Annotated in this window: 55 protein-coding genes and 1 tRNA gene (1 of these 56 running past the window's edge); 8 read left to right on the forward strand and 48 right to left on the reverse strand. The window is 45.6% G+C overall.

Going from position 1 to position 57671, the window contains the following annotated elements:
- Positions 1-954 (forward strand): IS1634 family transposase (locus ACTNBF_RS08615; protein ID WP_441089066.1); only part of this gene is annotated, 954 nt, incomplete at its 5' end.
- A 228-nt stretch (positions 955-1182) separates the two neighbouring features.
- Here the strand turns inward: ACTNBF_RS08615 and ACTNBF_RS08620 are convergent.
- The 4 genes from ACTNBF_RS08620 to ACTNBF_RS08635 all read right to left on the reverse strand — a co-directional run bounded on the left by ACTNBF_RS08620 (position 1183) and on the right by ACTNBF_RS08635 (position 5800).
- Positions 1183-2817 carry a PucR family transcriptional regulator gene (locus tag ACTNBF_RS08620; RefSeq protein WP_441089067.1) on the reverse strand — a complete coding sequence of 545 codons (1635 nt, stop codon included), beginning with the start codon at positions 2815-2817 and terminating at the stop codon, positions 1183-1185.
- A 130-nt stretch (positions 2818-2947) separates the two neighbouring features.
- Positions 2948-4318 (reverse strand): amidohydrolase, encoded by a 1371-nt coding sequence (locus tag ACTNBF_RS08625; RefSeq protein WP_441089068.1) that lies wholly within the window; start codon positions 4316-4318, stop codon positions 2948-2950.
- A 29-nt stretch (positions 4319-4347) separates the two neighbouring features.
- Positions 4348-5043, reverse strand: a complete 696-nt coding sequence (locus tag ACTNBF_RS08630) for a hypothetical protein (protein ID WP_427807463.1) — start codon at positions 5041-5043, stop codon at positions 4348-4350.
- Positions 5044-5056: 13 nt separating this feature from the next.
- Positions 5057-5800: a DUF5058 family protein gene (locus tag ACTNBF_RS08635; RefSeq protein WP_427819561.1), complete on the reverse strand. Its 744-nt coding sequence runs from the start codon at positions 5798-5800 to the stop codon at positions 5057-5059.
- Between the two features lie 305 nt (positions 5801-6105).
- Here ACTNBF_RS08635 and ACTNBF_RS08640 point away from each other — a divergent pair, with 305 nt between their 5' ends.
- Positions 6106-7269 (forward strand): M20 metallopeptidase family protein, encoded by a 1164-nt coding sequence (locus ACTNBF_RS08640; RefSeq protein WP_427819560.1) that lies wholly within the window; start codon positions 6106-6108, stop codon positions 7267-7269.
- Between the two features lie 81 nt (positions 7270-7350).
- Here the strand turns inward: ACTNBF_RS08640 and ACTNBF_RS08645 are convergent, their stop codons facing one another.
- The 15 genes from ACTNBF_RS08645 to ACTNBF_RS08715 all read right to left on the reverse strand — a co-directional run bounded on the left by ACTNBF_RS08645 (position 7351) and on the right by ACTNBF_RS08715 (position 23024).
- Positions 7351-9219 (reverse strand): bifunctional metallophosphatase/5'-nucleotidase, encoded by a 1869-nt coding sequence (locus ACTNBF_RS08645; RefSeq protein WP_441089091.1) that lies wholly within the window; start codon positions 9217-9219, stop codon positions 7351-7353.
- Positions 9220-9276: 57 nt separating this feature from the next.
- The gene (locus ACTNBF_RS08650) at positions 9277-10098 is read right to left on the reverse strand and encodes a purine-nucleoside phosphorylase (protein ID WP_441089070.1); all 822 of its coding nucleotides are present in this window, start codon (positions 10096-10098) and stop codon (positions 9277-9279) included.
- Complete coding sequence (locus ACTNBF_RS08655) at positions 10095-10838, reverse strand: Crp/Fnr family transcriptional regulator (RefSeq protein ID WP_441089071.1); 744 nt, start codon at positions 10836-10838, stop codon at positions 10095-10097. Before ACTNBF_RS08655 ends, ACTNBF_RS08650 begins: the two co-directional genes overlap by 4 nt.
- 33 nt (positions 10839-10871) lie before the next feature.
- Entirely contained in the window at positions 10872-12062 is a 1191-nt protein-coding gene (locus ACTNBF_RS08660) for a phosphopentomutase (RefSeq protein ID WP_427807475.1), read from the reverse strand.
- 27 nt (positions 12063-12089) lie between these two features.
- A complete protein-coding gene (gene add / locus ACTNBF_RS08665; RefSeq protein ID WP_441029849.1) occupies positions 12090-13067 on the reverse strand; it encodes an adenosine deaminase in 978 nt (325 codons plus the stop codon).
- A gap of 61 nt (positions 13068-13128) precedes the next feature.
- Positions 13129-13548, reverse strand: a complete 420-nt coding sequence (locus tag ACTNBF_RS08670) for a cytidine deaminase (protein WP_427807479.1) — start codon at positions 13546-13548, stop codon at positions 13129-13131.
- Between the two features lie 19 nt (positions 13549-13567).
- Positions 13568-14233, reverse strand: a complete 666-nt coding sequence (gene deoC, locus ACTNBF_RS08675) for a deoxyribose-phosphate aldolase (protein WP_427807481.1) — start codon at positions 14231-14233, stop codon at positions 13568-13570.
- A 15-nt stretch (positions 14234-14248) separates the two neighbouring features.
- Positions 14249-15034 (reverse strand): uridine phosphorylase, encoded by a 786-nt coding sequence (gene udp, locus ACTNBF_RS08680; RefSeq protein WP_441089072.1) that lies wholly within the window; start codon positions 15032-15034, stop codon positions 14249-14251.
- 19 nt (positions 15035-15053) lie between these two features.
- Entirely contained in the window at positions 15054-15995 is a 942-nt protein-coding gene (locus tag ACTNBF_RS08685; RefSeq protein ID WP_427807485.1) for an ABC transporter permease, read from the reverse strand.
- Entirely contained in the window at positions 15995-17134 is a 1140-nt protein-coding gene (locus ACTNBF_RS08690) for an ABC transporter permease (protein WP_427807487.1), read from the reverse strand. Before ACTNBF_RS08690 ends, ACTNBF_RS08685 begins: the two co-directional genes overlap by 1 nt.
- A 3-nt stretch (positions 17135-17137) precedes the next feature.
- A complete protein-coding gene (locus ACTNBF_RS08695) occupies positions 17138-18667 on the reverse strand; it encodes an ABC transporter ATP-binding protein (protein ID WP_427819546.1) in 1530 nt (509 codons plus the stop codon).
- Positions 18668-18756: 89 nt separating this feature from the next.
- A complete protein-coding gene (locus ACTNBF_RS08700) occupies positions 18757-19953 on the reverse strand; it encodes a BMP family lipoprotein (protein ID WP_427807490.1) in 1197 nt (398 codons plus the stop codon).
- A 357-nt stretch (positions 19954-20310) separates the two neighbouring features.
- Positions 20311-20586 (reverse strand): septation regulator SpoVG, encoded by a 276-nt coding sequence (gene spoVG / locus ACTNBF_RS08705; RefSeq protein ID WP_427807492.1) that lies wholly within the window; start codon positions 20584-20586, stop codon positions 20311-20313.
- A 48-nt stretch (positions 20587-20634) separates the two neighbouring features.
- The gene (gene glgD, locus ACTNBF_RS08710) at positions 20635-21753 is read right to left on the reverse strand and encodes a glucose-1-phosphate adenylyltransferase subunit GlgD (RefSeq protein ID WP_441089073.1); all 1119 of its coding nucleotides are present in this window, start codon (positions 21751-21753) and stop codon (positions 20635-20637) included.
- Positions 21750-23024 carry a glucose-1-phosphate adenylyltransferase gene (locus ACTNBF_RS08715; RefSeq protein ID WP_427807496.1) on the reverse strand — a complete coding sequence of 425 codons (1275 nt, stop codon included), beginning with the start codon at positions 23022-23024 and terminating at the stop codon, positions 21750-21752. Before ACTNBF_RS08715 ends, glgD begins: the two co-directional genes overlap by 4 nt.
- A 209-nt stretch (positions 23025-23233) precedes the next feature.
- Here ACTNBF_RS08715 and murC point away from each other — a divergent pair, with 209 nt between their 5' ends.
- The 4 genes from murC to ACTNBF_RS08735 all read left to right on the forward strand — a co-directional run bounded on the left by murC (position 23234) and on the right by ACTNBF_RS08735 (position 27980).
- Complete coding sequence (gene murC / locus ACTNBF_RS08720) at positions 23234-24613, forward strand: UDP-N-acetylmuramate--L-alanine ligase (RefSeq protein WP_427807498.1); 1380 nt, start codon at positions 23234-23236, stop codon at positions 24611-24613.
- A 130-nt stretch (positions 24614-24743) separates the two neighbouring features.
- A complete protein-coding gene (locus tag ACTNBF_RS08725) occupies positions 24744-25784 on the forward strand; it encodes a DnaD domain protein (RefSeq protein WP_427807500.1) in 1041 nt (346 codons plus the stop codon).
- A 15-nt stretch (positions 25785-25799) separates the two neighbouring features.
- Positions 25800-26795, forward strand: a complete 996-nt coding sequence (locus ACTNBF_RS08730) for an ATP-binding protein (protein WP_427807502.1) — start codon at positions 25800-25802, stop codon at positions 26793-26795.
- The gene (locus tag ACTNBF_RS08735) at positions 26796-27980 is read left to right on the forward strand and encodes a ribose-phosphate pyrophosphokinase (protein ID WP_427807504.1); all 1185 of its coding nucleotides are present in this window, start codon (positions 26796-26798) and stop codon (positions 27978-27980) included.
- Positions 27981-28074: 94 nt separating this feature from the next.
- On the opposite strand, the gene ACTNBF_RS08740 is transcribed toward ACTNBF_RS08735, so the two are convergent.
- The 22 genes from ACTNBF_RS08740 to ACTNBF_RS08845 all read right to left on the reverse strand — a co-directional run bounded on the left by ACTNBF_RS08740 (position 28075) and on the right by ACTNBF_RS08845 (position 50096).
- Positions 28075-29625, reverse strand: a complete 1551-nt coding sequence (locus ACTNBF_RS08740) for an ATP-binding protein (RefSeq protein WP_441025284.1) — start codon at positions 29623-29625, stop codon at positions 28075-28077.
- 3 nt (positions 29626-29628) lie between these two features.
- Complete coding sequence (locus ACTNBF_RS08745; RefSeq protein ID WP_427807508.1) at positions 29629-30684, reverse strand: metallophosphoesterase family protein; 1056 nt, start codon at positions 30682-30684, stop codon at positions 29629-29631.
- Complete coding sequence (locus ACTNBF_RS08750) at positions 30620-31819, reverse strand: sensor histidine kinase (RefSeq protein ID WP_427819537.1); 1200 nt, start codon at positions 31817-31819, stop codon at positions 30620-30622. The genes ACTNBF_RS08745 and ACTNBF_RS08750 overlap by 65 nt, the downstream gene beginning before the upstream one ends.
- Entirely contained in the window at positions 31809-32498 is a 690-nt protein-coding gene (vanR, locus tag ACTNBF_RS08755; RefSeq protein ID WP_441025286.1) for a VanR-ABDEGLN family response regulator transcription factor, read from the reverse strand. The genes ACTNBF_RS08750 and vanR overlap by 11 nt, the downstream gene beginning before the upstream one ends.
- 122 nt (positions 32499-32620) lie before the next feature.
- On the reverse strand, positions 32621-34012 hold the full coding sequence (gene asnS / locus ACTNBF_RS08760; protein WP_427807514.1) for an asparagine--tRNA ligase: 1392 nt from the start codon (positions 34010-34012) through the stop codon (positions 32621-32623).
- 79 nt (positions 34013-34091) lie between these two features.
- Positions 34092-34346 (reverse strand): barstar family protein, encoded by a 255-nt coding sequence (locus ACTNBF_RS08765; protein ID WP_427807516.1) that lies wholly within the window; start codon positions 34344-34346, stop codon positions 34092-34094.
- 96 nt (positions 34347-34442) lie between these two features.
- The gene (locus ACTNBF_RS08770) at positions 34443-35345 is read right to left on the reverse strand and encodes a DNA/RNA non-specific endonuclease (protein ID WP_441025290.1); all 903 of its coding nucleotides are present in this window, start codon (positions 35343-35345) and stop codon (positions 34443-34445) included.
- On the reverse strand, positions 35338-35790 hold the full coding sequence (locus ACTNBF_RS08775) for a ribonuclease Z (RefSeq protein WP_427819533.1): 453 nt from the start codon (positions 35788-35790) through the stop codon (positions 35338-35340). Before ACTNBF_RS08775 ends, ACTNBF_RS08770 begins: the two co-directional genes overlap by 8 nt.
- A 142-nt stretch (positions 35791-35932) precedes the next feature.
- Positions 35933-36538: a sortase gene (locus tag ACTNBF_RS08780; protein ID WP_441049709.1), complete on the reverse strand. Its 606-nt coding sequence runs from the start codon at positions 36536-36538 to the stop codon at positions 35933-35935.
- Positions 36528-37520 carry a Cna B-type domain-containing protein gene (locus ACTNBF_RS08785; RefSeq protein WP_441089074.1) on the reverse strand — a complete coding sequence of 331 codons (993 nt, stop codon included), beginning with the start codon at positions 37518-37520 and terminating at the stop codon, positions 36528-36530. The genes ACTNBF_RS08780 and ACTNBF_RS08785 overlap by 11 nt, the downstream gene beginning before the upstream one ends.
- The gene (locus ACTNBF_RS08790) at positions 37504-38364 is read right to left on the reverse strand and encodes a class C sortase (protein ID WP_441089075.1); all 861 of its coding nucleotides are present in this window, start codon (positions 38362-38364) and stop codon (positions 37504-37506) included. Before ACTNBF_RS08790 ends, ACTNBF_RS08785 begins: the two co-directional genes overlap by 17 nt.
- Positions 38365-38523: 159 nt before the next feature.
- Positions 38524-39927 (reverse strand): SpaH/EbpB family LPXTG-anchored major pilin, encoded by a 1404-nt coding sequence (locus ACTNBF_RS08795; RefSeq protein ID WP_441089076.1) that lies wholly within the window; start codon positions 39925-39927, stop codon positions 38524-38526.
- Positions 39928-40042: 115 nt separating this feature from the next.
- Entirely contained in the window at positions 40043-44164 is a 4122-nt protein-coding gene (locus ACTNBF_RS08800) for a DUF7601 domain-containing protein (protein WP_441089077.1), read from the reverse strand.
- Between the two features lie 40 nt (positions 44165-44204).
- Positions 44205-44417 (reverse strand): helix-turn-helix domain-containing protein, encoded by a 213-nt coding sequence (locus ACTNBF_RS08805; RefSeq protein ID WP_427819524.1) that lies wholly within the window; start codon positions 44415-44417, stop codon positions 44205-44207.
- A gap of 56 nt (positions 44418-44473) precedes the next feature.
- Positions 44474-45064 (reverse strand): signal peptidase I, encoded by a 591-nt coding sequence (gene lepB, locus ACTNBF_RS08810; RefSeq protein ID WP_441089078.1) that lies wholly within the window; start codon positions 45062-45064, stop codon positions 44474-44476.
- Positions 45061-45327, reverse strand: coding sequence for a DNA repair protein (locus tag ACTNBF_RS08815; RefSeq protein ID WP_427819520.1), 267 nt, complete (start codon positions 45325-45327; stop codon positions 45061-45063). Before ACTNBF_RS08815 ends, lepB begins: the two co-directional genes overlap by 4 nt.
- Before the next feature lie 493 nt (positions 45328-45820).
- A complete protein-coding gene (locus ACTNBF_RS08820; protein WP_441049714.1) occupies positions 45821-46393 on the reverse strand; it encodes a tyrosine-type recombinase/integrase in 573 nt (190 codons plus the stop codon).
- A 208-nt stretch (positions 46394-46601) separates the two neighbouring features.
- Complete coding sequence (locus ACTNBF_RS08825; protein WP_427819605.1) at positions 46602-47252, reverse strand: peptidylprolyl isomerase; 651 nt, start codon at positions 47250-47252, stop codon at positions 46602-46604.
- A gap of 5 nt (positions 47253-47257) precedes the next feature.
- Entirely contained in the window at positions 47258-48145 is an 888-nt protein-coding gene (locus tag ACTNBF_RS08830; RefSeq protein WP_427819517.1) for a hypothetical protein, read from the reverse strand.
- 79 nt (positions 48146-48224) lie between these two features.
- Positions 48225-48295 (reverse strand) — tRNA-Gly (locus tag ACTNBF_RS08835).
- 324 nt (positions 48296-48619) lie between these two features.
- Positions 48620-49915, reverse strand: coding sequence for an MATE family efflux transporter (locus ACTNBF_RS08840; RefSeq protein ID WP_441089079.1), 1296 nt, complete (start codon positions 49913-49915; stop codon positions 48620-48622).
- The gene (locus tag ACTNBF_RS08845) at positions 49860-50096 is read right to left on the reverse strand and encodes a hypothetical protein (RefSeq protein WP_427807546.1); all 237 of its coding nucleotides are present in this window, start codon (positions 50094-50096) and stop codon (positions 49860-49862) included. The genes ACTNBF_RS08840 and ACTNBF_RS08845 overlap by 56 nt, the downstream gene beginning before the upstream one ends.
- 105 nt (positions 50097-50201) lie before the next feature.
- Between ACTNBF_RS08845 and pepI the strand changes: the two genes are divergently transcribed.
- Together pepI and ACTNBF_RS08855 are read left to right on the forward strand one after the other, a co-directional pair.
- The gene (pepI, locus tag ACTNBF_RS08850; RefSeq protein ID WP_427807548.1) at positions 50202-51083 is read left to right on the forward strand and encodes a proline iminopeptidase; all 882 of its coding nucleotides are present in this window, start codon (positions 50202-50204) and stop codon (positions 51081-51083) included.
- A 21-nt stretch (positions 51084-51104) separates the two neighbouring features.
- Entirely contained in the window at positions 51105-51974 is an 870-nt protein-coding gene (locus tag ACTNBF_RS08855) for a DMT family transporter (RefSeq protein WP_441089080.1), read from the forward strand.
- Between the two features lie 3 nt (positions 51975-51977).
- Here the strand turns inward: ACTNBF_RS08855 and ACTNBF_RS08860 are convergent, their stop codons facing one another.
- From ACTNBF_RS08860 to ACTNBF_RS08890, 7 genes are all read right to left on the reverse strand, one after another.
- Positions 51978-52553, reverse strand: a complete 576-nt coding sequence (locus ACTNBF_RS08860; RefSeq protein ID WP_441025305.1) for an ATP-binding cassette domain-containing protein — start codon at positions 52551-52553, stop codon at positions 51978-51980.
- Between the two features lie 12 nt (positions 52554-52565).
- Positions 52566-53354: an ABC transporter permease gene (locus ACTNBF_RS08865; protein WP_441089081.1), complete on the reverse strand. Its 789-nt coding sequence runs from the start codon at positions 53352-53354 to the stop codon at positions 52566-52568.
- Positions 53329-54360, reverse strand: coding sequence for an ABC transporter substrate-binding protein (locus tag ACTNBF_RS08870; RefSeq protein ID WP_441089082.1), 1032 nt, complete (start codon positions 54358-54360; stop codon positions 53329-53331). The genes ACTNBF_RS08865 and ACTNBF_RS08870 overlap by 26 nt, the downstream gene beginning before the upstream one ends.
- Before the next feature lie 29 nt (positions 54361-54389).
- On the reverse strand, positions 54390-55265 hold the full coding sequence (locus ACTNBF_RS08875) for an aldose 1-epimerase family protein (protein ID WP_427819503.1): 876 nt from the start codon (positions 55263-55265) through the stop codon (positions 54390-54392).
- A 65-nt stretch (positions 55266-55330) separates the two neighbouring features.
- Positions 55331-55843 carry a transcription repressor NadR gene (locus ACTNBF_RS08880; protein WP_427819501.1) on the reverse strand — a complete coding sequence of 171 codons (513 nt, stop codon included), beginning with the start codon at positions 55841-55843 and terminating at the stop codon, positions 55331-55333.
- 27 nt (positions 55844-55870) lie between these two features.
- Positions 55871-56722 (reverse strand): carboxylating nicotinate-nucleotide diphosphorylase, encoded by an 852-nt coding sequence (gene nadC / locus ACTNBF_RS08885; RefSeq protein ID WP_441089083.1) that lies wholly within the window; start codon positions 56720-56722, stop codon positions 55871-55873.
- A gap of 35 nt (positions 56723-56757) precedes the next feature.
- Positions 56758-57671, reverse strand: the 3' portion of a protein-coding gene (locus tag ACTNBF_RS08890) for an L-aspartate oxidase (RefSeq protein ID WP_441089085.1). 280 nt of this gene lie beyond the right edge of the window; 914 of the gene's 1194 nt are visible here — the last part of the coding sequence; its start codon lies off the right edge, out of view — the gene reads right to left on this strand; its stop codon occupies positions 56758-56760.

A 57671-nucleotide genomic window follows, 5' to 3' on the forward strand; every position in this document is an offset into this window, starting at 1 on the left:
CTAAAACCATTGGAAAAGAAAGTTCTTGGAGAGTTTGGCTGTCAGAAATTTATCTATTGTAGTGATGCCGGACTGGGATCTGAAGATATCAGATCCTATAATCATATGGGAGAAAGAGCCTATATCGTAACCCAGTCTATCAAGAAACTGAAAAAAGAAGAAAAAGAATGGGCTTTGAATCCACAAGGGTTTAAAAGAGTTTCGGATGATACACCCGTTGATATCACAAAACTACCTGCAGATGATAAAGGCCTTTATTATAAAGATGAACCCTATACTACAAAGAAACTTCACCAGCGCCTGATCATTACATACTCACCTAAATATGCGATTTATCAGAAAACGCTTCGCGATAAACAAGTGGAACGTGCACAAAAAATGTTAGATTCAGGAAACACAAAAAAGAATCGTAAAAACCCAAACGATCCAGCCCGTTTTATCGGAACCACAGCTTCTACCAAAGAAGGTGAAGTCGCTGATATCCATCATTACCTGGACGAAAATAAGATTGCAGAAGAATCTCAATATGATGGACTTTATGCTGTATGCACAGATCTTCTGGATGATGAAGTTGGAGATGTTTTAAAAGTCAGTGAAGGCAGATGGCAAATAGAAGAATGTTTTCGAATTATGAAAACGGATTTTTCGGCAAGACCTGTTTATCTACAGGATGAAAACCGTATTAAGGCACATTTTCTGATTTGTTTTCTCGCACTGATAATCTATCGTTTTCTTACGAAAAAGCTCGAATCAAAATATACCTGTGAAGAACTGTTAGATACCTTGAAAACAATAAATTTTGTCGAGGTTCAAGAACAAGGATTTATTCCTACATATAAACGCGAGTCCATTACAGATGATCTTCATGAAGCTTGTGGATTTCGAACAGACTATCAATTCATAACCAAAAGTAAAATGAAAACAATTCAGAAACAGAGTAAAGGAAGGAAATAAATTACAATACTCTATAACAACGATGAAAATCGCTGTACCCAAGTAAGCGCAAGGGATACAGCGATTTTTTCTTTTGCTAACTGTCAAAGACAGGATTGTAAATTGTCAATTGTTAACAATTTAAAGGGTAGCTTATCATTGCTTTTTTCACAAACTGCACACAAAAACAGTGTGGATTTTGTGCATTTTATCTTATATACGCAAAATCCACACTGTTATGTTTTTGTTTTATAGCGATAAAAACTGCAAAAGCATCTCTATCTTGAGTCTGGAAATCCGATCTTCCAATTCCACATCCAACAGTTCCTTGATCTTGGCAATTCTCTTGCGGATCGTATTGATGTGTACATACATTTTCTCTGCTGTAATGCTAAAGTTCATGTTATTTTCCAGATAAATCTTCAAAGTCTTCAAAAGTTCTCTGTTCTTCTCATCTTCCATAAGGATCCGGTACTGGCTCAGCATTTCCTCCAGTTCCTCTTCTTCAATATCGATCCATGCATATGGCCCCAGCATCTCATAATCCCAGATCTGTTTTTCTGCGAACAGCTTCCTGCCCATCGTCATCACTTTCTGGCATTTCTGCACACTCTTCTTCAGCGACAGCAGATCCACAGAATCACGGCATATCGCAAATTCCAGCTCCATATTGCTGCATTTTTCTCTGACCTTAAGCCGGAACTCTTCCAAGACATTCTCCAAATATTTCAGACTACACATATCTTTTTCCTGTGTATCCCAGAGAATCATTCCATTGTTCTCATCCAAAAACGCAAATCTCCCAAATTTAGATACCGAGCTGTCCTGAAAAGCTCTCACAAAATTCTTACGTTCGTCTCTGGCATTAACAGCTGCATCTTTCGTCTGGGCAAACATCATACAGATATATTTCTTCGACATGGGAATTCCATGCTGGCTTGCCTGATAGATCAACCGGTCCTTGTCTTTCTCATCATAATTCAGAGCATACAAAATAAAGTTCTCAAATCCGATATTTCCGACACTTTGTGCAACCATGATCTGTTCGTACACCGATTGAAGTTCCAGGAACGCAATCCGAATCGAATACTCATCGCAATAATCTATAAATTCCTTTGACTCCATGACAACAAAGTAAGCCTGCACCACTTCATTCATGACAACGGGAATCAGAATCCAGCTGATCCTTGGACCATCCGGGCTTTGCGGATCGATCAAACGGTATCTCATCATATTAATATGTTCACAGAGAATATGTCTTGTGTGTTCCATGGAAGGATTCCAGTAATCCTCATCCTTCAAATGGGAATCATCCGATATTCTTCTGAAGTTTGCAGAACTGTAATACGCCTTTTCTTCGCTGATATCATAGAGAAAAGCCGGGAAATGCATCTCCAACTCTACAGCCTGAAGAATTTTTTTGATTTTCCTTTCTTTAAAATCCAGATTAGACAGCTGAAACACACTGTCATTCTGAATTCGGAATCTTCGAAATGCCTGGTTCATCACAGTCACATTAATCTGATTAATGACATCCATGAACGCAATTTCAAATGGCATGCTGATGAGCGGTACATCGTGTTTCTCAAACAATTCGATCACATGCTCCGGAATCTCATCCATGTATCGCGCCCTCTTAATCATAAGTCCGGCTGTACGCTGCATGATCCCGTTCTTAAATCCGTCATCCAAACAGTGAGGCTCCTTCGAAAGCGCATATCCCGACGTCATCGAAAGTTCTTTTCCCTTAGCCCATCGAAAGGCATCCGGAGAATCCATAACTGCGATTCCCTGCACTTCTTTAGACAATCCATTCTTTCCGGCCACCACATGAAAATCTTTAAAAAAATCCAAGGCCAACAGTTGATACAATGCTATTCCCATATTTCTTTCCACCTTTTGTAAAACAAGCCAATCCAATTGTATCCAAATTTAAAACAAGTGTAACATTCGCCTTGACTTGATGTCAAGAATACGATTGTTACACTTATTTATGATTCATGATTTCTCCGGACTAGCCTTCATACATCGGAGTATATTCATCCTTCTTTTCTTCAAACTCTTTCAAGATATCTTCCCGAACTTCCGGCTTATTATAGAGATCATATGCAATTCCGGCAATAACCTGCGCAGCACACAGCGCTCCTTTCTCTCCAAGGGAACTACCGGCTGCAGCTGCCGACTGCCAGGTATGCGGAGCCACACCCGCCGGCCAACAGGATGTCGATATCGCACACATCGGCATCATATGACTGACATCTCCGCTGTCAGAAGATGCAGTAAGCGGATTGATCTCATACAGATTGCGCGAATTCAATTTCCACACCATCGGCTTTCCTTCTGTCTCATACAACTTCTGCGCTTTCTCTTTGTCTGCGTCGGAAACGGATTCAAGGAGTCGATTGGCGAATGCCATTTCTTCTTCGTCAAATACAGGCAGTTCTGCCTCTTTCAGATTTTCATAAGCCAGATCTCCAAACGCATGATTTTCCTGCATTTCACAGCATCCATAATCCACTTTCATTTCCACCTGGGTTTCTGTCATAAGTGCTGCGCCTTCCGCCACTTTTCCAACTCTTGCAAGAATCTCTTTTACGTCGGAAATGTACGGTGCTCTCACGAAGTACCATGAACCCGCTCTCGGCGGAACGATATTCGGAGCAAATCCACCGCTGTCTGTGGTGTAATGAATTCGTGCTTTGGATGTCACATGCTCTCTTAAATAGTTCACACCTACATTCATAAGTTCCACTGCATCCAGCGCACTTCTTCCAAGCTCCGGTGCAAATGCCGCATGAGAACTTCTGCCTTTAAATTCAAAATGTGCAGATGCACTTGCCAGATATCCATTGTCATAGACCATGTTCGCACTCATCGGATGCCAGCTGATCGCAAAATCACATCCGTCAAACATATGATAATATGCCATTTTCACTTTTCCACAGAGAAGTTCTTCTTCCGGACATCCGTAAAAACGTACCGTTCCACTTATTCCTTCCGCTTCCAGATAACGTTTTACTGCGATCGCACCGACTGCTGCCGCGGAACCGAGCAGGTTATGCCCACATCCGTGTCCCGGTGCACCCGCTTTAACCGGTTCCTTTTTGTCCGTCACTTTCTGTGAAAGTCCGGGAAGCGCATCATATTCCCCTAAAATTGCAATCACCGGTTTTCCGGAGCCGTACTCTGCACAAAATGCATGCTCCAGATGCTCTTCATTTATAATATGAAATCCTTCTGCATCCAAAAGCCTGCGGAAATAATCTGCCGAAGCTTTTTCAGTCCCACCTACTTCCGGATTTTCCCAGATTGTTCTGCAGGAGGTCTGAAGAAGAGACTCCATTTTCTTCACCTCAAGATGAAGATCTTTCTTTTCCATTTTCATTTCACCCTCTCCAATACAATTCTAAAATCTTACGCTTTCTTCTTTGTATTATTTGACATGGTAGCAAATCCAACTGCAATACTGATAAATACACAGCCCAGAGTTCCAAGCCAGTTAGAAGCGCCCGGAAGCCAGTTGAAAAGACCGATACCAATTGCAAAGTAAAGTGCAAATGCGATGACAAGCATAATCAGGCTATGTTTCACCATCTTTATACCAAACTGAACCATAAGTGCACCAAAAAGTGCCGGAAGCAGATAATTAAGTGCCGTCTTAACAGTAGCAGGAAGCATAGACAATACGCTTGTTCCAAGAATGGCTCCGATTGTAAGAACAGATACATTAATAATAATAGAAACAGCCATACCTAAAGTTGCAATAATAGATCCCTGCTCGGTACCCGGTTCAACATCCGCTGCCACCTGTGCCATACTTGCACACGGTACACGCATGTTTGAAATATTACCGGAAAGGAATGCCATGTAGGTTCCTGCGGTTCCAAGTACCGGATAATAAGAAATCGGCTCTACAAACCACAGAACTCCAAATGCGCTGACACCGCTGATAAATGCGGTCAGGAGCGCTGCCGGTTTTGGAAGGATTCCGTAAACAACTGCAAGTGCGATTGCCGGTGAAAAAGCTAATATAACTCCCAGCACGCCGGTAAGCTTACCTATTTTATTTACCTTAGGCATATATTCGTCTTTATAGAAATTATTGCTCATCTTATCTTCCTCCTTAAACCAGTGCAGTGATGATCATTGCACCCAGAATCGTAATTGTCAGGGCCCATTCTTTCAGCCATCCGATATTTTTCTTATTGGCAACTGTATTCAGTACAAACATGATAACTGCTCCGAGAATACATGCCAGCATGTTATGCCATGCGGAAGACATTGCCACTTCATCGGCTTTTAATACCATTGAATAGAACGGTTTGGAAATATGGCTTGCAACCATGGCTGCAAACACACCGATAATCGCGCAGTTTGCGATGGTTGAAAGTGTACCTGAGTTACCTTTGGAAAGCTTGTGCTCAATCTTATCCATCTTGTTTGCTGAGAAAGTTGAGAAAATTACCCAGCCGACAGAGCAGAGAACCATGGTCCATACTGCCATGGCAAGAGCTTCCTCAGTCATTGGATCTGTACCAAGCGTTACACCTACTGCTGAAGTACCAAGGCCCGCTGCAATAGACTCAAACATAACCGAACCGATCATAGCAAGGCGCATCCAGCCTACCGGTCCTCCTACCGTTACTAATAATGAAAGCATTCCGCTGAGTACCACGATGGATGGACCAATTGATGTGATGGCACTGCTCTTCATTGCCTTCTTCATCTTGTCCTCACCAAGTCCCATCTTCTTTCCTGCACCGTACGCCCCTCTCGCAAAAAGAACAGCCTGAATCACTACGAGTACTACCGGAATACCACAGGCTATCCACATTGGGATTCCATTTGCAATCTGCATTACATCCATTTTTGTCTCCTCCTTCTAATAACTTTTATCTATAAGTTCTATTGATAATCATAATGTTTTTATTTCCCGATAAAAATAAAGAAAATTTCACTTTTCCTTCACTTTCCTCTAACGATGAAAATTTTTTCACTTTTTATTCCGAATACTGTGAAAGATTGTACATTAAAAAATATTTATACCATTTTAGAAAATATATTTCTTACACTTTGATAAATAAAAAGGTATTCTATTATAAAGAACACGATAGCTGTTCAGACCCAGGCAGTATCTTCGAGGCTGGCTCTGAGCAGAAAAAGGAGGTCTATATGAAAAATCAGATTATGCTGGAAGCTGAAAAGATCAAAGACGAGATGATTGCATGGAGACGCGAACTTCATCAAATTCCGGAACTTGGTCTTACTCTTCCGAAAACGGTAAATTTTGTCACAAAGAAACTGGATGAAATGGGAATTGAATATACGGTCTATGAAGAAAGTTCCAATATTGTTGCCACGATTGGGCACGGAGACACATGCTATATGATCCGCGGCGATATGGATGCCCTTCCCATAGAAGAAAAATCCTGCGAATCATTCGCTTCTACAAACGGATGCATGCACGCCTGCGGACATGATATGCACACGGCAATGATGCTTGGTGCCGCAAAACTGATCAAGGCACATGAATCTGAATTAAACGGTGTTGCAAAGCTTCTGTTCCAGTCAGCAGAAGAAATCTTTGCCGGAGCAAAGGCAGCCATTGCAGGCGGTGTCATGGAGAACCCACATGTTGATTCCGCGCTGGCTCTTCATGTATTTTCTCAGAAACCTCTGGGAACACTTGGCGGCCACAAGGTTCCTGCCGCCGGTGTTTACGGTTTCCGGATCAAACTGACCGGGCAGGGCGTACACGGCTCCTCACCGGAGCACGGTGTCGATCCGATCAACACGGCAATCCATATCCATCTGGGCCTGCAGGAACTGATGTCCAGAGAAGTTTCCGGATTTGATGAGGTCGCTCTTACCATTGGCAAATTCCACGCAGGAAGTGCTGCCAATATTATCCCGGAAACAGCAGAACTGGAAGGCACACTCCGCGTATTCGATCCGGTACTTCGTGAGAGAATGATCCAGAGGATTCATACCATCACGCAGAATATCGCCGAGGCATATCGCACCAAGGCTGAGATTGAAGTCCTCAGTGATGTACCGCCTCTTGTATGTGACGAACAGGAAAATGCATGGAGCCGGGACGTGATCCATGAAGTCGATGATTCTCTTATCGTAGATGAATTCCACGCAATGGGATCGGAAGATTTCGCTTGTATCTCCGAACTGGTACCGGCAACCTTCTATATGGTGGGAGCCGGTGTGGAAAATCCGGACGAAAGACTGCCTCAGCATAATCCGAAGATCCGCTTTAATGAAGATGTTCTTCCGATCGGAGCCGCTATCTATACAACAGCCGTATTAAAAAAATTAAGTAGATAAGTCATATTTGAATACACAACCAGAGTCCTGCAAAATGCCTCCCTTCTCAACGATCAGGCATTTCACAGGACTCCTCCTCTTTTATTTATTCTGTTTTTTTCTGGATACTTCTGCCGCACCTATAATTCCGGCACCACTTACAAACAACAGAATCATCCACGGCATAACTGCATTCGTGTCTCCTATCTTTACAGAGCCATTGCCCTTTCCGTTTATCTTATCAGACGGTTTTGCATCACCCTGGTTACCAGTATTATTATTACCAGCATTATCTTTATTGTCGGAATTGTTTTTTTCCTCAACAATTTTAGCCAGCATTTCTGATACATCTGATTTTACAGAGCGTAATGTATCCATTTCTTTTTCTGACAGACTTCCTGACGCAATTAATGCATCAATTTCAGTTGCCAGACGTACGATAGCTTCCTTATCTGCAGAGGTTACAGTCTTTCCTTTATATTCTTTAACTGTTTCTTCAATCTGCTGAATCTTGTTTTCTATGGTCATTGAATGAATCGTAGTATCCAGTTCCATCTTAAGACCTATTGTATCACGGCGTTCACGAAGTACATCAATTGTACTAAGGTTATCTACCGGAGCATCATCCATTGATACGATCGGAGTCAAATTCTCAAATACAGATCCTTCCAATGTTGCGCAGTATTCATTTACACAAACATTATATGTCTTCGTATTATCGTTAATATCAATGTATTGGCCATCATCTGCGATGATAGAAGTTACTTTAATACCTCCATCCACAACTTTGTAAGTTATGGTGATACCCGAAAACTGATCGCCATAGTTCGAATCATTGTAGCCGCCGTCAATACCGATTTCCGGATTTAATCCTGTTAAAGCATTTTCCAGCTGTTTCGCCATCTGCCGGCCTGTAATTGTATACGTCAGGATGCGGTTGCCGAACGGAGAAATTGTATAGATATCAGCAACTGTAATATCTCTAGTCGTCTTCCCATCTTCTATTTCAAGATCTGCGCGGATTCCCCCACGGTTTGTAAATGCAGCGATTGTCTTTTGATCTTTCATTACAGCCAGCATCAAATCTGCAATCCAGTTACCGGCAATTGATGTTGTAGCATTTTCAGGATCGATGCAACTTCCAGTGATGCTCTGGTCAACAGTACACAGAACCTCATACATCTCATCTTTTACTTCATCCCATGCGGCCTGACTGATTTTTACAACCCCAGGATCCAATGCCGTATTGGTTCCATCTTTATAATAGAGATTTTCACAAAGGCTCTTATCGTAAGCAGTATCTACATAAGTAGGTGTAACTACATCAACTTCGCCTTCCGGGCTAATCTTGATCTCAGTTGTAGAATATCCATATGCATAACGGTATCCCTGCATGTAGTCAATACCTGTTACTTCAGAAGTTCCGTTCGTTCTCTGATGAGTATGTCCTCCCGCTACCAGATCAACAACTTCAGGATCCATGGCATCTGCAATCGGAACCGGATCAGCATGTGCCAGAATGATTATGATGTCTGCATCTTCATTCTCTTTTACATCTGCAGCTAATTCTTTCAGCTCATCCATATCATCGTCGATTTCATATGGAGCGATTTTAGAAGCCTTGATATCAGCTCTGTAGTCATCAGCCCATCCGATAATTGCCACTTTATACCCCGCTTTGTCTACGATCGTGTAATCCTGTGTGAAGTTAACACGAGCATCCGTTCCTGCGTAGTACAGGTTACTCATTAATACAGGTATATCGGAATCACCTTTAAACTCACCGATTTCATAAGGTGCCATAGTACCTTCAGCATCGGCTGCGTATGTTGTTACATCCCAATCAAATTCGTGATTTCCAAGCCCTACTGCATCATATCCCATCTCGTCATATGCTGCACGTAGTGCTGCACCATAGGTTAGATTGGAGTGCGGTGTACCCTGATAAATATCACCGCTGTCCAAAAGCAGGACATCGTCATAAGCTTCGTCCTGTTTCTTCCGAAAAAACTATTTGCACATCTTAAGTCAGATGTTGCTCACAATCGCAGTAATCAATGCTTTAAACTGCGCAGCCACGCGGTCCGCCGTCTCCTGAACCTCTTTGTGATCAAGCTGTTTCGTTGACATACCTGCTGCTAAATTCGTGATACAAGAGATACCGCACACTTCCATTCCCATATGACGGGCAGCCATTGCCTCGCATGCCGTACTCATTCCCACGGCATCTGCTCCCCAGCTCCTGCACATCCGAATCTCTGCCGGTGTCTCATAGGCCGGCCCGGTGAGCTGTGCATAAACGCCTTCCCGAAGCGAAATTCCAAGTTTCTTCGCCTCTTCCCTGATGATTTCACGGATTCGCAGGCTGTATACCTCACTCATATCCGGGAATCGCGCTCCAAGTTCATCAATATTCGGTCCGATCAGCGGACTCGGAACCGCTGTCGTAATATGATCGGTGATCATCATGAAATCTCCCGGCTTATAGTCAAAGTTCACTCCACCTGCCGCATTGGTAAGAATCAACTTCTTCGCTCCCATCATCCCCATCAATCGGGTCGGAAGCACCACATCAGACATCGGATATCCTTCATAATAATGGACGCGTCCCTGCATGACAACGACCGGAACCTCACCCACATATCCGAACACAAATCTTCCTTTATGCCCCGCCACCGTTGATACCGGAAACCCTTCAATCTCTGTATAATCTACGGTTTGTTCTATCTGAATTCCATCTGCGTAATCGCCAAGCCCCGAGCCGAGGATCAGCGCCACCTCCGGCTGAAAATCCGTTTTTGTTCTTACACTTTTTAAGCACATTTCCAGTTTTTTGTAAATGTCATTCATCGCAAGCCTCCTTCTCCTAAATCAATTTTCTCTGAAACGATTTTCTTTAATCCTTCATACTGTTCTTTGCTGATCAGGATCTGATTGCCCTCCTTCGTGATCAGCCCTTCTTCCTGAAATTTCTTCACACCCCTACTCACACTCTTTACGCAAAGTCCCGTCTCATCCGCCAGATTCTGCCGATTTCCCTTGACATGAAGAATTCCATTCTTACTGTATCTCTCATAGCGCTCAACAAAAAGCAGCGCCAGCCTGTCAGATCCCTGCATGAAAAGGTACAGACGGCTGTTCCGCCCCTCTTTGAGAAGATATTCTCCGACCAGTTTTGCCTCATGCTTCAGTGACTGAATATCCGAATACATCCATTTTTCAAATTTATTTCTCGCGAGCTTTACCACCACACAGTCAGTCACAGTACGCAGCGTGGTCATGTATTTGTCCAGATCCATCAGAAATTCCATTCCTCCGAACGCGTAGACCCGGTTAAACTGCATAAAATCGTATGGCGTCCCGTATACCCGATAATCAATTGCTTCGATAATGCCGCTTCCTATAAAAAATATCGTATCTGCCGGTTCCCCTTCTCTTACAAAAATGGTTCCTTTTTTCAGTTCTTCTATCTGAAAGTTCTCCATAAGCCACAACGGAGCACTTTTAAAATATTCTTTAAATTGTTCCTGCCGCTCTTTTTCTACATCCTTCAGGAACGGAAGTGCATCATACAAATAATTATGTTTCACGCATCTTCCTCCTTTCTTTTGACACGGCCATTTTTAGACCAGTTTTTTCAAAATGGAATGTCCGATTGTTCCTTCCGGCATGTTTACGCCGAAATTTTCTGCCACCGAAGCCCCAATAACCGCAAAGGTATCCTCGTTCTCCAGCGCACCGCCGCCTTCCATCTTTCTGGAATAGGCGATAAGCGGCACATATTCCCTGGTGTGATCCGTACCGGTGTAAGTCGGATCATTTCCGTGATCTGCCGTCAGCATCAGCAGGTCATCCTCTCTTAGTTCATCCAGAAGGATACCCAGATTCTTGTCGAATTTCTCGATCTCTTTTGCATATCCTTCTACATCTCTTCGGTGTCCCCAAAGTGCGTCAAAATCAACCAGGTTGACAAAACACAAGCCTCGGAAATCCTTTTTACACAGTTCGATCGTCTGCTCCATGCCATGCACGGAGCTGTTGGAATGATGGGTTTCCGTGATGCCCTCACCGCAGAAAATGTCGTGGATCTTACCCACTCCGATGACATCCAGGCCCGCATCCTTCAGAGCATTCAACGCAGTCGCACCAGTGGGCTTCAGCGCATAATCATGCCGGTTGCTGGTCCGTTTAAACTCACCTTTCTTTTTACCTACATACGGTCTTGCAATGACACGGCCCACACGCCATTCATCCTTCATCGTAATTTCTCTTGCGATCTCACAGCAACGGTATAGATTTTCCAGATCAAAGGTTTCCTCATTTCCGCAGATCTGCAGCACAGAGTCCGCAGAAGTATAGACGATCATCGCTCCGGTGTTGATTTCTTCCTCACCAAGCTCTTCAATAATCTTTGTTCCGCTGGCGCTCTTATTGCCGATCACCCTCTTACCGCAGCGTTTTTCGAGTTCTTCGATCAGTTCCGGCGGAAATCCTGTATCCGTAAATGTCTTGAACGGTTTTTCTGTTTTAATCCCCATCATCTCCCAATGACCGGTCATGGTATCCTTTCCGTTACTTGCCTCCCCGAGACGCAGGTACCGCCCGGACGGGTCCGGAACAGGTTCCATCGCTCCGGCAGTATGGAGATTCAGCATGCCAAGCTTTCTCAGATTCGGAATGTCCAGTGTTTTCATTTTCTCCAGGATATGTCCGAATGTATCGACTCCCTCATCCCCAAACCTGGGAGAGTCCGGCATGGCACCAATTCCAAGCGAATCCAGAACGATCACAAAAATTCTCTTATATTCATTCATTTCACGCTCACCTCAATCTATGTTTCCTTACCTTCTGTCCAATTTTTCAAGCAGTCGTTTCTTCATTTCTTCATCCACAAACGCTGTCTTTGCCGCATTTTTCATCATATGTAAGATCTCTTCATCTGTAATTCCATAGGTTCTTTGAATAAAATCCAGTTCCTTCGTCAGAGACGTTCTGCTCACGGTCCGGTTATCCGTATTGATTGTGACCATTAATCCTGCATCCAGAAATTCTCTCAGCGGATACGCCTCGGTACCCGGAACCGCTTTTGTCTGCAAATTACTGATCGGGCACATTTCAATTCCCACACCGGCCTTACGTACCAGCTTCTGGATGTCCGGTTTTCCGCGCATGGCGATTCCGTGGCCGATTCTTCCGGCTCCCGCAAGCACAGAGTCTTCTATATTCTGCGCGTTTCCGCATTCACCGGCATGCAGCGTGAACGGCATTCCCAGCTCTTTAACCCGTTTAAACAGACTCATAAAGTCACTCATCGGGTAAACAGCTTCCGCGCCGGCCAGATCTGCAGCACAGACACCCTTGCCCAGAAATTCCCGGGCCGTCCGAATCATCTGATAATTTTCCTCTTCACTGTGATGCCTCATGGCACAGGTAATCACATTATACTCTACTCCAAAATCTTTTTTGCCTTTTTCCAGACCTTTCAGCAATGCAGAAATCACCTGACCGGTTCCCATTTCTTCTGTTACAGATAAAAGCGGGGCAAAACGTATCTCTGCATAGCAGACATTCTCCCGGCTCATCGTGCGAAGCACATCGTATCCCGCTCCTTCGAGACCATCTTCATCTTTCAGGCAGGAACAGGGCAGGTCGAACTTCTCCAGGTATTCTGCCAGGCTGCGGCAGTCTTCCTCCACACTGAGTTCCCGTACGGAAACCGCTCTGCCAAGCCGCGTTCCGATAAATTCCCGACTCAGCGATCCGTCCAGATGGCAATGAAGCTCTATTTTAGGCAGTTTCTTTAATTCATCGATTGTCATCTTTTACACTCCTAATCTTTCTCGATCCAATTGCTCTGCGGTACGTTTTATCCATCCTGTCTTACGCCAGATTCGTCGGGCCAAATCCCTGCGGGAGCAGTTCTTTCAGTGTAAATATTTCATACTGCTCTTTACCGGTCGCCAGAATGATCTGAAAGGTTTCCGGGTCACAGAATTCCATCATGACCTGACGGCAGACGCCGCAGGGAGCCGCGTATTCTGTCAGGACTCCATCTTTTCCTCCCACAATACAGATTGCCCGAAACTCCCGCTCGCCTTCACTTACCGCCTTAAAAAATGCTGTCCGCTCTGCACAGTTTGTCGGAGTGAAAGCTGCATTTTCGATATTGCATCCTGTATAAAACTTTCCATCCTTCGTAAGCAGCGCCGCTCCGACTTTGAAGCCGGAATACGGTGTATAAGAATATTGAAGCTGACCGATTGCCAGTTCAATCATCTCTTCTGCCAGTTTTTTGTCCATCTGCGAACACCTCCATCTCTTAATATCCGGATGCCTCCTCGTTCTTCACGATCTTAACGATCCGGCTTGTTCCAAGCCGGTCTGCTCCCAGCGCCAGAAACTTCTGTGCATCATCCAGAGAGGAAATTCCCCCTGCTGCCTTCATCTTCACATTCGGACCGATATGTTCTGAGAAAAGCTGAATATCTTCAAAGGTTGCTCCTGCCTTCGAAAATCCGGTGGATGTCTTAATATAGTCTGCCCCGGCTTTTGTCACGATCTCGCACATTTTTATTTTTTCTTCATCCGTCAGAAGGCAGGTCTCGATAATGACCTTCAGAATCTTCTCACCGCAGGCTGCTTTCAGCGTACGGATTTCTTCTTCGATAAGATCGTACTTCTGATCCTTCAGCCACCCGATGTTGATCACCATATCAATCTCCGATGCGCCGTTCGCAATCGCGTCCTTTGTCTCGAATTCCTTCGTCTTCGTCGTCATATATCCATTCGGGAATCCGATGACGGTGCAGACCGCCATCTTCCCTTTAACATATTCACTCGCCTGCTTAACATAGCTTGGTGGGATACATACCGATGCTGTTCCATATTTTACAGCATCGTCGCAGATCTGCCTGATCTCCTCCCATGTAGCCTGCTGAAGCAGCAGAGTATGATCTACATGTTTTAAAATTTCCTTTACATCCATATCCTGTTTCTCCTGTTATTCTGTTATTCTTCCATCTTCCCGGATCAGGCTGCGGATTGCCTCCACTGCCACCCGAATCGCCATATCGGTATCGTGCACGACCGGATTCTCCAATCCAAGCTTTTCCCGTTCCTGATTTGCCACTACAAGGAAGCAGGAGCCTGCCCGAACATGCAGGCTGCTCGCCACGACAAACATCGCAGCCGATTCCATCTCGGATGCCAGACATCCCAGACGTTTCCATGCTTCCCATTTGTTCAGGAGTTCATAGCTGACCGGCTTCACCTCCGGCTCATGCTGTCCGTAAAAAGCATCCTTGCACTGTACCACACCTACATGGAACGGAAAACCTTTTTTCTTTGCCGCCTCCACGAGCGCGATGGTCACATGCAGATCCGGTACTGCCGGAAATTCGATAGGCGCATATTCTTTGCTGGTGCCTTCCATGCGTATCGCCCCGGTTGCAACCACGATATCCCCGCTTTTCACGTCGGTCTGCATACCGCCGCAGGTTCCGATCCGGATAAAGGTATCTGCTCCGCAGCGGTACAGTTCCTCCATGGCAATGGATGCAGAAGGCCCGCCGATTCCAGTCGAAGTCACACTCACTTTCACGCCGTCCAGTGTACCGGTATAGGTCACAAATTCCCGGTTATCGGCGATCAAAACCGGATCCTCAAAATACTGTGCGATCTTCACGCACCGTTTCGGATCTCCCGGCATGATCACATATCGGCCGACTTCTCCCTGCGCCACCTGTATATGATATTGTCTGCTCGCATCTTCTGAATAATTCTTCATGTAAATCAAGCTCTCCTTTCTAACGTGCACCTTTGTCGTACGGGATTCCTTCCGCTTTCGGTGCCCTGGATTTCTTCGAAACAAATACCAGCACAACCAGAGATATAATATATGGAAGCATGTTATACACCGTGCTCGGCAGCTTCAGCGCTACCAGAAGATCAAATCCTGTATAAACATTGGAAAGCGCACGGAACAATCCGAACAAGAGCGCTGCAAGTCCGATATTGACCGGTTTCCACTGTCCGAAGATCATAACTGCCAGAGCCAGGAATCCGAAGCCCGCAACACCATTTTCAAATTTCCATTCACTGACACCTGCAGTGATGTACACCAGACCGCCAAGTCCGCCAAGAGCACCGGAGATCAGAACGCCCGCATACCGCATTTTATATACATTGATTCCCACCGAATCCGCTGCCTGTGGATGTTCGCCACATGCGCAGAGTCTAAGACCGAATTTTGTCTTATAGAGAACCACATATGCCGCGATCAGCACCAGCAGTGCGATCAGCATAAACCAGTTAAATTCAAATTTCCCGATATTTACAATAAACGCTTTCTTCGCATGTCCATAGGCAACCGTTGAAGATACATTATCTGCATTTTCCGCCGTATTGATTGCTCTTACAAGTACAACCGCAACCGCCGGTCCCAGAAGGTTCAGCGCAGTTCCAACCAGCGTCTGGTCTGCCTTAAACCGGATCGCCGCAACGCCAAGAAGCAGAGAGAAAATCATTCCGATCACCACACTGGCCAGGATTACAAGCAGAATCACAGCCGGAGCTGCTGTCCCTGACGGAAGGAATTTCATCATGAGCGCCCCGCCAAGTGCTCCCATAACCATGATGCCTTCCAGACCGATATTGATAACACCACTATGTTCGGAGAAACAACCTCCAAGTGCCACCAGCACCAGAACAGAAGCAAATATTAATGTATACTGAATCAATAACAACATTATGCTTCGCCTCCTTCCTGTTCTTTTGCGGCGCGCTTTTCATCCCGCTTGTCCAGATATCTGTTAAGCCAGATTTTGAAGAAAAGCACAAAGCCGCACATGTAAATGATGAATGCCGAAATCAGATCCGAAATCTGCGAACAGTACATCGTCTTATCCACATAGGTTCCACCGCTGGTAATATGCTGGATAAAATAAGATGAGAATATCGTTCCGATCGGATTCAGTCCGCCGAGGAACGCAGCCGCTATTCCGTTAAATCCCATAGCCGGAACACTGGTCTGCTGTACCATCCACTGCTCGATCCCACTCAGATAGAAGATCCCCGCTCCGAGCCCCGCAAGTCCTCCTGCGATCATCATCGTCAGGATCGTATTGCTCTTCTCATGCATACCGCAGTATTTCGCAGCCTGCTTGTTCAGACCGGTAGCTTTAAGCTCATATCCGAATTTCGTCTTCTCCATAACGATCCACACTACGATTGCGATGAGCACCGAAAACACGATTCCGATCGTCACGAACTGATTGTTGGAAAACAATTTATCCAGTCCCATCGTCGGAAGCAGCGCATCCTTATTCACACTGGAAAGCGGCCGCGTATACGGCGTGGACTGCTCTTTTACACCAGTCAAAAGCATATTCACACAGTAAAGCGAGATCCAGTTCAGCATGATACAGGAAATAACTTCATTTACATTAAAATATGCTTTCAACGCACCGGAAATCCCCCCGACAATTGCCGCCGCAAGCATGGCCGCAAGCAGGCATATATACCATGGCATATCGAATTTCAATCCGAAATAGAGACAGGCGCCGGCACCAACTACATACTGACCGGCCGCACCGATATTAAATAATCCCACTTTATATGCAAAAAGTACCGATAATGCACACATTAAAAGTGCTGAAGCCTTTACCAGTGTCGTTCCCAGATATTTTTTTGCCGCCACCGCACTCGGATAATATAAAAAGTTCTTCAAAATAGCAACAATTGCTTTTCCTGCCCCTTTCGGGTTGATGATCAGAAGTACAATATAGCCGATCAGGAGACCAATGATAATACAGAGCAATGACGCCAGAATTGTCTGAAAACCGTTGTTCCTTAAAATACTTTGCTTCTTTTTCGGTTTCTTATCCATTGATTATGCCTCCTTTCTCTTAGAACCGGCCATATAGAGTCCCAGTTCTTCCACCGTAACATGTTTCGGATCGAATTCCCCTACGATTTCCCCTTCGTACATAACCAGAATTCTGTCCGAAACATTCATAACCTCATCCAGTTCCAGGCTTATGAGCAGAACGCCTTTCCCGGCATCTCTTTGTGCCACCAGTTCTTTATGCACATTCTCAATCGCTCCTACATCCAGTCCGCGGGTTGGTTGTACCGCTACCAGAAGTTCCGGATTCTTATCGATCTCCCGGGCTATGATCGCCTTCTGCTGATTGCCGCCGGACATGGATCTGGCTTTCGTGACCGGTCCCTGACCGGAACGGATGTCGTACTGTTCGATCAGATGCTCTGCATACTCTCTTATTTCTTTCCGTTTCAAAAATCCAAATTTGCTCGTGAACTGTGGTTCGAAATATCTCTGAAGAATCAGGTTGTACTCCAGAGAATAATCCAGAACCAGCCCATGTTTATGACGGTCTTCCGGGATATGGCTCATACCGGAAGTCAGACGTTTCCGAATCGGCATATGAGTGATATCCACCCCGTTCAGGGTGATCGTACCGCCGGTCACCGGTTCGAGTCCGGTAAGCCCATAGACAAATTCAGTCTGACCGTTTCCATCGATTCCTGCAATGCAGACGATCTCACCTCTTCGAACCTGCAAAGATACCTGATTGACTGCATTATTCTTATGCCGCTTTGATGCCACCGTCATTCCCTGAATATCAAGTAATACTTCCTTCGGTTCAGCCGGCTTCTTTTCTACTACAAAATTAACATCCCGGCCTACCATCATCGCAGAAAGCTTCTCCGGTGTCGTGTCTTTGATATCTACCGTACCAATATATTTTCCTTTTCTCAGTACACTGCAGCGGTCTGCCACCTGCATAATCTCGGCAAGCTTATGAGTAATGAAAAGAATACTCTTTCCTTCTGCAGCCAGATTTTTCATGATCGTCATCAACTCCTGGATCTCCTGCGGTGTCAGCACAGCAGTCGGCTCGTCGAAGATCAGGATCTCATTGTCACGATACAGCATTTTCAGAATCTCTGTTCGCTGCTGCATACCAACGGTAATATCCTCGACCAGTGCATCCGGATCCACTGAAAGTCCATACCGCTCCGACAGTTCCATAACCTTCTTTCTTGCCTCGGCTTTCTGAAGGAAACCTCCCTTGGTGGTCTCCACCCCCAGAATGATATTATCCAGAACGCTGAAACACTCAACCAGTTTAAAATGCTGATGCACCATTCCGATTCCCAGATCATTAGCATCATTCGGATCGTTAATGGTAACTTTCTTCCCGTCTTTGTGAATCTCGCCCTCCTCCGGCTGATAAAGACCAAAGAGTACGCTCATTAATGTGGACTTTCCTGCACCATTTTCTCCCAACAAAGCATGAATCTCACCTTTTTTCAACTGTAAAGTAATATTATCGTTTGCAATGATTCCCGGAAAACGCTTCGTAATATTCAGCATCTCAATTGCATACTCTCCCATCCTTTACACACCTCCTGTCATCGATTATCCTTTCCCTATTTTAAAAGGGAGCGGACCACCGCCCACTCCCCTTGCAGTTTCAGTTACATTTATTTAATGCTGCCGTAGTCATTAACTTTGATTGTCGTTGCCGGCATTGCCGTAATATCATTGGATACGGTAATTTCTCCAGAGTACATTGACTTCACGAGTGTGCGATAATCATCCTCTGTAAATCCGTCGCCCCACTGTGTGCTTTCAAGCGGAAGCTGAACATAGTTTTCTTCCGGATTTTCGGAAACCAGACCAAGATTATCGATCTTGCCTGCGTAGTCACTCCATTTGCCACCCTTAATATCTGTAAGAACCGTATTAACCGTTGCAGCAAGTCCCTTCATAGCAGAAGTAACTGTGATTCCTTCGCCGTATGCATCAATCGTAGGAGCCTGATCAGAGTCAACACCAATCACTTTACCTCCGGTCTTCACTGCTGCTTCGACTGCGGATGTCCAGATACCGCCGCCGCAGGCAAATACGATTTCCACATTCTTTGATCCATACCAGGTATCCATGTAAGCTGTGATATCAGCATCGCCATAGAACTGTCCACCGCATACATACTCGATTTCAATCTGATCTGCGATTCCAAGTTCTTCTGCCGCAGCGTTAGCTCCCTGCACATATCCGTATCCGAAACGTGTAACCGCCGGCACTGCCATACCGCCGAGGAATCCAAGGTGCTTATAACCTAATTTAACAGCTGCGTATCCTGCCATATATCCGGAAAGTTCCTCCTGATAGGTACAGCAGTAAACATTATCTGTGTTATAGTAATCTGCTACGTTGTAGTCGTCCGGATTGTAAGTGTATCCTTCTCCAACGCCCTTCTCACAGATATCTCCTGCTCCAACATCCAATGCAACAAATTTTACATCCGGATAGTTTTCAGACTGAGCAACTACCGTTCCTGCGAACATATATCCCGGCATAACAACGACATTTGCGCCATCAGCCACTGCCTGATCTACACTTGCGTTTCGCGCTTCATCCGAATCGCTCTCCGGCTTGTAGTAATTGAATTCCACATCGTTCTTTTCGCTCCAGGCTTTACAGCTCTCATATGTTGTCTGATTAAAGCTCTGATCTGTAATATCTCCGGAGTCGGTGATCATGGCAATCTGCATGTTTTCACCGGAAGTATCCTCTTTCTTTCCTCCGTCTGTACTACTGTCTGATGAGCCGCCGCATGCTGCCAGTGAAAATGCCATCATACCTGCAAGTAACACTGCAATAAGTCTCTTTTTCATAAAAACAGTTCCTCCTTCTTATTCATTGTTATTTTTGCCCTTTTGTCTTTCTTTATTCCGGTATCAGAAACACCCGGAACTGACAATCTTGTAGTAATTATGACATATGTCTCGATAATATCATAGGACTTGAGTCTCTTTTTTTGAAAATATTTTGCATTTTGTCGCAAATAGACATTTTTCCGCTTTGTTATTTATGCATTTTTTACAGTTCGTTTTTTAACCAAAAAGGATTTTGTCCCTTTTTGGAACTATCAACGCTTCTAACTTAAAGGGGCCGCCGAATCTCTTTGGAATATGCATGGCAAAAAGCGGACAGCTTACGCTGTCCACTTTCCCCTTAATGACAAATTTGCTCTATTCTTCTGCATCGTCTGCCTGTAATACTTCTTCGTATTTTTCAAGAATCAGTTTCTGAATACGCTCTCTCGTCCCGGAATTAATCGGATGTGCGATATCACGATATTCTCCATCCATCGCTTTCTTACTTGGCATTGCGATGAAAAGTCCTTTTTCGCCTTCAATTACTTTGATGTCATGAACAACAAACTCTTCATCCATTGTAATTGACACAACTGCTTTTAACTTTCCTTCCTTCGCTACCTTCCTCACGCGTACATCTGTGATTTGCATTTTTCTAGCCCCTTTCTCCAGTAATGCATACGACTAACCCTCTGGTCCTTATAATGCATACCTCTCGTTCTTTTCTACTACTACCTTCACACCATTTTCTCCAACGTGGCGCGTATTTGCCCGAATTGTGTCGCGACTTTCTACGATACAGTTTTCTATGTATGTATTATCCCCCAGATAAACATCATTCAGAATGATCGAATTCTTAATCACACAATTATTTCCGACAAATGCTTTCTTAAACAGAATGGAATTTTCCACTGTACCGTTGATGATACATCCGCTGGAAATCAGACTGTTCTTCACAACGGATCCCGGGTTATACTTTGCCGGCGGCAAATCTGTAACTTTTGAATAAATATCTGGGTGTTGTTTAAAGAAATAATTTCTTACTTCCGGTTTCAGGAAATCCATATTCGTCTTATAATAAGCATCTACTGTTGAAATATTGCTCCAGTAGCTATTTATTTTATAACCGTATATCTTCTTCAGATTCTTGTATCTGATCAGGATATCCGTTACAAAATCATGTCTCTCTTCTTCGGCACTCCGTTCAATCAGTTCAATGAGCTGCCTTCTGCGGATCACATAAATTCCGGTCGAGATCGTCGTCGCATTCGTGATCATCGGCTTTTCTTCAAACTCCTGGATCCGCATAGCCTCGTCCATTTTGACCGTACCGAAACGTGTCGGATCCTCTCCCGGATCCAGATCCTTGCAAACCACTGTAATATCGGCCTTCTTAGCGATGTGATATTCCAGCACTTTATTATAATCCAGTTTATAAACGGCATCACCGGACGTAATGATCACATACGGCTCATGACACCTTTTCAGGAAATCGAGATTCTGGTAAATAGCATCCGCCGTTCCACGATACCAATATCCGTTATCCGCCGTTATGGTCGGCGTAAATACATAGAGTCCTCCCTGTTTTCTTCCGAAATCCCACCATTTGGAGGAATTCAGATGTTCGTTCAGTGAACGGGCATTATACTGTGTCAATACTGCTACCTTCTGTATATGAGAATTCGACATACTGCTGAGTGCAAAGTCAATACACCGGTAGCTGCCTGCGATCGGCATCGCTGCCACCGCACGTTTCTGGGTAAGTTCACGCATCTTGTTGCTGTTTCCGCCCGCTAAAATAAGTCCTACCGCTTTCATGATCTGTCACCCGCCTTTACTAATGCTCCGCCGCTTTCAAGAACGCCGTTTTCATAATCTTCCTTCATCGTAACTCCACTGATTGCAGTGTTTTTACCAATCTGGACACCGGACGGAATGACCGAGTTTTCTCCGATCGTCACAAGTCCGGAATTGTAAATATCGGGTCTGAGGCAGTTCGGTGCCTCACTTCCGATTCCCATTGTAACATTATCACCAACCGTGACATTCTCCGCAATAATGGCCTTGTCCACCACGCAGTGTTCACCGATCGTTACATCTTTCATAATGATCGAGTCACGCACCACCGTGCCCTTTCCGATCGTGACACCGGAACTAATCACACAATTGCGCACTTCTCCGTAAATCTCCGCACCGTCACCGATGATGCTCCGTTCAATGACAGACTGATCTGAAATGTATTGTGGCGGAATAATATCACTGTTTGTATAAATCTTCCAGAATTCTTCGTATAAATTAAATTCGGGAATGATATCGATCAGCTCCATATTGGCTTCCCAGTAGGAACTGAGTGTACCGACATCCTTCCAATATCCATTATACTCATATGCGAACAGTCTCTTATCATTCTGATGGCAATACGGAATGATATGCTTGCCGAAGTCGCATCCCGGTTGATCGGAGAGTTTCAAAAGCGCATCCTTCAATACCGGCCAACTGAAAATATAGATACCCATGGATGCAAGATTACTCCGTGGATGTTCCGGTTTCTCCTCAAATTCCGTGATTCTGTTATCATCATCTGTAATAACGATTCCGAAACGGCTTGCCTCCTCAAGCGGAACCGGCATTGCCGCGATCGTCACATCCGCATGGTTCTCTTTATGGAAATCCAGCATCACCTCATAGTCCATCTTATAAATGTGGTCACCGGATAAGATCAGCACATAATCAGGATTAAAGGTCTCCATATAATCCAGATTCTGGTATATCGCATTAGCCGTTCCCGTATACCATTCACTGTTGCTGCTCTTTTCATACGGTGGTAGAATCGATACCCCTCCAATATTACGATCCAAGTCCCAAGGAATTCCGATTCCTATATGTGTGTTGAGTCGTAAGGGCTGATATTGAGTCAATACTCCTACGGTGTCAATTCCCGAGTTGATGCAGTTGCTAAGCGGAAAATCGATAATACGGTATTTTCCTCCGAAAGCCACAGCCGGCTTGGCTACCTTGGCAGTCAGTACTCCGAGTCTGCTTCCCTGACCTCCCGCGAGTAACATCGCTATCATCTCTTTCTTAATCATGTCGTCACCCCTTCTCAGTAATTCTAGTTCTTACATTATAACATATCGCCTTCGTATAGTGAACAATTTTTACAAAAAAAAATCGTTCGTCCCGTTCTTTTTATGAAAATATCACAAAAAGAAATCTCCTGTTTTTTCATATGTAGATTATGATATAATAATTTTACAAAAACCTTTAATATTATTATATGAGAATAGGAAGTGTATTTATGTATAAAATTGATTTTAATCATCCATGCCATGTTCACTTTATCGGAATCGGAGGCATCAGCATGAGCGGACTTGCGGAAATCCTCATGAAAGAGGGATTTACGGTATCCGGCTCTGACAACAAAGAGTCCTCGCTCACGGATCACCTCACCGATAAAGGTGCCGTTATTTTTTACGGCCAGAAGGCTTCCAATATAATCGACGGCATTAATGTCGTTGTTTACACCGCAGCCATTCACGAGGATAATGAAGAATTCATGGAAGCAAAGCGGCAGGGACTTCCGATGCTTTCCCGCGCTGAACTGCTCGGACAGCTTATGACCAATTACGATACGCCCATCGCCGTTTCCGGAACACATGGGAAGACCACGACAACGTCCATGCTGTCACACATTTTTCTCGCCGGAGACATGGACCCCACGATTTCCGTGGGCGGAATCCTCAAGGCGATTCACGGCAACATCCGTGTGGGAAGCTCCGGACTTTTCGTCACAGAAGCCTGCGAGTATACGAACAGCTTCCTGCATTTCTTCCCAAAGATCAGCGTGATCCTGAATATCGATGCCGATCATCTGGATTTCTTCAAGGATCTGGATGACATCCGCCACTCGTTCCGCCTTTTCGCAGAACTCCTGCCGGAAGACGGAACCCTGGTGATCAACGGCGACATCGAAAACCTCTCTTATATTACAGACGGACTTGCCTGTCGCGTTGTGACATTCGGTCGGGAAGCTTCTCTTGATTACAGTGCTTCCGATATTCAATACGATGAACAGGGAAATGCATCCTTTGATCTCATCCGGCACGGGATACCGTCCGGGCATGTGACATTATCTGTAGGCGGAGAACACAATGTTTATAATGCGCTTTCCGCCATTGCTGTTGCGGATCTCCTGGGCGTATCAGCAGAAACGATACAGGAAGGCCTCCTTTCCTTCCACGGAACAGACCGCCGTTTTGAATACAAGGGAGAATTTAACGGTATTACCGTGATCGATGATTACGCACATCATCCCACGGAGATCGAAGCGACCCTGAAAAGTGCTGCCCACTACCCGCACAGAGAACTGTGGTGCATCTTCCAGCCCCACACCTACACCAGAACGAAAGCACTGTTCGATGAATTTGCACAGGCACTTTCACACACAGACCATCTGATCCTGGCAGATATTTATGCAGCGCGAGAGACTGATACCCTGGGCATCTCCTCAGAACAGCTTGCCCGTGCAGCCGCCTCTTACGGCTGTGACGCCATCTATCTGCCAAGCTTTGATGAGATAGAAAAATACGTCAGGGATCACTGTCAATCAGGGGACTTGTTGATAACTATGGGCGCGGGAGACGTTGTAAATATTGGGGAAGATCTCTTAAAAGCCTAGTTATCCCCATTATCCCCACAGTTTTATCAACAAAAAACATCAAATTCTCGTAAAATAATTCTTTTTCCTGCCGCAACTTCATGCTATGATTAAATGGCATCAAATTTACGAACATTAAAGGAGCAGGAACATGAGTGCATTGGTTTTGCGTAATCGTTTCCAGGGCAATACGACTCTGGTCGAGAATGAATTTATAGACAATTACATGGCGGCAGCGAACGGCGAATTTGTCAAGATCTATCTCCTCCTGCTTCGTCATATCAATAATCCGGACGTGTCCCTCAGCATTTCCAGGATTGCCGATTATCTTGAGAACACAGAGGGAGATGTTCTGCGCGCATTGAAGTACTGGGAGAAGCAGGGACTTCTGAGGTTGGAATATGATACGGATCAGAATATCATTGGTCTGGATCTGGTATCTCCTTCCGCACCAAATGCCGCACCCCCGGTCAGACCGGAACCGGTGCCCCGTGAAGCACAAAGTACACCCGCACAGGCGGCGCCCGTTTCCAATCCGAAGTCTGTTGTGAACCGCAAGGAATTAAAGCAGATTCTTTTTGTCGCCGAGCAGTATCTTGGCAAGACTTTAAGCCGAACCGATGTGGACACAATTACCTATTTTTATGACACACTCGGCTTTTCTGCTGATCTGATTGAATATTTAATCGAATATTGTGTCGAAAATGGTCATCGGAGTATGCACTATATCCAGAAAGTTGCTCTGTCCTGGGCGGACGAGCACATCACCAGCGTGGAACAGGCGAAGAATACATCCGCGCTTTATAACAAAACATGCTACTCCATTCTTAATGCATTTGGAATCAAGGGCCGCGGACCTGCCGCTTCCGAATTAGAATACATACGCAAATGGACCGCAACCGACGGGATCGATCTGGAACTGATCCTCGAGGCCTGCAACCGTACCATGGCAGCGATTCATCAGCCCAGTTTTGAATACACGGACAAGATCCTTCAGAACTGGCGCAGCAGAAATGTACATACTCTCACCGATGTCCGTGTTCTTGACTCTGCTTACGAACAGGAAAAAAACGCCCAGAAGAAGAATCCGCGCCGCACACCGGTGCAGTCTGCGCCATCCAAATTCCGCAGTTTCGAAGAACGCTCCTATGATATGGACGAATTGACGAAAGAATTACTGCGAAGCAACTAAGAAAGGGAGAATACCGTGCCGTTAACCAATTCGCAATATAATACGCTGATGCGTATCTATGAAGAGAAACAGGTACGCAGCCGAGACCGCCTGAATCTTCATTTTGAACGGGTATATGAGGCCGTTCCGGAAATAAAATCCCTGGATGATTCTATTTCCTATTACAGCGTACAACAGGCACGCAAGCTGCTTTCCGGAGATGAAAGTGCTTTGCCTGCGCTGAAGAAACAACTTCATGAGCTTTCCCAGAGAAGGACACAGCTTCTTGTGGAGAACGGTTTTCCGGCAGATTATCTGGAAGCCACTTACGAATGCCCCGACTGCAAAGATACCGGTTATATCGGTAACCAGAAATGCCATTGCTTTTTAAAATCAATCATTGATTTGTTTTATACTCAGTCGAATCTAAAGGGAATTCTTGAGCATGAGAATTTTGACACTTTTTCATTCGACTATTATTCCAAAAATTATATAGATCGTTTGTCCGGACAGACTTCGCGGGCTCTTGCCGAAAAAGCCTACTTTGAGTGTATGAATTTCATCCGCAATTTCGATACCGCCCATGAAAATCTGCTTCTGTTTGGCACTACCGGAATCGGAAAGACGTTTCTCTCCCACTGTATTGCCAGAGAAATCATGCAGTCCGTACATTCCGTTCTTTATCTGACTGCCAGCGAACTTTTCGATTCGCTGCTTGACAAAACCCTGAATAAAACTGACGACAGTCAGTTATTATATGAACAGATTCAAACTTGCGATCTGCTGATTATTGATGACCTGGGAACGGAACGCAATACCGATTTCGTCGTTTCCCAGCTGTTCGTGTGTCTGAATGACCGTATTCTGAATAACCGCTCCACGATCATTTCCACGAACCTCACCCTTGAAAAGATTAAGTCCAACTATACGGAACGGACTTTTTCCCGTATCAGCAATCATTACAAAATTCTTCGCCTTGCCGGCGATGACATTCGTATTCAAAAAAAACTAATGAACAGGGAGGAACTCTAAATGTTACACCGCAAAGAACGTATTCTTGACAATATTCCGGTAGGGTCACTCGGCATTATCGCCGTTGACGGCTGTCAGGAAATGGGCGCCCGCGTAAATGACTACCTGGTAAGATGGCGCAAAGAGGACGAAAGTGCCAACAAAGATCATATTGTTTTCAACGGATATGAGAAGGATACTTATCTCATTGATGCAAAGGTTCCACGTTTTGGTTCCGGAGAAGCAAAAGGAATCATTGAAGAGTCCGTAAGGGGAATGGATCTCTATCTGATGGTTGATGTCTGCAATTATAGTCTCACCTACTCCTTGACCGGTAATATCAATCATATGTCTCCGGACGATCATTTCCAGAATCTAAAGCGTATTATCGCTGCTGTAGGTGGAAAAGCCCGCAGATTGAATGTTATTATGCCTTTCCTCTATGAGAGCCGCCAGCATAAGAGAAGCGGACGCGAATCACTGGACTGTGCTCTTGCGCTGCAGGAACTGGTCCGCATGGGCGTTGACAATATCATCACATTTGATGCACACGATCCCCGTGTACAAAACGCAATTCCACTCAGTGGTTTCGAGACGATACGTCCGACTTATCAGTTTGTGAAGGGTCTATTAGATAACGTAAAGGATCTTCAGATCGACAGTGAACATATGATGGCGATCAGCCCGGATGAAGGCGCCACCGAACGTGCAATCTACCTTGCGAACGTACTTGGTCTTGATATGGGTATGTTCTACAAGCGACGTGATTATACCCGCGTTGTGGATGGCCGCAATCCGATTGTCGCACATGAATTCCTTGGCTCTTCTGTGGAGGGAAAAGACGTCATTATTCTGGATGATATGATTTCTTCCGGCGACAGCATCCTCGATGTAGCCGGACAGCTCAAGGCAAGAAAAGCAAAACGAATCTATGCGGCTGCTACCTTCGGTCTCTTTACAAACGGTATGGGTAAATTTGACAAAGCATACGAAGACGGTCTGCTCGATGGTGTTCTGACAACTAACCTGATCTACCAGTCACCGGAGCTTTTAAGCCGTCCATATTACATCAACTGTGATATGAGCAAATACATCGCTCTTGTAATTGACACCCTGAATCACGACGGATCTATCAGCAGTATTCTTGATCCAAGCGAACGTATTCAGAACATTGTTCAGAAATACAAGAATGGGGAAGATTTCTAAATTTTAATATAGGTATTCCTTATCACAAAAGGCTGTGTGAAAAACTATTGTCCTCGTTTTCACACAGCCTTTTTTCAATACCAATATACAGCCCTTATAAACATATCTTATGATACGAAATCCCGTTTCTTTTCAAAGCTTCTTCTTCTCTACTCTGGCATGTAAAGATCAGTACCTGCTTCCGATTCCTTTCCAGCCAACGCAGTACCGCGCTCAGGCGCCGGTCATCATAACAGACAAACGCATCATCAAAGACCACAGGGAATTCTTCTTCATGGAGAATCTCCGCTGCAGCCATACGAAGAGCAAAATAAATCTGTTCCAGCGTTCCCTTACTAACCTGATCCATTGTGATGATTCTGCCTTCCACCAGAAGCTGTACACGCATTGCATCGTCCACCCAGACCTTTTCATATACGCCTTCCGTCACCTCACACAGGATCTCGGAAACACGACAGTTCAGTCTCTGTCCAAACCTGCCCTGCATTTCTTTCGACAGCTGATTCATTCGTTCCGCCGCAATCTCATAGGCCCGGCGATGTTTTTCCAATTCTTTGATGTCGTCACCGACTTCATCCATCTCATCCAGTTGTTCTGACAGATTCTCATACTGTACCTTCTTCTCACGGTACTCCTCCCTAAGCCGCTCCACCTGCCACCTGAGCTTTTCGGTATCTGCTTCCATTTTCTTCTGCTCCTGCGTCTTTTCCTCATCTTCCGCTTTCTTTTTGCGTCCGTCTTTCATACGGTTCCACAAATGCATCCCCTCTGCAAGCGCAATCACAATTGTAATCAGGAAATTCCATGGACGTTTAAAGAGTATAAAGGATAAGATCACCGCCAAAAGCATTGCCAAAAGCACAGCCGGATGAACACGCCAGTTGGAAAAAACACCCTTCCCTGCTTCTTCCTCCGCCGCCTTCCGCAGCTCTTCTCTTCTTTTCCCACAGCTTTCCATTCTGTCGTTCCAGGCATCTTCTGCCTGCTGCAGATCCTTCTCCAGCCGGTGCAGATCCCGCCAAACATAAGAAATCTCCAGCTCAATCTTCTCCCGTTTTTCCTGTTTCTGCCGTCCGTGTTCACGAATTGCTTTTTCCGTCTCTTTTTTTCTCTCGCCTAAAAGTTCCAGTGCCGCCGATAGATTCATTTCACCATTGCCGGTCGCATAATAATTCGCGGCATAATCTTTAAGCCTTGCCGAAAGCGCCGCTGTTGTAGCGGCACGCATCTGCCCCACCGCCACGGTATTTTCAAAATCCGCCTCAGTCATTCCGTCAAGTAGTACATCCAGATCCCCATGCTCCAAAGAAAGCTGTTCCCCGTCATCCTCACAGAAGAGCAGTGCACTCTTCGCGTACTTGTCAAAATGTCGCTCCAGACGGAAATTTCGTCTGCCACAGGTAAACCGAATCACCCCCGCATAATAATTCGGGTTCTCCCATGGTTCATATCTGCTGAAGGTGTCGTTGGCCGCCGCTCTTCCCCGTCCGCGTTCCATCCCAAAAAGCATCCCTTTTAAAAATGTATGAACCGTCGTCTTTCCGGCACCATTTTCCCCATAGATCAGATTCATTCCATCCGAAAACCTGATATTTTTATTTGAGAACTTTCCAAAGTTCTCCAGCACCAGCTCTTTAATCTCCATTTTCTATCCCCTTTTCGTCTCCAGAAGCGCTTTCACGCCCTCAAAAAGCGCCAGAGCTTCCTCACTTCCTTCCGGACTTTGTTTCAGACTTTCGATGTATACTCCCAACAAATTATCTTTGTTCTGCTCCGCCAACATTTCAAAGTCATACGCAGGTTTTGTCTCGTCCACAAATTCAAGTACATTTCCATATGCATCCATTCCAGAGACATCATACACCTGATCCGGACTGCGATATCCGTCAAGTATAATCTTGTACAGATTCTGTGTTCCTCCGGAGACGATCATCTGTGCAATCTTCTCCCTTAATTCTCTTCCTGTCATCTGCTCTGTAGTTTCCACTTTCATATGAACATACTCCCGGGACGCAAACGGAACGAATTCTGTCTTGACGGATTTTCCTCGAATCTCTCCGATTATATATCCATGTTTTCCGACATCATTCTTGTCTGTCGGTTCCAAAGACCCCGAATAATAGATATGGTTTTTCTCAATCTCCATCGGCCGATGTATATGCCCGAGTGCTACATAATCATACCCCAAGTTCATAATATTGTTTCTTTGAATCGGGATATGCTTCTCATCCCCGCCATGGGCTATCAGGATCTCAACCGGCTGTTTCTTCTGTGGAAACGCATCGGTATACAGTGCTTCACGGATTTCTTTCTGCCCGTAACTGAAACCATAGACGCTGGTTCCCAACTCCTCAAATTCCACAAATCCCATAGTCTGCTCCAGCAACGGATAGACCTGGCTTTTCCACTGATATGTAAGATAATAAGAAGATGGTTTTAGATAATCGTGATTCCCGGCGATGAACACGATCTTTGTGTGCGTTAGCTGTGAAAAAAGATAATCCACTTCCTTCAGTTCCCTAAGAAGAGGCTGTCTGTGAAACAGATCTCCCGCAATCAGAAGAAGATCCACCTGTTCTTCCTCACACACCTTAACCAGACGTTCCAGACTGTTCCACAATTCTTCCGCCCGTCTCTGGCTATACGCGCTTCCTGCGTCTGGCGATGCTCCAAGATGGATGTCTGCTGTGTGTATAAACCTCATCAATCTCCCCCTCCTTTTCCATCGGCAAATCCACGATCATCCGGGTTCTTCCGTCTTCACTTTCGGCGCGCATCGAGCCACCATGCAGTTCTACGATTTCTTTCGCGATAGCAAGCCCCAGCCCGGCACCACCCGTTGTACTGGAGCGCGCCGCATCTGCCCTGTAAAATTTATTAAAAATCTTTTCCAGCTTATCTGCCGGAATGGTATCTCCTTCATTTTCAAAAACGATCTCAACAATCTGCTCCTTTTGCCGGGCCAGTATTCGAAGTTCTGTATCGCTTCGGCAGTAGGCAATCGCATTTCTCAGAATATTGTCAAATACTCTGGCCAGTTTATCCGGATCTCCCTTGATCAACAGATTCCCCTCCGTCTGAACTGTGCAGATGAGATTCTTTTCCTGCAGGACCGCATACAATTCATCCGCGATCTGCTCCAGCATCATATCCAGATCCAATTCCACCGGCTCCAGTGTAATATCCTGAAGATTCAGACGCGTGATCTCAAAGAATTCATTGATCAGATCGCCGAGACGGATCGCCTTCTCCAAAGAAATGTGCGTATACCTGGCCCGTTCTGCCTCCGACATTTCCGGATTCGTATCCAGCATCGTCAGATACGCCACCACCGAAGTCAGCGGTGTCTTCAGATCATGCGCCAGGAACAATACCAGATCATTTTTCTTCTCTTCGATCTCCTGCGCTTCTTTTTCCTGTTTTTTCAGTGTCTGCTTGATTTCATTCAGACGATCCTCCAGCGGTTTCAATTCCGTGATAAGCCGGATGGGCTGATCCGAATCAGAGAGAATGTTCTCGATTCCATCACCGATCTGATCCATGTATCTGGTCATTTTCGATAGCGCAATATAGAAGAATAGCGAAAAAAGGGCCAGAAATCCCAGAATCATAAAAAATACTTTGTTATCCCCGATCAGCAGCCAGTACAGATGAATGGCCGTTCCCTCTTCCACATGCAGGGTTTCCATCAGCTTCAGAAACAGATTTGCAAAGCTGTCGTTATACACGCCGTCGATCACATACTCCAGAATCACACCGCCTACCAATACCGTGAGTGCTGTCACAAAAACCGTCTGAAGCAAAATACTGAGTTTTAATTTACGGTAATTATTCTTCAACCTTATACCCAACTCCCCACACCGTCTTGATAAAGTCCGATTTTCCGGTAGGACCGCTCATTTTCTCGCGCAGATGCCGAATATGAACCATGACGGTATTATTGCTGTTTTTATAGTAGTTTTCATGCCAGACCGATTCAAATAACTCCTCCGAACTGATCACCTTCCCACGGTTCTCGCAGAGCAGCCACAAAATATCAAATTCAATCGGAGTCAGCGTCAACGACCGCTCATTGTATGTACATTCATGTGACTGCTTGTTCAGAACCAGCCCGCCGAAATCAATCACATCCCCCTCGCTCCTGCTCTTATCATTGTACTGCGTATAGCGGCGCATCTGCGCTTTCACTCTGGCGACAAGCTCCAACGGATTAAACGGTTTCGGGATGTAATCATCTGCTCCCATTGTAAGTCCGGTAATCTTGTCCAGATATTCCGTTTTTGCCGTCAGCATAATGACCGGAAATGTGTATTTCTCCCGGATTTTCTTCAGAATAGTGAAGCCGTCGATATCGGGAAGCATCACATCCAGAATGGCCAGATCAATTCTCGTGCTCTCAATACAGTCCAACGCATCCTGCCCCGTATAAAACTTCAGGACATGGTATTCATTCTGCAGATACAGATCCACGACATCTGCAATCTCTTTTTCATCATCCACAATTAATATTGTATTCATACTCCTTCCTCCTTCTCTTATGCCCCCTCAAGCCTTCTTCTCATCTTTCCACTGATGTACAGAGTAAAACATCGCCGCAGCTGGCGCCTCTTAAGCCTCCATCTGCGGCGTTTTCTCACTTTCTAAAGTTCACAGTTATTAACCGTTCTCGGGAACGGAATCACATCGCGAATATTGGACATACCGGTGAGATACATGATGCATCTCTCGAATCCCAGACCAAATCCTGCATGTCTTGTGGAACCATATTTTCTCAAATCCAGATAGAACTGATAATCTTCCGTTTTCAGGTTCAGTTCCTTCATACGGGCAAGAAGCTTGTCGTAGTCATCCTCCCTCTGACTTCCTCCGATGATCTCACCGATTCCCGGAACCAGACAGTCCACAGCTGCAACCGTCTTGTTATCATCGTTCATCTTCATATAGAATGCTTTGATCTCCTTCGGATAATCTGTCACAAATACCGGGCGCTTGAATACCTGTTCTGTCAGATACCGCTCATGCTCGGTCTGAAGATCTGTTCCCCAGGATACCTTATATTCAAAATTCTCATTATTCTTTTCCAGAATCTCAATTGCTTCGGTGTAAGTCACACGGGCAAACTCAGAATTAACCACATTATTCAGCCGCTCCAGAAGCCCCTTGTCCACAAATGAATTGAAGAAATTCATCTCTTCCGGTGCATTTTCCATCACGTAACGAATAATATATTTCAGCATGCTCTCTGCAAGTATCATGTCATCATCCAGATCCGCAAATGCGATCTCCGGTTCGATCATCCAGAACTCAGCCGCATGGCGGGTTGTATTGGAATTCTCTGCACGGAACGTAGGCCCGAAGGTATAAATATTCCGGAACGCCTGTGCAAATGTCTCTCCGTTCAGCTGTCCGCTTACCGTCAGATTGGTTTCCTTATTAAAGAAATCCTTTGTGTAATCTACAGTTCCGTCCGGATTCTTCGGCAGATTCTCCAGATCCAGTGTGGTAACGCGGAACATCTCTCCCGCTCCCTCACAATCACTTCCGGTGATCAGCGGTGTATGCACATACACAAATCCTCTTTCCTGGAAGAATTTGTGGATCGCATACGCGGTCAGGGAACGAACACGGAATACAGCCTGGAATGTATTCGTTCTCGGGCGCAAATGTGAAATTGTTCTCAAATATTCGAAACTATGGCGTTTCTTCTGAAGCGGATAATCCGGAGCAGATGCTCCTTCAATCTCAATCTCTTCCGCCTGAATCTCAAAAGGCTGCTTTGCTTCCGGAGTTGCCACCAGTGTTCCCCTTACAATAATGGCTGCCCCTACATTCAACTTGGAAATCTCTGCAAAGTTCGGCATTGCATCGTGATAAACCACCTGCAGCGTTTCAAAGAATGATCCATCATTTACAACGATAAATCCGAAAGATTTGGATCCGCGCACACTGCGAACCCAGCCACCGATCGTGACTTCCTTGTCCAAGTATTCTTCCCGGGATTTGTATAGTTCTTTAATCGTTATTAAATTCATTGGTAAAACCCTCCGTCCATATCATTACATTATTTTTAAGTATAACATTATTCTCGATATTTTGAAAGGGTTATTTCGTCTACTCCAAAGTTATGATGATATCATCATTCTCCCGTCCGGCATCCCGGAACACCTGCATGATCTCCTGAAAATATTCGCTGCGTCCCGTGCTGTGAAATACTTCTATATGCGTATTCTGCATATCATTCAGGCAGTCCTGCAGCGTATCCAGGTTATTCTCATACCGGTCCGGAAGATCCAGTTTCTCCTTGATGTACTGATGTGCTTTCTCCGGCTCCTCCATATATAACCCATTCAAAATGACTGACTTCATCTGCAAATCCTCCTTTTCCAGTTTTCTAGATTCTGGTTTCCCTATTCCGGAATCAATTCTAGGATTTGCAGTTTTATCGGAAATATACACGTTTCTCTACGGCTTGCATCTTCCACAAGGCTCATATCCCTGCGCAATCAGCTCCGTACGGGTTCCGGTATACTCCTCTTTATTTTCTTTCTTGATCTCTTCTGCTCCCCCGCAAGAAGAAAAGTGAAATTTTTTCGTGTTTGTGTTAAGAATATAATTATTTTTCCGATCAGAATTTACTGTTTCTTTCGTATCCTCAGCTTCCCGACTGTCGCCTGTGGCATAATCCACTTCAATTCCCGGCTGAACGTTGTACACATATACGTTATAACAGATCTCTTCTCCGTCATCTTCCACAGACTTGGCTTCCATCTGCACACCGGACGCAACCAGATTATCCCCCTCGAAAACCGGTGTCACACGATACATCACATGGTTCCCTGTCTCACGGATATAATCCGCCACCATATTCTCAAACGGAAGCATCCCTTCCACATTCATATAGCGTGTTCCTGTAATCAGATTTTCTTCATTTGCGTTCTCCGCCGTAAGCTGATATCCAATCAAATGACAGCGGTTGTACAAATATTTTCCATCCACATTATCGTATTTCACCGTCTGCCAGCCGGACGGTTTCACCTGACCGATATTTCCCCTTTTCTCCGTGGGCATCAGTTCTTCGCCGATCACAGCCTCTGCCACCCCGCATCTTCCCAATCCGTCCAGCTCACTGTAAGATTCATATGCCTCCGGCTGCAGCTCATCCTCTGTAAAATCCGGCTCATCATCGTTGATGACCACATAAGGTTCTCCGTCATATTCCTGAACCTGCGCGACCGAGCTTGCACCGGAATTCTCCCACATCTGCGCATTTTCTTCCGCAAAAATTCCCGCCTCCTCACATCCCGCCAGCGGAAATGCAAGAAGAATGCAAAGTGCAATAGCAATGATTCTATTTCTTTTAATCATTCTGTTTTTCTCCCCTTATGTAAATCTCTTTCGTGATCTTTTCATGTGAATTGCCCCTCATATCCACACTTTCTACTTTTTCCCACTCCTCAAGACATAAGTCCAGATACTGATCCGCCGGATATCTCCGATTCCAATGATATACGATCAGTTTTTCAATTCTGGAAACGTATGGCTTCAGTTCTGCATTTTCTACAAAACAGTATTCTCCCTCCTGTGCCATCTCCAGAAACTGTTCTGAGCTTATGATCTGCATATCACCGGCTTCCTCTCTGTCTCTCAGTTCTCCTGCCGATGCAAATAATTTTTCCGAAAATGGATGAATCCAAAGTTTTCCGTCTCCGCAGATCTTACGGATGTCTCCCGTTACCACTTTATCGCGACTCTGTCTGCGCTTGTTGAACATCATGCCTCCGGCATCGTCAATACATAGAATTACTATCATAAACCTTATATTCTCCCCTTTTCTGCTGGTTACCTATGATATACTGAAAAAGTGTCTTGTTGGAAGTCTAACATATCCTGTAACGGATTTCAACACCCGTATTATTGTCCTGCCCTAATCCTTCTTATAATTAGCAGGCATTCTATATATTCATCCTCAAGCACCGTATCGTCGTCCTGCTCTGCCCACTTAATGTACAGGTAAAGAGTGTCAGATCCCAGTCTCCACTCCTCATCTCTTCCACAGCCGCAGCCTGAAGTACTTCCAGCTCTGCCACTTCATATACAAATTCATTTCCATCTACATCTTTGAAAATAACAGGATCTCCAACCTGCAATTTACTCAGATTTCCAAAGAAAGAAACGTAATTGTGTGCGGCAATAATCAGATCATCCTTATACGCAGAGCCTTCATAACGGCAAGGTGCAATCTTCAGATTCAGGGGGCTTAGGCTGCTGACGACCGGAAGTTCCAGATTCAAAGACGGAATCTGAAGAACCCCGATATACTCCACGCCATCAATCCGCTGCATCGGCATCTCCATATCCGGATTCAAAATATAATCCGGTATTTCCGGTTCGTCTTCCTGTTCCTCCTCATCCTGCTCCTCTATCCGGATTTCATCCAATGCCTGACGGGCAGAACACTTTGCCCGATATTCATCATAAATATTATAGCCTGTAAGGAAAAAGGCTGCCGCAATCAGCAACAGCCCTGACAGGATCCAAATTCTCCCTTTATTTTTCATGTGTATTTCCTCTCCGACGCAGCACTCCGATTACTATAAGGAGCAAGCCTCCGGCCACAAGTATCGGAACCGGCCACCAGAGCTGTCCTGTCTGCGGGAGCGCAGGATTTCCCGGTTTACCTGGATTTTCTGGTTGTGCCGGATTTTCAGGGGTACCTTCATCATACGTATTCGTCACCACAAATGTGGTGCCTTCCCGGGTCACCAAAACCGTATAATCCTCCAGTTCCTTTTCCGCTACAGTCCACTTAAAGCTCTCATCCAGCTCATCCCATGTATACCGCCAGTCATTTGCAGCACTCAGCGTTACGGTATCAAATACTTCTCCATCCTTCAGAAGCTGCACTTCAATCTCCTTCGGACGCTCCTTCTCATGCCCTTCATCCTTCCATACCTTCAATACTTTACGGGTTATCGTCTTCGGCTCTTCCGGAACCGGCTCCGAATCATGTTTGGCGTTGGCCGTTACATCATAGATCCAGGTGTTATTTTCCTTATCCAGACTCGGCAGCATCACCATAAACGGGGACGCGTCATAATAGTATCCGTCCTGTGTATGGCGCCGGCTGATCACCAGATATAAGCCCGGTGTCAGTTTTTCCTGTGTGTTCGGAAATGTAACCAGTCCATTTTCATCCGTCTCCCCACTGTCAGTCGGCGGAATCTGATCCCGGAGAACATATCCTTCCAGCGTCGCTGCCAGTTCCCTCCAGGCCTCATCGTTCTTTCCGCGGATATCTACATTGAACTGTTGAAATGTCTCTGTAGTTGTCAGTTCTCCGTACTCATCTACCGTGGCCACCAGATAAATGTCAAACTCCGCACCGGCCAACGGCGTATCGCCATCCCGATAGGAAATGGTCAGGCTCACATCCTTATTCAGTTCAATACTTCCCGCCGCCAGTACGCTCATCGGCAGGATCATACACGCCGCCAGCAAACTAAGCAGAACGGCCGTCAGACGTTTAGAAATCTTCATCATCGTCACCTCCATGATTTTTCTTGCGCTGCCTCGGGAGCAGCAGGATCACTAAAAGCAAAAGCAACATCGGGGTTGCTATAGCAGGTGCCACGATCAGCGGCTCAATCTGTATTGCATCCGCCGCCACACGGGCTTTATTTGCTTCTTTTACATTTTCAATTCGATGCCCCCGCACCAACAGACGGTGGGTATTGATTCCATACGGAGTGCAGGTAACAAGTGTGCAGTAGTCCTGTCCTTCCACAATGCGGAGCGCTTCGACCTGCTGTGGTTCCACGATCAGGATCTGATCCACTTCATATGTCAGGACCTCATCCATCACCCGGAGCATGAAAATGTCTCCTTCATTCAGCTTATCCAGGTTGGTAAACAGCTTCGCGCTCGGCAGTCCTCTGTGTCCGGACAGCACGCAATGGGTACTTTCCCCTCCCACCGGAAGACTCGTCCATTCCAGATGGCCGATTGCGGTCTGTAGAACGGATGCAGTCGTGCCATGATAAATCGGAAGGGAGCAATTTATCTTCGGAATCTCTACGTAACCCATAATTCCATTCGAATCTACATTCAGCATACTCTCGTATTCTGCCTTTTCTTCCTCAGATAGCGTGTAGTCTTTGTTCTGCCCCTTCATACGCTGATTATAACTCTGGGCATCTTCCCACATCTTTTTACGCATTTCCTTGTCCAGATTCTTCACCTTCTCAGAATACTGTGAAATCGCCTGACTTTGGTGAAAGGAATTCCAGTAATCGCTTACCGAAGGATACAGCAGTAAGGACAAACCTGCAAGAAGCGTCAGAATCAGGATAACGGTTATAAAATAATTGCTTTTTTTCTTCTTCATGCAGGATTCTCCTTACCACTGTGAGCCGGGGAAATCACCCCCGGCCTTCACAATGTTATGTTTTTTTATTTTCCAGTACACCTCGGCGTACTTGCTGCGAGGTGAGAGTCTTGTCTTCTTTCTAGATAATTTCTGAATTTCTTTCTTAGGTCTTCTTCCCTATCTGTCACTCATGCGTTTTCTCACGATCAGGAGCACAACAGCTGCAAGAACAAGAACGGAACCGATAATGTAGAAAATTGTGGTACCCATTCCACCGGTGGACGGGAGTTCGGCTCCGGTTTTGTTGATGATATGTACACCGCCGTCGTTCTCTTGCCAGGTATCTTCATTCTCATCCATAGTTGTGATCAGATTGTCGTTCTTAATTTCAACTTTTACACGCCCTGAAAGCTTGTTGTATCCGGCCGGAGCTTCGATTTCTTCAAGCCAGTATGTCGTGTTGGCATCCAGACCCTTGACTGTTGCTCTGCCTGCTTCAATGACAGCAGATTTGAAATCTTTGTCGTTCTTCTCATCAGCAGTAGCAACGCGGTAAACACCATCAGATACTTTGACCAGATCAATCTTGTGGCCTCCGGTCTGAGCGTCATACAACTCGAACTTGGCACCGTCCAGAACCTTCTTGTTGCTGTCGGTTTTGATGATGTCAAACTTGAACGTCTTCGTAGTAGTTGTATCCCACTCAGAATAGCTGTCGTCGCCGTAGTCCAGTTTGGTATCGTTGTCATTGGTATCACCAGCGATCTCGGCATTCTCATTCAGAACCGCAGAGTAAGTAACAACGATGTCAGTGTCGGCAGTAATGGTAGACAGATAAGCATCGGTGAAGGTGATCTCGAAGTCACAAATTGCATCGTCACCGTTTTTATCCTTGCAACGAACATCGAACGCTACGGTGTAGTCTTTATCTTTTATCAGTTCAATATCGTTAGCATTGACAACAATGCTATTCTGGTCCAGTGTCAGACCTTCTTCCATCTGGTCGTGCAGTACATAGTTCTGTGCACCCTTCTTGGCGTGAATGACAATCTCGAACTCCACAGTGTCACCGATCTGGGCGGTATTGCTGTCACCATAGTTGCCAGTGGAATCTTCATTAACGGTCTTCTCAGGTACGGGGACTTCATTCTTCTCATGCATCTCAACAGAGGGATTAGTAGTGTCCAGAGAGCACAGAGTACCCAGGGTGGTGTCCACCAGGTAGTAACCCAGATCCAGGTTGGTGAAGGATACAGTGGTAGTAGTGGCTGTCACACTGCCCTGATTGGTAATGCTGTTGTCCTTGGCATACTTCTGGGCAGCCTTGGCAAAGGCGGCTGCGTCCGCATTTTCTTTCCAAGTCACATAGCCCTGGGCGTCAACCTCCACATAGGTGTTCTTGATGGCATCACTGTTGATAAAGGTGTTCCATGCGGTCGTTGCCTTATAGGCATAGGCATTTGCGGAAGCATTGTAGCTTTCCAGATCAAGAATCTGATAAATGGTATAGGTCTGATCCTTAACAGCATCTTTGATGGTAATGCTACCGGTTTCACCTTCGGCAAACGCCGTAGTGCCCATGGCGAAGAGCATGACCAGTGTTAGCAGGAGGCTGACAAGTTTTTTCGCATGTTTCATTGTTTTCATTCCTTTCATTAATAAATTTTATTTTGATAAATCAACATGTTACTACGCATTAGAAAAATTCAGAATCATCCTTTCTGCGCGAAATATGTATATACAACAAGAGGAATGCTGCGCCTATAAGCAGCAGGAAGCCTCCCGTGGTATACGGTACAGTACCTGCCCCACCGGTTTGAGGTAACTCATAGCCCATGGTGTTGGTACAAGTTACAGTGGCTATACTATCATTGCCACTTGTGATGGAACAGGTTACACTCTTATCATAGGAGTTTTGACCATTTACTACCCACCCTACGGAATAACCGTCGGCATTGGTTTCTTTGATCGACACTTGCGCGCCAACCGGAAGTCCTGTGATAGTAACCGTCTCATCGTGATAAAGCTTTACAGTAGCAACCGCATAATTATCTTGTTTTGCAAATGACAGCGTATTGCCCGTGTGGGTCTGGCCGGAATTTGTGGTTGTATAGGCTGCCGTGTAGTCCGTAGCTTTCCAGTTTTCTCCCACTTGGAACTTAAGCTCAAACGCAAACTCACCATCTGTACTTCCACCTGCGGTGTTGTTGACGATCTTGGTCAGTGCGAGACCTCCGGTGGAAAATGTGTTGGTGACGCTAATATTGACCGTGGTGCCAACATCCGTAACAGTTCCGCTGGCATTGGAGTAAACGGGGGTGTACCCTTCATTGCCGGTCAGCGGGGTTCCGTTCCCGTCGGCTACTTCTTCTACATTATAGTAGGTACCGGCCAGCAGCTTTACCTGGGCTGTCTCTCCGGCGGCAATCTTTATGATGCCCGCCTGTTCCACAGACCGGGTTTCCTCCCCAACAAAGTAGGTGGTTCCAACTGAGATCGGTACCAGGCTATCCGCGTCCGGCCCAAGCAGTACCTTCATATAATAGTATTCCGGTTCGCCGTTGAGAGAGCTACCCACCTGGGTTTTGGTGATTGCCAGAGTGCTGAGCTTTTCTGTGTCCACCTTGTTGGTATAGTTGACCAGATTGCCAGCATCCGCATCCAGTTGTGGACTATTGTAGCCGATGAAGTCTGTCTCCACTGTAGTGGTATCATTTGTGCAGGTGCCTGTATCGCTGCCGACGCTGTAGACCACCTCTTGATACTGGCCGGTCAGGCCGGTAGGCAGAACCTCCTGAACCACATACTTTTTGACGCTTTCGTTTTGGCCAAACCGGGCAAGCATATTGGTGAACTCTGCCATCTGTCCGGCTTTCAGGGTGAAATAGCCGTCTTCGCCCACCATTCGCGTCTCATTCGCCGTCAGGCCCGCACCGGAGAGGGTGTAGGAATCACCAGCTTTGATCAACAGCTGATCGGTGGGTTTTCCTTGTGCATCTGCCTTGACTACCCGGAACTTGTACTCCATAGTGTTTTCCAGATGCTTGACCACATCGGTGTCTGCATCCGCATTCGCTGTCAGCGTCTTGGCCACCTGCAGTGACTTTTCCGGCAGGATTGGAAGGTTGAAATCAATGGAACAGTTGGCAACCGCGCAGCCGCGCTCCATATAGAAGAAGCTCAGCTTGTGCTTGGTGTAGTCAGCGAAGATATTGCCGTTCCAACCGCCAGTTGGATTTTTCCCTGCTTCTTCATAGCAGTTTTTGATTGTTGTCGAGAAAGAGGTTACACCCTCCGTTCCAACAACACCGTTCCAATCCAGGTACTGCTTAATCTCTCCCGTAGCAAAGTTGATAGAGCCAGTAACCGTACCGTGGGTACCACCCAAATCGAGAACAAGAACATCGTCGACAAACACCCAGACATCATCATCACCGGAGAAGTGGAATACCATTTCTTCGCCATTCAGTTTTCCGTCTCTGCTCTGATAGAAATCCACGTCCATCCGCATACCGAACCAGTAGTTCACATCGGCGGATTCCAGATTGTAAGCGCGCGCATCGTCGAGGTATGTCCCAACCACCTGACCATCGGTGTAGTTGAATGGCAGGAAATCATAGTATTTCTGTGCACTTCCATAAGTGGATGTGGAGCCGTTGCGCTCCACATAATTACGGACACGGAACATACTGCTATGAATGTCATAGTCCACAGCATTGTAAGCGCTGTTGTAATAGTAATGGGTTCCGCTTTTTTGCAAGATGGTATTGGTAGGATTGTAAGCCGTGACCGCACCGTCGCCACTGCTGAACAGATATTTTAGGCTACGATCCGACCGACGGAGATTATCATTCGTAACTTCTGGTGATTTTGCTCTACCCAGCGCATTCCGATTCGGATCGAGGACAGGATAGTTGTCTGTCAACGTCCGCTCCACTGTCGCGTGATTTACAGTGAACCCATCCTCATCATAACGGTTGTCTCTGTCTCCGTTTTGAAGATTGCCGTTGCTTTCCTGTTGGCCGCGGAACTGAAAATATGGCGTGATCGACCGCCAACTATCACCATCGCCGCTACCATTGGGTCGGTTGATCTTTGTGCTGTAGTCAAAGAGCTGGAATTTGATCGCAGAATCTTCTACAGCAGCTACATCGTCCGCTCTTGCCGCCGCAGTGGCGGTGTTATTCTTGGGAGAGAAGGTAAAATAGGCCAATGGTTTTTCGGTACTAATTTGTTCTTGGTTGACGTCAGCCCCAGACACCCAATTTATTTGTACCGTATCGCCACCCCCATCTAATTGCGTATCAGTATGTGGCAACGGCCAATCTGCATTCGGATCATACAAACCAACCTGTTCAGCATAGGTTTTCTTGACCAGCAGGAGATAAGCTTCTTGATTTTGCACGCCCGTATTGGGAGAAGCCGCTCCCGCTTGGATTACCTGATACCTGCCATTCCGACGTTCGATTCGGTATGCGTTCCAATCATCATAATTGAACTTATCAGTTCCAAAGAATTTCCCGATGTTGACGATATTGGTAACCGTAATCTCCTGAGCAGGCGATTTCAGTCTCGGATTGAGCAGGATAACATTGGTGTTGCCATTATACGTGTTAAAGGCGTCTATCGGATAAATATTGTTTTCCGGCGGGACAATCGTGTTTCCATTCACGGCTGTATAGGAAAGATAAACCTCCGCTGTATGGTTTGCTCCGTCCATCCATATTGTCCAATAATCCTCATTCTCAGCGTATTCCCAATTATTTGTTGTCTTGTTATATCTGACCTTGGCAATTGTTGTCTTACTGCCATTGAGATGCACATAAGCAGATTCATAAGCATAGCCGGAATGATTGATGCGATTGGCATATTGGCTCAGAGTGACACTTTCCAACTCAGAATATGTAGCAAGCGCGGTTTCGCTATTCCCTTCCAATATGCTATTCTCGTTAGTGTCCACGTAGTGAAGGATTAGTTTATAGCTATCCTGCCATGTCACCGTAAAGGTTGAGAAGCTTTTCACTTCAAAGGCAGCGGCAACATCTGCTGTAGTCTCCGTACCGTTGTCCAATGCTTCCACCTGCCCGATCTCCTGGGCGGCGTCCGCTACCGTCTCTACCGTCACCGCACCGGCTACCGGGGCGGGCGACGCTTCCTCATCCGGCATCCGATGTGCTGTGTCTGTCTGCTCATGGTGCTGTACAGCCAGAGTATCCGCATTCGCATCTTCCGGCAGCAGCCCCATCGCGTTGATGCATACATAGACGCTGCTCTCAGGTTCGATTTCTGCACCATCCACTGTAAAATGGATATCCAGTGCTGCAAATCCATCATATACGGTATCGGTCAGAGCCTGCTGTGCTGCTTCATAAGCTTCACTTCCCTGTTCCAGCAGTTCTGCCGTAAGCACCGCATTGTCCGGCAGTGCACCTTCAGAAGCATATACCATAACTCCAAACCGGTTGTCAGGGTCGATATAACTATAATTTGCATCATATCCATCAGGGATCTGAGCGCCTTCAGGCAGAACCATATTCAGATTTCCCTGCTCCGGAGCTTTCTCCGTACTCTGACATTCTTCACTGTGAATGTGCTCCTCCATCCCACAGGTCAGTTCCTCCGTCTGAAAGCAGGCATCGGTGTGAGTATGTTCTGGAATGTCGCACTGCTTCTCCATCGTGACAGCGGGCAAAATCAGCGCATATGTAGTACAGAACACCACGATTGCCGCCAGACTTATTACAACCTTATGCCACCACTTCTTACGTCGTCTCTCCTTCATATACTGATCCGCATTTTGAAGGACATCTTGTTTCATTCGTCACCACCATCCTCTCTATTTCAACATTCGTACCTTATCACTTTCCAAACCTAAACTCTTTTTTTCCAACCAATTCATCCAGACTGACCTGATACAAATTGGACAGCGTAATTAAGATTTTCAATGATGGTTCTCTCACCCCTCTTTCATAATTTGACAACGCCTGACGGCTGATACCTACGGTCTTCGCAGTCTCTTCCATTGTCATACCTTTTTGCTTTCTCAACAATCTAAGCAAATCACCATTCATACTTTTTTCTCCTCTCTTGGCATTAATCATAATGATCTTTGTTTCAGAACTCTTAACTAATTAAGTACTCCGAATTCCGTTAACGGCCAGATGCGAAATACGATTCTTCCGACAATCTGTTCGTTTGCCACACAGCCCACACTAGTACTTCGTGAATCTACAGATGTAGATCTGTGATCCCCGATACAAAACCATCGGTTATCCGGTACCTGATACGGCAGATCAATATCGCAGTCTCCATAAGCTTTTTCTTTCAAATACGGTTCATCCAGAAGTTCGCCGTCTACATAAACGTTTCCTTCTTCATCAATATCCGCCCACTGACCGGGGCCTGCAATACAGCGTTTTACCAGAATCTTATTTCCCAGATAAAAGGCGATCAGATCCCCCGCTTCAAAATCTGAGCCTTTTACGGAAACAACGATATTTCCTTCTGTCAATGTCGGCGTCATGGATGACCCGTAAATCTGGAGGACCGGCATCCAGATCGTCGCAACCAGAACGGCCACTGCAGCCACAACAATCAGTGAATAAATGGTACTTCTAAGTACCTGTTTCAATCTCTTCTTATACCTTTCTCTTCCGAGTTCCGCTTTTAACTGTTCCACCGAAGGGAGTCCGGAAAATGAATCTATTCGTTCTTTCATTCTTTACGGCTTCCTTTCTCCGCCATACGCTGAACATTTCGCAAATACTGCTTCGCAGCTCTGTCAGCCGCTTCAAAAACTCCATTGATCTGTAATGCTGCCTCCGCGAGAGAACCGGCATTCTCTATCGTAATCGCCCGGTTTCTAAGCTCTGTTTTTACCTTTTTCAGTTCGGCTTCCAGCTCCTCATTTCGTTCAATCTGCTGAATCAGCATTTCCAGAAGCTCTGCACGACTCAGCTTTCGCAATTCTTTATCTGTCATCTGACTCCTCCAACCCTCACCCTAACGACATTCAGTCAATAAATATGGGAAGCAGTAATTACTATACAGCTCCCCAAAATACTCGTTATACAGCACAAAACAAATTACTGCTCTCTTTTCATGCTGAGTTTCAAATGCATCCATGCTGTATCCAACTACTACATAATTTCCATTATGTAGTAGAGTAAATTCTTGATGATTGATACATATTAACTTTGTAAACATTTTGTTTCTTAAAAGTATATCATAAGGATATAAAAAATCAAGTCAAATAGGAATAAAATTTTAAATTATTTTCAAATGGGCACAAAATATACATTTTATACGCAAATGTATAAAAATATCAAATAAAAATACGTGAATTTATAGAAGATAAATTCATTTCAAAATAATTGGCGACTTTTCAATAACCTGATTCAAGTTTTTTATCCAATAATTTATATCATATAATTTACTCTACTACATAATGGAAATTATGTAGTATTTTTTATCTCTACACTACAAGCCCAAGCCGTTCAATCTTCTTCCGATGCTCTCCACTGGTAGTCATAATATAAATCCGGGTAGTATCAATGCTGCTATGCCCCAAAATATCCGCCAATTTTGCAATATCTTTCTCAATATTATAAAAAGTCCGTGCAAACAGCTTCCGCAGATTATGTGGAAATACTTTGCTTGCCACTACACCAGCCGCTTCACAGAGCGATTTCATCTGTGCCCAGATATTACTTCGATTCAGCGGATTCCCATTTCGCGTGATAAAGATTGCCCCCGAGAAGATTCTCTTCTTCTTTGCGTAATCCATTAGCTTCCTGCGAAGTTTTCCGGGAAGCAAAATGGTTCTGTTCTTATTTTTACAGCTCACATTCACAACTCCATCGCGTGCCGCTTCTACAGTAAAAAACCGCAGTTCTGATATTCGTATTCCTGTACTGCATATGGTTTCCAATATAAGATGAAGCTGTGGGCGATTATTAGCCGCTTGCAAAAGACGCAGATACTCCCCCTTGGTCAACTCTTTTTCTTCCGTACAATACGTGACTCGCTGCTGTTTGATATGTTTCACCTTACATTCTGACCATCCATTTTTCTCTTCCTCCCAAAATCCATTTCAAATATCATACCTCTATTTTATCCATTTTCTCCGCCACGATGTATGATCTGAAATGGAATGCTGTCCTAAAACTATCTATTAACAAAGTAAATATAGACTTATATAGAAAAACAGAGCGTCCTGCTGCTGCAAAACCCTCTGTTCCTTCTTCAACAATATTCTAATCAATCACTTTTACGCTTTCAATCACCGGCTGATCCTCCGCCGCAACGGTACCGTTCGCATCCTGCACTGGTGTATCCTTGCAAATCTGATCCACGATCTCCATACCTTCTGTCACCGTTCCGAATCCAGCATACTCGCCATCCAGATACAGGCTGTCTGACTGCACAATAAAAAACTGGGAACTGGCGCTGTCATTCGCACTGGATCGCGCCATGGAAATGGTTCCCCTCACATGGGAAATATCGTTCTTCACTCCATTACCTTCGAATTCTCCTTTGATTTTCGTATCGGATCCTCCGGTCCCGTTTCCGTTTGGATCGCCACCCTGAATCATGAATCCATCAATAATCCTGTGGAATGTCAGTCCATCGTAAAATCCGTCTTCGGCGAGTGTCATGAAATTCTCCACTGTAATCGGAGCCGTATCTGCATCCAGTTCCACCTTGATTGTTCCATAATCTTTTACATTAATCTCTACATGATGTTTTCCGGAAATCGCAGTTTTGTCTTCCGTTTTTGAAGTTTCAGCTTCTTCAGTTCCTGTTTTTTCTTTGCTCGCGGCATCTTCTTTGGCACCGCATCCTACTGTCAGGATCCCCGCCACGAGAACCACACTCAATAAACCAATCCATTTTCTTGTCTTCATCAATTTCATTCTGACTTTTGCTCCTTTTTTGTTTCTTCTATCTCCACCGGTTCCTTATCTTCTTCGCTTTCTTCCACTATTTTGAGGAAATCGCGCTCTTGATTTTTCAAGGTCGGTATAAAACGTGCCGCCACTTTTCCCTTTCCTTTCTTCTTCATATAGAAATATCCGATTACAGCAAAAATGACTGCACCAATGAAATTTACGAACAGATCTTCCATTGTATCATGAAGTCCGATATCCAGATAACCGCCAAGCCCCAGACTCTGGCCATTCACTGCAACATCTGTGATTCCCTTTATGGTTGTCGGCACATTCCCGCCCTTTGGATCAAGCATCACAGAACTGATCGTATAAATGATTGTATCTTTCTGCATATCAAATCCGAAAAAAGAATCCATTGCATATTCAAAGAATTCCCACAAGACTCCGACCGTCATCGAAAAACTAAAAGCCACAACTGACATAAAGGCCGGAGAAAGCTCAAACTTTAATTTTTCTTCCCGGTTCAGGATATCCACCAGAGAGAATCCGATCGCTGCCATCAAAAAACCATTCAGCGTATGTAAGATCATATCCCAATTTGCAATTTTGATGTAATATTCCTGAATTTCTCCCAAAATCTCCGCCGCAAAGATAAACAGCAGGATGATGATCTCCAGCGTTGTGGGCAACTCGATCTTAAGCTGAAGCTGGATCAGGCTCGGCACCACCAGCAAAAAAAGTGTCAGTACACACAGAAACACATTTTCATAATTCCGATTCAAGAGCTGAAGAACCATACAGATGATTACCAGTGCACGTAATACCATATAAACAATAAAAGAACTTCTGTGTTCCCGAAGTTCCATTTGCAATGCCTTTTTAATCCGTTCTGATTTTTTCATTCGCATTTCCCTTCCGGCGATTCCCCGATTTTCTCCATCGACAAAGAAATTATCCCTGTTGTTTCCCAAAAAAGGGTAACAAAAAAGCGGGTGATGGGAATCGAACCCACGTATCCAGCTTGGAAGGCTGGTGTTCTACCATTGAACTACACCCGCATGACTTTTATTATTATAACGAATAGCTTTTATTTTGTCAAGTATTTTTTTACATTTTTTATTTTCTAACCAGTTGCTGTTCTTGATTGCTTATATATAGTACCAGACAGCAACTGGTTTTGTCAAGCTTTTATTTTATTAATTCATCAATTTCGGTAACAGTTCAGCCATATACAGATATTTAAAAGCAGACTGCGCAAGTTTACTTGCAGCAAACTGCTTTTAAATATCTGTATATGGCGCTCTGCCATGAGCAAGAGCCTTAGCTGCATATGCAGCGGAAAAGACTGCGAAGCAGTCGGCTCGAGCTTTATGGCTGAACTGTTACTCAATTTCTTCAGGTATCCATTTCGCCTTCCAGGCATAAAGAGCCATCAGCGAAGCCCCGATGATCCACGAAATCGGATATGCCATAAAGATCCATTTCATCTCACCAAATCTGGGTACTGTAACGTTCAGCCAGATGATCCGGTAAATGCAAAGCGAAAAAATGATAATAAACATCGGTGGCAGTGTTTTTCCTGTTCCGCGGATGGATCCTGCCAGAATCTGCATAATCGCAAGTATAAAATAGAATGGGCAGAAAAACCGCAGAATATATACACCCAGTTCCACCACATGCGGATCGTCCACAAAAATATGCAGGATGTTCCCTCCGAAGAGAAACAACAGAGTTCCCGAACACAGCGAGTAAATGACTCCCATGCTTACGGATACCAGAACGCCTTTCTTCACCCGGTCATACTGTTTCGCCCCTACATTCTGTCCGGCAAATGTTGTTGCCGCCATTCCGAAGCTCAGCACCGGAAGGATGTTGAATCCGTCAATCTTAATGTACGCCGCAAATGCCGCCATCAGATCCGCCCCAAAGCGGTTCACATTTGCCTGAATCACAACATTTGAAAAAGAAATTACCATATTCTGAATTCCAGCCGGGATGCCGATCCGAATGATTCTGGCGGCCATAATCTTATCCAACCGGATGCTCCTCAGTTTTAAACGATACAGATCCTTACTTTTCATCAAGTACTGCAGAATACATACACAGGAAATAAACTGCGCAATATCTGTAGCAAGTGCTACCCCTTCTACACCCATATGAAATACAACTACAAAAATCCAGTCCAGAACAATGTTGGATCCGGCAGCAATCATCAGATACTGCAATGCTTTTGCCGAATTTCCCACCGCATTCAGAATTCCTGCGGCATAATTATAAACGACGGAAAACAGCATTCCACCAAAAAAAATCCGCATATAAAGCACCGCCTGCGGCAGCACTTCCTTTGGTGTTCCCATCCAGTTCAGAAATATCGGAGCTGCCGATATGCCAATCGCCATCATGATAAGTCCGAAAATAATTGCGATTGCAACAGTTGTGTGAACAGCTTTCTCTACTCCTCTCTCATCTTTGGCACCATATTGCTGCGCGATCACAACTCCCGCACCCACAGATGCCCCAATACAAAATGCCAACAACAGATCGATCAATGCACCACAGGCCCCGACTGCCGCGAGTGCATGCTTTCCTATATAATTTCCTACGATAATAGAATCGACCGTGTTATAAAGCTGCTGAAATAGATTTCCCAGAATCAACGGTACTGCAAATCGGATCAATTGGCGCCAGATACTTCCTTCTGTCATTGATGTCGACTTTTCCACCTTTCTTCCCCCTCTCCATACAATTCTCCTCTAAGACTTCCTCTCCCAGTATAACGAATCCTTCCGCATCACGCAACCTTCTTCTCTCTTCTTCTGTCTTTCCCTGTAGCCATCTTCTGTATTCTTTTTGATTCATTCATTGTATTGCATTTTTCCAAATGCTATAATAACAATGCCGGAGCAAATTTGCTCCAAATGTCTGAAAAGAATGAAAATGAAAAACTTCAGGAGGTACAAAAGAATGAAAATTACAGAAGGCTATATGCCTTTCATGGGATATCAGACCTATTACCGCATAGCCGGCGAATGTACCGGAAACAAAAAGCCTCTGCTTTTACTCCACGGCGGCCCCGGCTCTACACACAATTATTTCGAATTATTGGATGAGCTTGCGGAAGACGGCCGCGCCATCATTTCCTACGATCAGCTCGGATGCGGAAATTCTTATCTGGACGGTCATCCGGAATTGTGGTGTTCCGAGACATGGGACAACGAATTAATGGCACTTAGAAAGCATCTGGGTCTGACCGAACTTCACCTGCTCGGTCAGTCATGGGGCGGTATGCTTGCCATCGAATATCTCTGCGATTACAAACCGGATGGGATCAAATCCGTCATCCTCTCCAGCACGCTTCCTTCTTCTCAATTATGGGCACATGAACAGCACCGATTGATCAGCTTCATGTCCAGGGAAGATCAGGATGCAATCGCACGTGCCGAAGAAAGCGGCAATTTCGATGATCCGGATTATCTTGCAGCCAACGACCGGTTCATGCTGCTGCACTGCGCCGGTGCGGTGACAGAAGATGCACCGGAATGTCTGCGACGTCCGAAAAAATCCGGAAAAGAGGCCTATCTGTACGGCTGGGGTCCGAATGAATTTACACCGTCAGGAAGCCTTGCAAATTGGGAATATCGTGAAAAGATCGGAAATATCCAGGAACCGGCACTAATCATCAATGGCACCAACGATCTCTGCACCCCGCTTGTTGCCAAGACCATGTATGATGCCATTCCGAATTCCCGTTGGGAACTCTTCGATGGATGCCGCCATATGTGCTTTGCAGAAGACACAAAAAAATACTGTGCGCTCCTTCGTGAGTGGATGGCGCAGCATGATTAACCTTTAGGAGTGACTTTGCATATGACTAAAAAGCAAAAAGGGATCCTGTTTATCATTACTTCTGCGTTTTGTTTTTCCCTAATGAATATGTTTGTAAAGTTATCAGGAGACTTACCTTCCGTACAGAAAAGTTTCTTTCGAAACCTTGTAGCAGTTGTTGTCGCCGCAATTCTTCTCAAACGGAGCGGAGCGGCTTTCCGTTGGAAGAAGGGTAATCTGGGCCTGCTCATTGCGCGTTCCGTCTTCGGCACTTTGGGAATCCTGTGCAATTATTATGCGATCAGCCATATGAATCTGGCAGATGCATCAATGCTGAACAAGCTGTCCCCGTTTTTTGTCATCCTGTTTTCTTATTTCTTTTTGAAAGAAAAGGTGACCCCGACACAGGCATTCTGTGTGATCGCGGCTTTCCTGGGCAGTCTGTTCATTATCAAACCAGGCTTTGCCTTCGGCGATACCCTTCCGGCTCTGCTCGGATTTTTTGGTGGGTTTGGTGCAGGCGCCGCCTATACAGCCGTTCGCGGACTGGGACTGAAAGGAGAAAACGGTTCCTTTATCGTGTTCTTCTTCTCTGTCTTCTCCTGCGTTGCTATCTTGCCGGCACTGATCTTCATTTATGAACCGATGAGCCCGCTTCAGCTTCTGTATCTGATCCTCGCGGGGGTCTGTGCTTCCGGCGGACAATTTGCCATTACCGCAGCTTATGCAAATGCACCGGCAAGTGAGATTTCGATTTACGACTATTCCATCGTGATCTTTGCCAGCATCTGGAGCTTTCTTTTCTGGCATGACATCCCGGATGCGCTTAGTGTGATCGGGTATCTCATCATTTTCGGTTCATCACTGCTTATGTTTTTGTACAACTCCAAACGTGCAAAACAGAGAAATTGAAATTTAGTTAAGATTCAAGATGTCGGCTCCCAGTAGGCCGGCATCTTTTGCATCATGCGTCACAACAATCAACGTCCTTCCCTCAAGACATCTTCGTACGTACTCCGCAGTCAATTTTCTCGTTTCTTCGTCCAACCCTTTGAACGGTTCATCCATCACCACACAGTCTGCATCTGCAAGAAGAGCCCGGACAATAGCCACTCTTCGTTTCATTCCTCCGCTCAGCTCACGCACCGGTTTCTGATACACTTCTTTCAGATTCACTCCCCGGAACGCCTCCTGAATTGCCGATTCATCCAGTTTTCTTCTCGCAGTCAGGCGGACGTTCGCCGCCGCACTTAGATTCTCGCAGAGCCGGTTTTCCTGAAACACCGCAGCCATTTTCCCATGCGGAACCCCTGCAATTTCTCCCGCATCCGGTTTTTCCAGACCGAGCAGCAGATGGATCAACGTCGTCTTCCCGATTCCGGATTCTCCCATGACGCAGGTTGTTTTCCCTTCCGGAAAACAACAGGAAAATCGGTTAAATACATGCAATTCTCCGTAGGATTTACTGAGTTCCTTTATCCTGATATCCATACCGCTCCTCCTCTAATGTTTCTCAATCCGGCCGACGACTGCGCGAAGTCCGGCCAGAAAACATTTCTCAAATAGAAAGCTGATTACAATGATCACGATCGTCCAGGCAAACAGATCCGGTGTATTCAGATAAACTTTCGCATGATACAGTTTTTCTCCGATCGAGCCGGAGGGCACACCGATCACCTCCGCCGCAACTCCCGCCTTCCAGCAGAGCCCGAGTCCCAGTGTACAGGCTGTTAGAAGATAGGGCAGAATCTGGGAAATGTAGATATAGCAGATCCGTTTGCCCATTCCGACGCCAAATACATCCGCCATTTCCAGAAGCTTCCTGTCCGTCTGGCGGATTCCCTGTAAAATATTCGTGTACACCACCGGAAGCACCATCAGAAAGGAGATAAATACCGACAGATTTCTCGATGGTATCCAGATCAGGCACAAAATAATAAAGGAAGCCACCGGTGTCGACTTGATCACCGTGATCAGCGGACCAAAGAGGACCGCCGCGAAGGAAAACCGATACGCGACCACAGCCAGGATACAGCCTGTCACCAGCGCGAGCAGAAACCCGAGTACGATTCTTCCGAAGCTGAACCCGACAGACTTCCAGAAATCATACGTCACGATCAGCTCTCCCAGTTTCTTTATAACAGAAACAGGAGATGCCAAAAGGATCTCCTGTCCAAGCCACATGCTGGCCAGCTGCCAGACCGCGATCCAGAACGCAGCCGCCAGCACCTGTATTCCGTATTTTTTTATCCATGAATCTTTACGTTTATCGCTTGTAATAGAACGCATCATCCGGTACACTTCCTCCAATGATCTGCGGATTCTGTTCCAGCAGTGTATTCAGATAACCGGACAGCATCGTCTTCAATTCATCACCCTCAATAAATACGATACTACATTCCGGGATTGCTTTTACTGCAACTTCCTTCGTAACAATTTCATGTGCCCCGATAATCTCTGCCGCAGCCTCCACATCACTGTTTACAAAATCGACGGATTTTTCATAGGCATCCATGAAGATCTTCACGTCGTCTTCATGTCCCTTCAGATATTCATTCCGCACGATTACAACGCCGGTAATCAGACGGCTTCCATCGTCGATACTGCTTTCCCAGAGTTCGTTGAGATCCAGGGCCACTCGCAGATTCTCATTTTTCATGAGTGCCGTAGTCACGAACGGCTGCGGAAGAAGTCCGACTGCTGCCGTATCTGCTGCCAGTGCCGCGACGACCTCTGCATGCTCGGATTTGTATTCAACCGTCACATCCTTCTCCGGATCCAGGCCATTTGCCTTCAATACCGAATTCAATGCATATTCCGGCGTTGCTCCTTTGCCGCTGGAATAGATTGTTTTCCCTTTCAGATCCGCCGCCGAATGGATTGTATCGCCATTTTCCACCAGATACAATACGCCCAGCGTATTCGCAGCCAGTACACTAATCTGCTTCTCCGTCTTCTGATAAAGAGTCGCTGCAAGGTTTGCAGGAATCGCTGCAATATCTACCTGTCCCTGTACAACCATCGGAACCATTTCATCCGGAGATGCCACAATAGAAATATTATAGTTTTCATCGTCAAGCAACTGTGCCATTCCCATCGCAGTAGGGCCTTTCATTGCACCAATGTTGATCACCGCTGACGGTTTTGCCTCCTCCGGCTCTTTATTCTCTTCTTCTGTCTCCTGCTGCTCCTCTTCTTTCACATCTTCCTTCGCATCTTCCCTGGAACCGCATCCGGATAATGCAGCCACACCCATGCAAAGGACAAGAAGCAGTGCTGTCAATTTTTTCTTCTTCATATCCTTCTCCTTTTTTACCCTTTTCGGCTTTATACGCAAATCTGATATGCCGCAGTGAAGATTTCTCCGGCTTTCAGAACATTGCCCCATTCTCTTTCTTCCAGTTTCTGTCCGAAATCCGCCCGGTCACTTCTTCCGTACCAGGGTTCAATGCAGACAAACGGCGCATGCTTCCCTGCCGGTGACCAGATTCCGAATAGAGGCGCTTCAAACTTAACTTCCAGATATTTTTCACCTTCCGGCGTATACAAAGCAACTTTATGGGCCTGATCATGTTCCACGATCAGCGCATCCTCATCAAATAGCGAATCTGTAATCTGCAGCATTCCGTCCGTGAGTTCCAGCACCTTCGTCCTCTCGGACACCGTGCCGTTCTCATCCAGCACACTGGCCGTAAGCGGCTCACAAGTATCGAACCCGATCCGGTAATCCGTCTGTTTCTCTCCCTCTCTCAGCGGACAATTGAACGCCGGATGACCGCCGATGGAGAAATACATCTCCCGATCATTTTTGTTCGTGACTTTCCAGAGCACTTCCACCGCCCGTCCCTGAAGCCGATATCCCAATTCCAAACGGAAACCAAACGGATATTTTTCCAGAGTCTCAGGGGAATCTTCCAACGCAAACCAGATTTCATCACCTTTTTCGGATACCAGTTCAAAATCCATATCCCGGGCAAATCCATGCTGGGAAAGTGAATACCATTTTCCATCGAAACAGCTTTGTTTCTCTCTGTAATTTCCCACAAGAGGGAAAAGCACCGGCGAAGTACGTCCCCAGTATGCCGCATCTCCACACCACAAATATTCCTGCCCGCTGCAGTTATCTATTAATGACTTCATCTCTGCCCCATGAGCATCGATCTCCAGCGTCAGACTTTCGTTCCTGATTTGAAACCTTTCCATTATGATTCCCTCTCTTTCTCCTTTTATTCCGGATACAGACTCTTACATCCTGCCCTGCTTTTGTGTTACTGTGCTTCTACCAGATATCCTTTCTGCCTAAGCATATCCTCTATCATATCCAGAGTTTCCTCCGAGTCCGCTTCAACCCGGTGATAATGATAGTTCGAAGTAATATTTTTCAGCGGACTGGACTTTCCGCTTTGTATATCTTCCAGAAATTCCTTCACCTTTCTGCGCGAAGTAATTCCAAGCGGCGCTTCCATTCGTCCGTAAACTCTGTGATTTACCATCACATTGATAATCTTGCCCCCCAGATCCACGATCGAGCACAGTTCATCTTCGAGCTGTTCATCGGTATGATTCACCTTGAAAACTCTCTCTGCCTGGCTCGGTGCATTCAGAATATATCCCCTGTTGGTAGAAATAATATCATATCCTGCTGCCCGGATCAGCGCGATATCCTGTACGATCACCTGCCGGCTCACGTCAAATCTCGCTGCCAGTTCCTTCCCCGAGACCGGAACCATACTGCTGCGGATTGTATTTACAATCTCTTCCCGTCTTTGTGTCCCTGTCATTCTACAAGTCTCCTTTATCAAATTACCCTACACTGCATGCAGATTCTTCATGGAAATATCGAGGATCGGTGCGGAATGTGTCAGCGCCCCACTGGAAATATAGTCCACGCCAATTGCAGTCAGTCTTGCAATATTTTCCTTCGTCACATTGCCGGAGCATTCGGTTTCGGCTCTTCCGTCAATGATACGGACGGCCTCTTTCATCTCCTCCGGTGACATATTATCCAGCATGATAATGTCCGCGCCGGCTTCCAGTGCTTCCCTTACCATATCCAGATTCTCCACTTCCACTTCGATCTTTCTGACAAACGGCGCATATTCCCTCGCCATCTCCACTGCCTTTTTCACACTTCCGGCAGCTCCGATATGATTATCTTTCAAGAGGACTCCATCTGACAAATTATAGCGATGGTTGAAGCCACCTCCGACCCGGACTGCATATTTCTCAAATATACGCATATTGGGGGTTGTCTTTCTGGTATCCAGAAGTTTCGTTTTGCTTCCCTTAAGAAGCTTCACAACCGAATTCGTGTAGGTCGCGATCCCACTCATTCTCTGCAGATAGTTGAGCGCCACACGCTCACCGGAAAGCAGCACGCGAATGTCACCGCGCACCACGCCCATCTGTTCGCCGCTCTTGACCGCATCGCCGTCTTTGCAGAAAAATTCCACTTCAGTCCTGGCATCCAACAGCTGAAATACTCTTGCAAATACATTCAGCCCCGCAATGATTCCGTCCTGCTTACAGATCAGCTGTACTTCTCCTCTCACAGCCTCTTTCATAACAGAATTCGTCGTAACATCTTCGCTTGAAATGTCTTCCTTAAGCGCCTCAAGAATTAAATGATCTGCCTGTAATGTCATCGTTATTTCGTTCATCTCTGATTATACACTCCTTGTCTCATCTTTTCCAGTTATTTAACCGATCCTTCCGGCTTTACTTCATTTTTCCGACCGGAAATCCGGTTCGCCGCCCGTTTGGCAAATACCAGACTCTCCAAAAGTGAATTACTCGCCAGCCTGTTCGCCCCATGTACTCCGTTGCAGCTGGTCTCCCCGACTGCATACAGATGCTCCATCGAGGTCCGGCTGTCCGAATCCACCCAGATTCCGCCCATAAAATAATGCTGCGCCGGAACAACCGGAATACACTCCCTCGTCACATCGTACCCTTCTTCCAGACAATGCTGATAAATATTGGGGAAATGTTTCAAAATCGTCTCTTTATCAATATGTTCCATGGAAAGCCACACGTAATCCGTACCGTCCTTCTCCATTTCTTCTTTGATCGCTTTCGTCACCACATCCCGCGGAAGAAGTTCATTTACAAAACGCTCTTTCTTCTTATTATATAAGACCGCGCCCTCTCCCCGCACCGACTCAGAAATCAGGAAACGTCTTCCCGGTTTTGTGGAATACAGCGTCGTCGGATGGATCTGAACATAGTCCAGATGTTCCAGACGGATGCCGTGCTTCTTCGCCACATCCAGTGCATCTCCCGTCAAATGCGGGAAATTCGTGGAATGTTTATACCGTCCTCCGATTCCCCCGCTTGCAAGAATCGTATCCGGCGCAAAAATCTTCATTTCCGTTCCATCCTGAGCTGTCGCCACAATGCCCGAACAGATCCCATCTTCCTCCACAACATCCGTCATAGTTGTGTATTCATATATTTTAATATTTTTTCGTTTCTTTACTTGTGTGATTAATTTACTCGTAATCTCTTTTCCCGTAATATCCTCATGAAATAAAATTCTCGGCTTTGAATGAGCCCCTTCGCGTGTATAGGCCAGTTCTCCATTTTCCCTGGCAAAATCCACACCGTATC

Source organism: Bariatricus sp. HCP28S3_A4 (genome assembly GCF_052066395.1).
Classification (GTDB): Bacteria; Bacillota; Clostridia; order Lachnospirales; family Lachnospiraceae; genus Allocoprococcus.

Coding starts and splice junctions, on each gene's coding strand:
- ACTNBF_RS08620 (WP_441089067.1), bottom strand. CDS start 2,817: ATGGGAATAGCATTGTATCAACTGTTGGCCTTGGATTTTTTTAAAGAT.
- ACTNBF_RS08625 (WP_441089068.1), bottom strand. CDS start 4,318: ATGAAAATGGAAAAGAAAGATCTTCATCTTGAGGTGAAGAAAATGGAG.
- ACTNBF_RS08630 (WP_427807463.1), bottom strand. CDS start 5,043: ATGAGCAATAATTTCTATAAAGACGAATATATGCCTAAGGTAAATAAA.
- ACTNBF_RS08635 (WP_427819561.1), bottom strand. CDS start 5,800: ATGGATGTAATGCAGATTGCAAATGGAATCCCAATGTGGATAGCCTGT.
- ACTNBF_RS08640 (WP_427819560.1), top strand. CDS start 6,106: ATGAAAAATCAGATTATGCTGGAAGCTGAAAAGATCAAAGACGAGATG.
- ACTNBF_RS08650 (WP_441089070.1), bottom strand. CDS start 10,098: ATGAATGACATTTACAAAAAACTGGAAATGTGCTTAAAAAGTGTAAGA.
- ACTNBF_RS08660 (WP_427807475.1), bottom strand. CDS start 12,062: ATGAATGAATATAAGAGAATTTTTGTGATCGTTCTGGATTCGCTTGGA.
- add (WP_441029849.1), bottom strand. CDS start 13,067: ATGACAATCGATGAATTAAAGAAACTGCCTAAAATAGAGCTTCATTGC.
- ACTNBF_RS08670 (WP_427807479.1), bottom strand. CDS start 13,548: ATGGACAAAAAACTGGCAGAAGAGATGATTGAACTGGCAATCGGTCAG.
- deoC (WP_427807481.1), bottom strand. CDS start 14,233: ATGGATGTAAAGGAAATTTTAAAACATGTAGATCATACTCTGCTGCTT.
- udp (WP_441089072.1), bottom strand. CDS start 15,034: ATGAAGAATTATTCAGAAGATGCGAGCAGACAATATCATATACAGGTG.
- ACTNBF_RS08685 (WP_427807485.1), bottom strand. CDS start 15,995: ATGTTGTTATTGATTCAGTATACATTAATATTTGCTTCTGTTCTGGTG.
- ACTNBF_RS08690 (WP_427807487.1), bottom strand. CDS start 17,134: ATGGATAAGAAACCGAAAAAGAAGCAAAGTATTTTAAGGAACAACGGT.
- ACTNBF_RS08695 (WP_427819546.1), bottom strand. CDS start 18,667: ATGGGAGAGTATGCAATTGAGATGCTGAATATTACGAAGCGTTTTCCG.
- ACTNBF_RS08700 (WP_427807490.1), bottom strand. CDS start 19,953: ATGAAAAAGAGACTTATTGCAGTGTTACTTGCAGGTATGATGGCATTT.
- spoVG (WP_427807492.1), bottom strand. CDS start 20,586: ATGCAAATCACAGATGTACGCGTGAGGAAGGTAGCGAAGGAAGGAAAG.
- glgD (WP_441089073.1), bottom strand. CDS start 21,753: ATGAAAGCGGTAGGACTTATTTTAGCGGGCGGAAACAGCAACAAGATG.
- ACTNBF_RS08715 (WP_427807496.1), bottom strand. CDS start 23,024: ATGATTAAGAAAGAGATGATAGCGATGTTACTCGCGGGAGGTCAGGGA.
- murC (WP_427807498.1), top strand. CDS start 23,234: ATGTATAAAATTGATTTTAATCATCCATGCCATGTTCACTTTATCGGA.
- ACTNBF_RS08725 (WP_427807500.1), top strand. CDS start 24,744: ATGAGTGCATTGGTTTTGCGTAATCGTTTCCAGGGCAATACGACTCTG.
- ACTNBF_RS08735 (WP_427807504.1), top strand. CDS start 26,796: ATGTTACACCGCAAAGAACGTATTCTTGACAATATTCCGGTAGGGTCA.
- ACTNBF_RS08740 (WP_441025284.1), bottom strand. CDS start 29,625: ATGGAGATTAAAGAGCTGGTGCTGGAGAACTTTGGAAAGTTCTCAAAT.
- ACTNBF_RS08745 (WP_427807508.1), bottom strand. CDS start 30,684: ATGAGGTTTATACACACAGCAGACATCCATCTTGGAGCATCGCCAGAC.
- vanR (WP_441025286.1), bottom strand. CDS start 32,498: ATGAATACAATATTAATTGTGGATGATGAAAAAGAGATTGCAGATGTC.
- asnS (WP_427807514.1), bottom strand. CDS start 34,012: ATGAATTTAATAACGATTAAAGAACTATACAAATCCCGGGAAGAATAC.
- ACTNBF_RS08765 (WP_427807516.1), bottom strand. CDS start 34,346: ATGAAGTCAGTCATTTTGAATGGGTTATATATGGAGGAGCCGGAGAAA.
- ACTNBF_RS08770 (WP_441025290.1), bottom strand. CDS start 35,345: ATGATTAAAAGAAATAGAATCATTGCTATTGCACTTTGCATTCTTCTT.
- ACTNBF_RS08775 (WP_427819533.1), bottom strand. CDS start 35,790: ATGATAGTAATTCTATGTATTGACGATGCCGGAGGCATGATGTTCAAC.
- ACTNBF_RS08780 (WP_441049709.1), bottom strand. CDS start 36,538: ATGAAAAATAAAGGGAGAATTTGGATCCTGTCAGGGCTGTTGCTGATT.
- ACTNBF_RS08785 (WP_441089074.1), bottom strand. CDS start 37,520: ATGATGAAGATTTCTAAACGTCTGACGGCCGTTCTGCTTAGTTTGCTG.
- ACTNBF_RS08790 (WP_441089075.1), bottom strand. CDS start 38,364: ATGAAGAAGAAAAAAAGCAATTATTTTATAACCGTTATCCTGATTCTG.
- ACTNBF_RS08795 (WP_441089076.1), bottom strand. CDS start 39,927: ATGGGCACTACGGCGTTTGCCGAAGGTGAAACCGGTAGCATTACCATC.
- ACTNBF_RS08800 (WP_441089077.1), bottom strand. CDS start 44,164: ATGAAACAAGATGTCCTTCAAAATGCGGATCAGTATATGAAGGAGAGA.
- ACTNBF_RS08805 (WP_427819524.1), bottom strand. CDS start 44,417: ATGAATGGTGATTTGCTTAGATTGTTGAGAAAGCAAAAAGGTATGACA.
- lepB (WP_441089078.1), bottom strand. CDS start 45,064: ATGAAAGAACGAATAGATTCATTTTCCGGACTCCCTTCGGTGGAACAG.
- ACTNBF_RS08815 (WP_427819520.1), bottom strand. CDS start 45,327: ATGACAGATAAAGAATTGCGAAAGCTGAGTCGTGCAGAGCTTCTGGAA.
- ACTNBF_RS08825 (WP_427819605.1), bottom strand. CDS start 47,252: ATGAAGACAAGAAAATGGATTGGTTTATTGAGTGTGGTTCTCGTGGCG.
- ACTNBF_RS08830 (WP_427819517.1), bottom strand. CDS start 48,145: ATGCGAATGAAAAAATCAGAACGGATTAAAAAGGCATTGCAAATGGAA.
- ACTNBF_RS08845 (WP_427807546.1), bottom strand. CDS start 50,096: ATGAATCAAAAAGAATACAGAAGATGGCTACAGGGAAAGACAGAAGAA.
- pepI (WP_427807548.1), top strand. CDS start 50,202: ATGAAAATTACAGAAGGCTATATGCCTTTCATGGGATATCAGACCTAT.
- ACTNBF_RS08855 (WP_441089080.1), top strand. CDS start 51,105: ATGACTAAAAAGCAAAAAGGGATCCTGTTTATCATTACTTCTGCGTTT.
- ACTNBF_RS08860 (WP_441025305.1), bottom strand. CDS start 52,553: ATGGATATCAGGATAAAGGAACTCAGTAAATCCTACGGAGAATTGCAT.
- ACTNBF_RS08865 (WP_441089081.1), bottom strand. CDS start 53,354: ATGATGCGTTCTATTACAAGCGATAAACGTAAAGATTCATGGATAAAA.
- ACTNBF_RS08870 (WP_441089082.1), bottom strand. CDS start 54,360: ATGAAGAAGAAAAAATTGACAGCACTGCTTCTTGTCCTTTGCATGGGT.
- ACTNBF_RS08875 (WP_427819503.1), bottom strand. CDS start 55,265: ATGGAAAGGTTTCAAATCAGGAACGAAAGTCTGACGCTGGAGATCGAT.
- ACTNBF_RS08880 (WP_427819501.1), bottom strand. CDS start 55,843: ATGACAGGGACACAAAGACGGGAAGAGATTGTAAATACAATCCGCAGC.
- nadC (WP_441089083.1), bottom strand. CDS start 56,722: ATGAACGAAATAACGATGACATTACAGGCAGATCATTTAATTCTTGAG.